The organism is Ruegeria sp. AP11 (assembly GCF_056535865.1).
On sequence record NZ_JBQFJB010000001.1, the window covers coordinates 2,315,001 to 2,371,431 of the forward strand.

General features: G+C 59.5%; 51 protein-coding genes, 1 tRNA gene, 2 rRNA genes and 1 pseudogene (2 of these 55 only partly in view). 29 read left to right on the forward strand and 26 right to left on the reverse strand.

Translation table 11 applies throughout. The features are described 5' to 3' along the window. From ACR3E4_RS11625 to ACR3E4_RS11635, 3 genes are all read left to right on the forward strand, one after another. A 23S ribosomal RNA gene (locus ACR3E4_RS11625) occupies positions 1-2,024 on the forward strand; it begins 841 nt to the left of the window's first position. Positions 2,025-2,207: 183 nt separating this feature from the next. Continuing rightward, a 5S ribosomal RNA gene (gene rrf / locus ACR3E4_RS11630) occupies positions 2,208-2,322 on the forward strand. A gap of 124 nt (positions 2,323-2,446) precedes the next feature. After that, positions 2,447-2,523: transfer RNA gene (locus ACR3E4_RS11635), tRNA-Met, on the forward strand. Between the two features lie 173 nt (positions 2,524-2,696). On the opposite strand, the pseudogene ACR3E4_RS11640 reads toward ACR3E4_RS11635, so the two are convergent. After that, positions 2,697-2,807 (reverse strand): annotated as a pseudogene (locus ACR3E4_RS11640) (transposase); the annotation flags it as partial. A 137-nt stretch (positions 2,808-2,944) separates the two neighbouring features. On the opposite strand from ACR3E4_RS11640, the gene ACR3E4_RS11645 reads away from it, so the two are divergent. Next, positions 2,945-3,775: a DUF2189 domain-containing protein gene (locus tag ACR3E4_RS11645; RefSeq protein ID WP_480530575.1), complete on the forward strand. Its 831-nt coding sequence runs from the start codon at positions 2,945-2,947 to the stop codon at positions 3,773-3,775. Between the two features lie 150 nt (positions 3,776-3,925). Beyond that, positions 3,926-4,861, forward strand: coding sequence for a hypothetical protein (locus ACR3E4_RS11650; protein ID WP_480530573.1), 936 nt, complete (start codon positions 3,926-3,928; stop codon positions 4,859-4,861). A 319-nt stretch (positions 4,862-5,180) separates the two neighbouring features. Here ACR3E4_RS11650 and ACR3E4_RS11655 read toward each other — a convergent pair whose 3' ends face one another. Further along, positions 5,181-6,263 carry a zinc ABC transporter substrate-binding protein gene (locus ACR3E4_RS11655; protein ID WP_480530571.1) on the reverse strand — a complete coding sequence of 361 codons (1,083 nt, stop codon included), beginning with the start codon at positions 6,261-6,263 and terminating at the stop codon, positions 5,181-5,183. A 56-nt stretch (positions 6,264-6,319) separates the two neighbouring features. Between ACR3E4_RS11655 and ACR3E4_RS11660 the strand changes: the two genes are divergently transcribed. The 3 genes from ACR3E4_RS11660 to ACR3E4_RS11670 are packed head-to-tail and all read left to right on the forward strand — an operon-like array spanning position 6,320 to position 8,372. Next, on the forward strand, positions 6,320-6,832 hold the full coding sequence (locus tag ACR3E4_RS11660; protein ID WP_480530569.1) for a Fur family transcriptional regulator: 513 nt from the start codon (positions 6,320-6,322) through the stop codon (positions 6,830-6,832). Between the two features lie 2 nt (positions 6,833-6,834). Beyond that, complete coding sequence (locus ACR3E4_RS11665; protein WP_480530567.1) at positions 6,835-7,575, forward strand: metal ABC transporter ATP-binding protein; 741 nt, start codon at positions 6,835-6,837, stop codon at positions 7,573-7,575. Then, on the forward strand, positions 7,575-8,372 hold the full coding sequence (locus tag ACR3E4_RS11670) for an iron chelate uptake ABC transporter family permease subunit (protein ID WP_480530565.1): 798 nt from the start codon (positions 7,575-7,577) through the stop codon (positions 8,370-8,372). The genes ACR3E4_RS11665 and ACR3E4_RS11670 overlap by 1 nt, the downstream gene beginning before the upstream one ends. A 14-nt stretch (positions 8,373-8,386) precedes the next feature. Here the strand turns inward: ACR3E4_RS11670 and ACR3E4_RS11675 are convergent, their stop codons facing one another. The 4 genes from ACR3E4_RS11675 to ACR3E4_RS11690 all read right to left on the reverse strand — a co-directional run bounded on the left by ACR3E4_RS11675 (position 8,387) and on the right by ACR3E4_RS11690 (position 12,316). Beyond that, positions 8,387-9,118: an amino acid ABC transporter ATP-binding protein gene (locus ACR3E4_RS11675; protein WP_480530563.1), complete on the reverse strand. Its 732-nt coding sequence runs from the start codon at positions 9,116-9,118 to the stop codon at positions 8,387-8,389. Beyond that, on the reverse strand, positions 9,118-9,951 hold the full coding sequence (locus ACR3E4_RS11680; RefSeq protein WP_480530561.1) for an amino acid ABC transporter permease: 834 nt from the start codon (positions 9,949-9,951) through the stop codon (positions 9,118-9,120). Before ACR3E4_RS11680 ends, ACR3E4_RS11675 begins: the two co-directional genes overlap by 1 nt. Before the next feature lies 1 nt (position 9,952). Continuing rightward, positions 9,953-10,768 (reverse strand): ABC transporter substrate-binding protein, encoded by an 816-nt coding sequence (locus tag ACR3E4_RS11685; protein WP_480530559.1) that lies wholly within the window; start codon positions 10,766-10,768, stop codon positions 9,953-9,955. 156 nt (positions 10,769-10,924) lie between these two features. After that, positions 10,925-12,316, reverse strand: coding sequence for an aminotransferase family protein (locus ACR3E4_RS11690; RefSeq protein WP_480530557.1), 1,392 nt, complete (start codon positions 12,314-12,316; stop codon positions 10,925-10,927). A gap of 219 nt (positions 12,317-12,535) precedes the next feature. Here ACR3E4_RS11690 and ACR3E4_RS11695 point away from each other — a divergent pair, with 219 nt between their 5' ends. Further along, positions 12,536-14,164 (forward strand): acyl-CoA synthetase, encoded by a 1,629-nt coding sequence (locus ACR3E4_RS11695; RefSeq protein WP_480530555.1) that lies wholly within the window; start codon positions 12,536-12,538, stop codon positions 14,162-14,164. Here ACR3E4_RS11695 and ACR3E4_RS11700 read toward each other — a convergent pair. The 6 genes from ACR3E4_RS11700 to ACR3E4_RS11725 form a co-directional block, all read right to left on the reverse strand. Next, positions 14,161-14,493: a DOPA 4,5-dioxygenase family protein gene (locus tag ACR3E4_RS11700; RefSeq protein ID WP_480530553.1), complete on the reverse strand. Its 333-nt coding sequence runs from the start codon at positions 14,491-14,493 to the stop codon at positions 14,161-14,163. The two genes, ACR3E4_RS11695 and ACR3E4_RS11700, sit on opposite strands and share 4 nt — an antisense overlap. Positions 14,494-14,581: 88 nt before the next feature. Beyond that, a complete protein-coding gene (gene maiA, locus ACR3E4_RS11705) occupies positions 14,582-15,220 on the reverse strand; it encodes a maleylacetoacetate isomerase (protein ID WP_480530551.1) in 639 nt (212 codons plus the stop codon). 7 nt (positions 15,221-15,227) lie between these two features. Continuing rightward, a complete protein-coding gene (locus tag ACR3E4_RS11710) occupies positions 15,228-15,770 on the reverse strand; it encodes a VOC family protein (RefSeq protein WP_480530549.1) in 543 nt (180 codons plus the stop codon). A gap of 5 nt (positions 15,771-15,775) precedes the next feature. After that, positions 15,776-15,973, reverse strand: coding sequence for a DUF2783 domain-containing protein (locus ACR3E4_RS11715; protein WP_480530547.1), 198 nt, complete (start codon positions 15,971-15,973; stop codon positions 15,776-15,778). Positions 15,974-15,978: 5 nt separating this feature from the next. Then, a complete protein-coding gene (locus ACR3E4_RS11720; RefSeq protein ID WP_480530545.1) occupies positions 15,979-17,589 on the reverse strand; it encodes an FAD-dependent oxidoreductase in 1,611 nt (536 codons plus the stop codon). 133 nt (positions 17,590-17,722) lie between these two features. Further along, positions 17,723-18,673, reverse strand: coding sequence for an MBL fold metallo-hydrolase (locus ACR3E4_RS11725; RefSeq protein ID WP_039541551.1), 951 nt, complete (start codon positions 18,671-18,673; stop codon positions 17,723-17,725). Between the two features lie 52 nt (positions 18,674-18,725). On the opposite strand from ACR3E4_RS11725, the gene ACR3E4_RS11730 reads away from it, so the two are divergent. Next, complete coding sequence (locus ACR3E4_RS11730; RefSeq protein WP_480530543.1) at positions 18,726-19,289, forward strand: DUF2585 domain-containing protein; 564 nt, start codon at positions 18,726-18,728, stop codon at positions 19,287-19,289. Positions 19,290-19,309: 20 nt separating this feature from the next. Here ACR3E4_RS11730 and fahA read toward each other — a convergent pair whose 3' ends face one another. Together fahA and hmgA are read right to left on the reverse strand one after the other, a co-directional pair. Continuing rightward, positions 19,310-20,569, reverse strand: a complete 1,260-nt coding sequence (gene fahA / locus ACR3E4_RS11735) for a fumarylacetoacetase (protein ID WP_480530541.1) — start codon at positions 20,567-20,569, stop codon at positions 19,310-19,312. 66 nt (positions 20,570-20,635) lie between these two features. After that, a complete protein-coding gene (hmgA, locus tag ACR3E4_RS11740) occupies positions 20,636-21,991 on the reverse strand; it encodes a homogentisate 1,2-dioxygenase (RefSeq protein ID WP_480530539.1) in 1,356 nt (451 codons plus the stop codon). A 58-nt stretch (positions 21,992-22,049) separates the two neighbouring features. Here hmgA and ACR3E4_RS11745 point away from each other — a divergent pair, with 58 nt between their 5' ends. Both ACR3E4_RS11745 and ACR3E4_RS11750 read left to right on the forward strand, forming a co-directional pair. Further along, on the forward strand, positions 22,050-22,502 hold the full coding sequence (locus ACR3E4_RS11745) for a MarR family winged helix-turn-helix transcriptional regulator (RefSeq protein ID WP_480530537.1): 453 nt from the start codon (positions 22,050-22,052) through the stop codon (positions 22,500-22,502). 62 nt (positions 22,503-22,564) lie between these two features. Then, positions 22,565-23,800, forward strand: a complete 1,236-nt coding sequence (locus tag ACR3E4_RS11750) for an adenylate/guanylate cyclase domain-containing protein (protein WP_480530535.1) — start codon at positions 22,565-22,567, stop codon at positions 23,798-23,800. Positions 23,801-23,854: 54 nt separating this feature from the next. Here ACR3E4_RS11750 and ACR3E4_RS11755 read toward each other — a convergent pair whose 3' ends face one another. Further along, positions 23,855-24,700, reverse strand: a complete 846-nt coding sequence (locus ACR3E4_RS11755; protein WP_480530533.1) for a hypothetical protein — start codon at positions 24,698-24,700, stop codon at positions 23,855-23,857. Positions 24,701-24,772: 72 nt separating this feature from the next. After that, positions 24,773-25,582, reverse strand: coding sequence for a division plane positioning ATPase MipZ (locus ACR3E4_RS11760; RefSeq protein ID WP_480530531.1), 810 nt, complete (start codon positions 25,580-25,582; stop codon positions 24,773-24,775). 435 nt (positions 25,583-26,017) lie between these two features. Here ACR3E4_RS11760 and ACR3E4_RS11765 point away from each other — a divergent pair, with 435 nt between their 5' ends. Beyond that, positions 26,018-27,652: an MFS transporter gene (locus tag ACR3E4_RS11765; RefSeq protein ID WP_480530529.1), complete on the forward strand. Its 1,635-nt coding sequence runs from the start codon at positions 26,018-26,020 to the stop codon at positions 27,650-27,652. Between the two features lie 64 nt (positions 27,653-27,716). Here the strand turns inward: ACR3E4_RS11765 and ACR3E4_RS11770 are convergent, their stop codons facing one another. Both ACR3E4_RS11770 and ACR3E4_RS11775 read right to left on the reverse strand, forming a co-directional pair. Beyond that, positions 27,717-28,814, reverse strand: a complete 1,098-nt coding sequence (locus ACR3E4_RS11770) for a Gfo/Idh/MocA family protein (protein ID WP_480530527.1) — start codon at positions 28,812-28,814, stop codon at positions 27,717-27,719. A gap of 12 nt (positions 28,815-28,826) precedes the next feature. Further along, positions 28,827-29,537, reverse strand: coding sequence for a GntR family transcriptional regulator (locus ACR3E4_RS11775; protein ID WP_480530525.1), 711 nt, complete (start codon positions 29,535-29,537; stop codon positions 28,827-28,829). Positions 29,538-29,642: 105 nt separating this feature from the next. Between ACR3E4_RS11775 and ACR3E4_RS11780 the strand changes: the two genes are divergently transcribed. From ACR3E4_RS11780 to ACR3E4_RS11805, 6 genes are all read left to right on the forward strand, one after another. After that, entirely contained in the window at positions 29,643-30,797 is a 1,155-nt protein-coding gene (locus ACR3E4_RS11780; protein WP_480530523.1) for an LLM class flavin-dependent oxidoreductase, read from the forward strand. Further along, positions 30,797-31,687: an aldo/keto reductase gene (locus tag ACR3E4_RS11785; protein WP_480530521.1), complete on the forward strand. Its 891-nt coding sequence runs from the start codon at positions 30,797-30,799 to the stop codon at positions 31,685-31,687. The genes ACR3E4_RS11780 and ACR3E4_RS11785 overlap by 1 nt, the downstream gene beginning before the upstream one ends. After that, complete coding sequence (locus tag ACR3E4_RS11790) at positions 31,687-32,202, forward strand: flavin reductase family protein (RefSeq protein WP_480530519.1); 516 nt, start codon at positions 31,687-31,689, stop codon at positions 32,200-32,202. The genes ACR3E4_RS11785 and ACR3E4_RS11790 overlap by 1 nt, the downstream gene beginning before the upstream one ends. A gap of 53 nt (positions 32,203-32,255) precedes the next feature. After that, complete coding sequence (locus ACR3E4_RS11795; RefSeq protein WP_480530517.1) at positions 32,256-32,843, forward strand: TRAP transporter small permease; 588 nt, start codon at positions 32,256-32,258, stop codon at positions 32,841-32,843. Continuing rightward, entirely contained in the window at positions 32,844-34,133 is a 1,290-nt protein-coding gene (locus ACR3E4_RS11800) for a TRAP transporter large permease (RefSeq protein ID WP_480530515.1), read from the forward strand. Between the two features lie 80 nt (positions 34,134-34,213). Beyond that, positions 34,214-35,215, forward strand: coding sequence for a TRAP transporter substrate-binding protein (locus ACR3E4_RS11805; protein WP_480530602.1), 1,002 nt, complete (start codon positions 34,214-34,216; stop codon positions 35,213-35,215). Between the two features lie 30 nt (positions 35,216-35,245). On the opposite strand, the gene ACR3E4_RS11810 is transcribed toward ACR3E4_RS11805, so the two are convergent. Then, positions 35,246-35,716 (reverse strand): tetratricopeptide repeat protein, encoded by a 471-nt coding sequence (locus ACR3E4_RS11810; protein ID WP_480530513.1) that lies wholly within the window; start codon positions 35,714-35,716, stop codon positions 35,246-35,248. A 15-nt stretch (positions 35,717-35,731) separates the two neighbouring features. Between ACR3E4_RS11810 and ACR3E4_RS11815 the strand changes: the two genes are divergently transcribed. The 3 genes from ACR3E4_RS11815 to ACR3E4_RS11825 all read left to right on the forward strand — a co-directional run bounded on the left by ACR3E4_RS11815 (position 35,732) and on the right by ACR3E4_RS11825 (position 39,719). Next, a complete protein-coding gene (locus ACR3E4_RS11815) occupies positions 35,732-37,000 on the forward strand; it encodes a cytochrome-c peroxidase (RefSeq protein ID WP_480530511.1) in 1,269 nt (422 codons plus the stop codon). A gap of 158 nt (positions 37,001-37,158) precedes the next feature. After that, positions 37,159-38,544 (forward strand): bifunctional enoyl-CoA hydratase/phosphate acetyltransferase, encoded by a 1,386-nt coding sequence (locus ACR3E4_RS11820; RefSeq protein ID WP_480530509.1) that lies wholly within the window; start codon positions 37,159-37,161, stop codon positions 38,542-38,544. Then, positions 38,544-39,719, forward strand: coding sequence for an acetate/propionate family kinase (locus ACR3E4_RS11825; RefSeq protein ID WP_480530506.1), 1,176 nt, complete (start codon positions 38,544-38,546; stop codon positions 39,717-39,719). Before ACR3E4_RS11820 ends, ACR3E4_RS11825 begins: the two co-directional genes overlap by 1 nt. Positions 39,720-39,930: 211 nt before the next feature. Here the strand turns inward: ACR3E4_RS11825 and gph are convergent, their stop codons facing one another. Continuing rightward, a complete protein-coding gene (gph, locus tag ACR3E4_RS11830) occupies positions 39,931-40,605 on the reverse strand; it encodes a phosphoglycolate phosphatase (RefSeq protein WP_480530504.1) in 675 nt (224 codons plus the stop codon). 214 nt (positions 40,606-40,819) lie between these two features. Between gph and hemP the strand changes: the two genes are divergently transcribed. Next, positions 40,820-40,987 carry a hemin uptake protein HemP gene (hemP, locus tag ACR3E4_RS11835; RefSeq protein ID WP_480530502.1) on the forward strand — a complete coding sequence of 56 codons (168 nt, stop codon included), beginning with the start codon at positions 40,820-40,822 and terminating at the stop codon, positions 40,985-40,987. Beyond that, positions 40,984-41,460, forward strand: a complete 477-nt coding sequence (locus ACR3E4_RS11840) for a hypothetical protein (protein ID WP_480530500.1) — start codon at positions 40,984-40,986, stop codon at positions 41,458-41,460. Before hemP ends, ACR3E4_RS11840 begins: the two co-directional genes overlap by 4 nt. A 46-nt stretch (positions 41,461-41,506) precedes the next feature. On the opposite strand, the gene ACR3E4_RS11845 is transcribed toward ACR3E4_RS11840, so the two are convergent. The 5 genes from ACR3E4_RS11845 to ACR3E4_RS11865 form a co-directional block, all read right to left on the reverse strand. Further along, a complete protein-coding gene (locus ACR3E4_RS11845; RefSeq protein WP_480530498.1) occupies positions 41,507-44,572 on the reverse strand; it encodes an aminotransferase class III-fold pyridoxal phosphate-dependent enzyme in 3,066 nt (1,021 codons plus the stop codon). 109 nt (positions 44,573-44,681) lie between these two features. Beyond that, a complete protein-coding gene (locus tag ACR3E4_RS11850) occupies positions 44,682-45,587 on the reverse strand; it encodes an NAD(P)-dependent oxidoreductase (RefSeq protein ID WP_480530599.1) in 906 nt (301 codons plus the stop codon). Positions 45,588-45,644: 57 nt separating this feature from the next. Beyond that, complete coding sequence (cueR, locus tag ACR3E4_RS11855) at positions 45,645-46,034, reverse strand: Cu(I)-responsive transcriptional regulator (RefSeq protein ID WP_480530496.1); 390 nt, start codon at positions 46,032-46,034, stop codon at positions 45,645-45,647. Continuing rightward, positions 46,031-48,505 (reverse strand): heavy metal translocating P-type ATPase, encoded by a 2,475-nt coding sequence (locus ACR3E4_RS11860; protein ID WP_480530494.1) that lies wholly within the window; start codon positions 48,503-48,505, stop codon positions 46,031-46,033. Before ACR3E4_RS11860 ends, cueR begins: the two co-directional genes overlap by 4 nt. A 108-nt stretch (positions 48,506-48,613) precedes the next feature. Then, positions 48,614-49,246 carry a pyridoxamine 5'-phosphate oxidase family protein gene (locus tag ACR3E4_RS11865; RefSeq protein WP_480530492.1) on the reverse strand — a complete coding sequence of 211 codons (633 nt, stop codon included), beginning with the start codon at positions 49,244-49,246 and terminating at the stop codon, positions 48,614-48,616. A gap of 206 nt (positions 49,247-49,452) precedes the next feature. Between ACR3E4_RS11865 and ACR3E4_RS11870 the strand changes: the two genes are divergently transcribed. Together ACR3E4_RS11870 and ACR3E4_RS11875 are read left to right on the forward strand one after the other, a co-directional pair. Then, positions 49,453-50,610 carry an acyl-CoA dehydrogenase family protein gene (locus ACR3E4_RS11870; RefSeq protein ID WP_480530490.1) on the forward strand — a complete coding sequence of 386 codons (1,158 nt, stop codon included), beginning with the start codon at positions 49,453-49,455 and terminating at the stop codon, positions 50,608-50,610. 214 nt (positions 50,611-50,824) lie between these two features. After that, positions 50,825-51,577 (forward strand): nuclear transport factor 2 family protein, encoded by a 753-nt coding sequence (locus ACR3E4_RS11875; RefSeq protein WP_480530488.1) that lies wholly within the window; start codon positions 50,825-50,827, stop codon positions 51,575-51,577. Positions 51,578-51,579: 2 nt separating this feature from the next. Here ACR3E4_RS11875 and ACR3E4_RS11880 read toward each other — a convergent pair whose 3' ends face one another. Further along, positions 51,580-52,470: a LysR substrate-binding domain-containing protein gene (locus ACR3E4_RS11880; protein ID WP_480530486.1), complete on the reverse strand. Its 891-nt coding sequence runs from the start codon at positions 52,468-52,470 to the stop codon at positions 51,580-51,582. Positions 52,471-52,649: 179 nt separating this feature from the next. Between ACR3E4_RS11880 and ACR3E4_RS11885 the strand changes: the two genes are divergently transcribed. The 3 genes in view from ACR3E4_RS11885 to ACR3E4_RS11895 are tightly spaced (at most 42 nt apart) and all read left to right on the forward strand, a layout consistent with a single transcriptional unit that may run on beyond the window. Next, a complete protein-coding gene (locus ACR3E4_RS11885) occupies positions 52,650-54,842 on the forward strand; it encodes a dehydrogenase E1 component subunit alpha/beta (protein ID WP_480530484.1) in 2,193 nt (730 codons plus the stop codon). Further along, positions 54,839-55,873, forward strand: a complete 1,035-nt coding sequence (locus tag ACR3E4_RS11890) for an ACP S-malonyltransferase (protein WP_480530482.1) — start codon at positions 54,839-54,841, stop codon at positions 55,871-55,873. Before ACR3E4_RS11885 ends, ACR3E4_RS11890 begins: the two co-directional genes overlap by 4 nt. A gap of 42 nt (positions 55,874-55,915) precedes the next feature. After that, positions 55,916-56,431 carry the 5' portion of an NAD(P)/FAD-dependent oxidoreductase gene (locus ACR3E4_RS11895; protein WP_480530480.1) on the forward strand. 756 nt of this gene lie beyond the right edge of the window, so 516 of the gene's 1,272 nt are visible here — the first part of the coding sequence; the start codon lies at positions 55,916-55,918; its stop codon lies off the right edge, out of view.

A 56,431-nucleotide genomic window follows, 5' to 3' on the forward strand; every position in this document is an offset into this window, starting at 1 on the left:
ATCTATTTAGGTAGAGCGTCATCCGAATACCCCGGGGGGTAGAGCACTGGATGGGTAATGGGGCCCCACAGGCTTACTGATCCTAACCAAACTCCGAATACCCGGGAGTACTAGATGGCAGACACACTGCGGATGCTAACGTCCGTAGTGGAGAGGGAAACAACCCTGACCTACGACTAAGGCCCCCAATTCATGGCTAAGTGGGAAAGCAGGTGGGACGACCAAAACAACCAGGAGGTTGGCTTAGAAGCAGCCATCCTTTAAAGATAGCGTAACAGCTCACTGGTCTAAATAAGTTGTCCTGCGGCGAAGATGTAACGGGGCTCAAGCCATGAGCCGAAGTCTAGGGATGCGTAAGCATCGGTAGCAGAGCGTAGTGTGACATAGCACTTATCTTGTATTATCGCCGGTCATTTGGTGCGAGCAATCGCGCTCAAGTAGCCGAATAGGCGGTAGCGCAAGATAAAGTGCTTTCGATGAAGCCGGGGCGTGAGCCATCCGGTGGAGAGATCACTAGTGAGAATGATGACATGAGTAGCGACAAAGAGTGTGAGAGACACTCTCGCCGAAAGTCCAAGGGTTCCTGCTTAAAGCTAATCTGAGCAGGGTAAGCCGGCCCCTAAGCCGAGGCCGAAAGGCGTAGGCGATGGGAACTAGGTTAATATTCCTAGGCCAGGAGGATGTGACGGATCACAGGTGTAGTTCAATCTTATCGGATTGATTGGGCTGCTGAGTGGTTCCTGGAAATAGCCCTCCATCAGACCGTACCCTAAACCGACACAGGTGGACTGGTAGAGCATACCAAGGCGCTTGAGAGAACGATGTTGAAGGAACTCGGCAAAATACCTCCGTAAGTTCGCGAGAAGGAGGCCCGGTTCCTAGGCAACTAGGGGCTGGGGGCACAAACCAGGGGGTGGCGACTGTTTATTAAAAACACAGGGCTCTGCGAAGTCGCAAGACGACGTATAGGGTCTGACGCCTGCCCGGTGCCTGAAGGTTAAAAGGAGAGGTGAGAGCCTTGAATTGAAGCCCAGGTAAACGGCGGCCGTAACTATAACGGTCCTAAGGTAGCGAAATTCCTTGTCGGGTAAGTTCCGACCTGCACGAATGGCGTAACGACTTCCCCGCTGTCTCCAACATCGACTCAGCGAAATTGAATTGCCTGTCAAGATGCAGGCTTCCCGCGGTTAGACGGAAAGACCCCGTGCACCTTTACTACAGCTTCGCACTGGCATCAGGATTGTGATGTGCAGGATAGGTGGTAGGCTTTGAAGCAGGAACGCAAGTACCTGTGGAGCCTCCCTTGAGATACCACCCTTCGCACTCTTGATGTCTAACCGCGGTCCGTTATCCGGATCCGGGACCCTGCGTGGCGGGTAGTTTGACTGGGGCGGTCGCCTCCTAAAGCGTAACGGAGGCGCGCGAAGGTTGGCTCAGAGCGGTCGGAAATCGCTCGTTGAGTGCAATGGCAGAAGCCAGCCTGACTGCAAGACTGACAAGTCGAGCAGAGTCGAAAGACGGCCATAGTGATCCGGTGGTCCCGAGTGGAAGGGCCATCGCTCAACGGATAAAAGGTACGCCGGGGATAACAGGCTGATACTGCCCAAGAGTCCATATCGACGGCAGTGTTTGGCACCTCGATGTCGGCTCATCTCATCCTGGGGCTGGAGCAGGTCCCAAGGGTACGGCTGTTCGCCGTTTAAAGAGGTACGTGAGCTGGGTTTAGAACGTCGTGAGACAGTTCGGTCCCTATCTGCCGTGGGTGTAGGAGACTTGAGAGGAGTTGCCCCTAGTACGAGAGGACCGGGGTGAACGATCCACTGGTGGACCAGTTGTCGTGCCAACGGCAGTGCTGGGTAGCTATGATCGGACAGGATAACCGCTGAAGGCATCTAAGCGGGAAGCCCCCCTCAAAACAAGGTCTCCCTGAGGGCCGTGGAAGACCACCACGTCAATAGGCCGGAGATGTAAGCGCAGTAATGCGTTCAGTTGACCGGTACTAATCGCCCGATAGGCTTGATTTGATCCAGTAATGGAAAGACAAGACCAAAGCATACACCAACCTTGACAATGGATAACACTGATTGATGTGAAACCCCGTAAGGGGTGACATAACAACCGAGTGGCACCGCGCATTTGCATGCAAATACGCTGCCTGCCACCCGTCGCTTTTGCTCCGCAAAAGTCGACGTGGGGATTTTCCTCGGTTTGGTGGTCATAGCGCAAGTGAAACACCCGGTCCCATACCGAACCCGGAAGTTAAGCACTGCCGCGCCAATGGTACTTGGGCTTAAGCCCCGGGAGAGTAGGTCACCGCCAAACCTAGAAAAATCCCCAATCTCTCTAATACGATATCAAAATTACCGACCCTGGCCTCAAGCAGCGTAAGCGATAGGCCAACAATGGTCTCAAGTAGCCGAATAGGCGGTAGACCAACGCAAAGTGTCGCGGGATGGAGCAGCCCGGTAGCTCGTCAGGCTCATAACCTGAAGGTCGCAGGTTCAAATCCTGCTCCCGCAACCAATCTTCTAGGTCGGAAAACAAACACTTAGCCTCGCATCACGCGGGGCTTTTTGCGTTCTGAGCTTCCGCGCCCAGTGCTACACCAGCGCTACGCCAAAGAGCAAAGTTATTCTTTTGAAAGCATCATAAGCTAGTTGATCAGAGGCTATTTAGGGGTCGGATGCAACGCTTACGAACGTCGCTCCGCTGATCCCGTATTTGCGGCACAGCTCTTGCGCCTTCACGCCTGCCTCGTATTCCTTGATCATTCCGATGATCTGTTCGTTTGATAATCTGCGCTTCATGATCCATCCTTTTCTCGGACAGATTACTAACACCTCAATGGCCTGATTTCAGGGGGAAACGTCAGGCCTATCTGTTCGATCGTTGGAGAAGTTGGCAACCAGCGCAGTGTTGTGCCATGCTTGGGGAGGAGTGTGTTATGACATCCAAGATCGCAGGTCCCACACCGCCGGAAAAACTGTCACCGCAGCAGCGGGCCATGCCCGGTGTCAATAAAGTGACCTTTGCTGACATCAGCGCGTCACTGAAGGCCGGGTTCTCCGATTTTCTCGCGCATCCGTTCATGAGCGGTTTTTTCGGTCTGTTCTATGCGCTGTTCGGCATCCTGTTTGTCTGGTGCCTGGTCTGGCTTGGAAAGATCTGGATGATCATACCCGCCGCAGTGGGCTTTCCGCTGGTCGCGCCTTTTGCCGCTGCCGGGCTTTATGAAATGTCTCGACGGATGCAAAAGGGAGAGGGTTTTCGCTGGCCCGACATTCTGTCCGTCATGGCCCATCAACGTAAGCGTGAAATGGGCTGGATGGCCTTTGTCACGCTGTTCATTTTCTGGGTCTGGACCTATCAGATCAGGCTTTGGCTGGCGATCATCCTGCAGAACGCGTCCTTCTCGAATTTTGACGGCTTTGTGAATGCCGTATTCTTTACGCCGCAAGGTTGGGCTTTTCTGGCCGTCGGCACCTGTGTGGGTGCATTTCTGTCGGTGGTCTTGTTTTCGGTCACGGTTATAGCCATGCCCATGCTGCTTGATCGGGAAACCAATTTCGTTTCCGCCATGTTAACGTCCATTCGGGTCGTTACGGAAAACCCGCTAGTCATGCTTGCCTGGGCGGCGATTATTTCGATTACCATGCTATTGTCGCTGGTTCCGGCGTTTCTGGGTTTGATCTTTACTCTGCCGATCCTTGGGCACACTACATGGCATCTCTATCAACGAGCGGTGCCACCGCAGGACGAGCCCTTGAAGGGCTAGATGCCGTTCTTGATCCGCAGGCAGGTTCAGTGGGGCTGAAAATTCGTGTTTTTCGTGCCGTCCATGAGGTCAGTGCGAAAACTTACGTGACAGGGGTGGGATAGAGGCTTAGCAACGGTAAACCAGAGACCCAACAATCCGACGGCAAACATGGTTCAGGAAATCTGGCTGCACATCGGCACGGCCAAAAGCGGCACCACCGCGCTTCAACATTACTGCAATGAAAACACTGCCACGCTGGAAGACGCAGGGTTGCTGTATGTTACCGCCAAGGGACATTCGTCGGTCAACAAACTCGCCATTGCGATCAACAAGAACCGCTCGGAACAGTTGCGGGAGATATCTGAGCATGTGACCAGCGCAATCAAGGCGAGCGAAGCTGGAAAGGCTCTGATCTCATCCGAGATGCTGTTTGGCATGACCCCTTCAAGTATTTTGGATGCGCTTCCAGTGCTTGCGGATTATCCCTTGAATTTGCTGGTTTATTTTCGCCGGCAGGACCGCTACATCGAAAGCAAGTACCTGCAGAAAATGAAGAACGGCCGGTTTCGCGGCACGATCTGGGACTACATCGAAAAGTTTGATGGCTCTGGTTCGGATTACTATGCGGAACTGCAGCCGTGGTTCAATCTGGAGTGTGATATTCACTCCCGGATATGCGAGCGCGACAATCTGGTCGGGGGCTCGACCGTCACGGATGCCCTGTCCGTGATGGGGTTTGACGATCTGGCGCAGGTGGTGCCGGAAACCCGGGTCGAGAATACCTCGCCATCCCTTGGGCGCATTCAGTTGCTGCAGGCGCTGGCTGACGCCGGTCACCCCAAAATCCGCCAGATTCAAAGGGCTTTGCCGCCGGATCAGGCAGGAAAGGCGCGTGTGCTGACGCGGGCTGAGCGCTTGGATTACCTGAGCAAGTATCAGCAAAGCAACGAAGCCTTACGTCAGTCTTTCTTTCCGGCTTTGCCGCAATTGTTCACAACGGATGATCTGAAAGATGGCCCGGATCAGCTGTCCTCCGGCTATTCGCCGGAACAAATCGCCGAGATCAGGCAAATGTTTGAGCTGCTTGTGCGCGCGCGCAGCTAAGCGCGATAAAGCTCGGGCCGTCTGCCATCAGAATTGTTCAGAGAGCTTCTGGAAATGGCCACCGGTATCCTGGCTGTGGCCTATGGATCAATTCCACCCAATTGGGCACGTTGCCCGGATCGGCCGCACGCCCTCGGCGGCGGCCATTCCCATGGTTAGTTCACTAAACCTCATTCGGCTTGTCTAAGTAAGCAGGTTCCGAGCTCTCGGTTTCAACACGGTTTTGAGTGCCTATTTATGCCTGGCCTTGTTTATTAAGGTGTTCAGGTTGTTTGGCCTTACATTTCGCCGGTCTAAACTGGATCGCCCACTTACAAGCTTACAGGCAATCGGCGAGTGTTTTGGCCATATTGCGGATGACTTGCGGGTAAAGCGTAGAACCAGGCTCAAGGTCTGCTCCGAGCGGGTCGATAACTCCGGTCTTGGCGTCGGTTCCATCAAGCACGGTTTCTACGATGCCGGGGTTGAACTGCGGTTCGGTCAGGATGCAGTCGATGCCTTCTTCACGGATGCGGCCCTGTATCTCGGCGATGCGCGCCGGGCTCGGGTCGGAGGCGTCGCTGAGCGAAATCGCGCCCGAAGCCGGGAAGTCAAACGCGTCTTCGAAATACCGGTAGGCATCGTGGAAGACGACAAAGTTGCCACCGCGGACAGGTGCAAGCGTTTCGGCGACCTCAGCGGACAGCGCGGCCACTTCTCCCTTGGCGGTGGCGGCGTTTGCAAAGTAAGTACCTGCGTTGTCGGGGTCGGCGGAAGACAGCTGCGCCGCGATCAGGTCTAGCCAGATTTGGGCGTTTGCCGGAGATAACCAGGCGTGGGGGTCATTGTCTCCATGGGCGTGCCCCTCATGGCCATCATGGTCATCATGGTCGTCGTGCTTGGCGTGATCATGATCGTCGTCGTTATGCTCATCTGCATGATCGTGGCCATCGTCATGGTCGTGATCGTCATGCGCCCCATCTTCTGCGTGATCCTCATGGTCATCATGATCCTCGTGATCGTTATGCTCCTCATCCCCATGATCCTCGTGGTCATGCGCCTCGAACAGAGCATTTTCACGGAATTCGAGAAGATGCGTGTCATCCGCTTCAAGCAACGTTGTAACCGCTGCCCCATCAGCCAGCGTTTCGATGGCACCTTCCATCCAGGGGGTCAGGTCTTCTCCGATCCAGAAGACCAGATCAGCCTCTTGCAGGGCGGAGGCCTCCGATGGCCGCAGGTTGTATTCATGCGGTGAGGCGCCCGGCTGGATGATGAGGCTCGGGGTGCCGACGCCTTCCATGACACAGGATACAAGCGAATGAACCGGTGCGATGTCGGTTGCAACTTTTGGGACCTCTGCCATGGCCGTTCCACCCAATAGTGCAGCGGTGATCGATAGTGGAAGGAGCTTTCTGGACATCTGACTCTCTGTGTGATTGTATAACATTGCGAGTGGCATACATGATATGGAATAACATGACAAGTGAGGTGCGCCCCGTGCCGGCGGATGACATGGCCCCGGTTGGGTTTCAGAAACATAACCACGATAATTGTGTCGAAACCGCGCTGAGAACGGCCGAGGCGCAGTGTAAGGAAGAGGGGCTGCGTCTGACCCCGGTCCGGCGCAAGGTGCTTGAGATGTTGCTGCAGGAACATCGTGCACTTGGGGCCTACGCCATTCTTGATGGTCTGCGGGAAGAGGGTTTTGGCTCGCAACCGCCGGTCGCCTATCGTGCGCTGGATTTCCTTGTGCAAAACGGGTTTGTTCATAAAATCGAACGGCTGAATGCCTTTGTCGCCTGTTCTCATCCAGGGGCAGTGCATTCCCCGGCCTTCATGATTTGTAGAAAATGCGACGCTGTGGCCGAGGCGCAATCCGCTCCGGCGAAAGGTGTTTTGGGCGCTGCCGCGCGCGCGGCGGGTTTCGAGATTGAACGAACGGTAGTAGAAGCCGAGGGAATCTGCCCCGACTGCACCAAAAAGGCATAGGCATGAGCCTGATCTCGGTTGAAAATCTCAGCGTGCGCTATGGTGCCAACACCGTGTTGCGCCATGTGGATATCGTTATCGATCCCGGCGAGATCGTGACAATCGTTGGCCCCAACGGCTCGGGCAAGACCAGCCTGTTGCGGGCCATAATCGGTGCGACCAAACCCGCTGCCGGTCAGGTGTCTCTGAAGCCCGGGCTGAAGATCGGTTATGTTCCGCAGAAGCTGCACATCGATCCGACGCTGCCGATTTCTGTCGAACGGTTCATGCGGCTGACCCATCGCGTGTCGCGCAAGCAGTGTGCTGCGGTGCTTGAAACGGTGGGTGTGCCTGACCTTTTGAAACGCCAGATGTCGCAATTGTCCGGTGGCCAATTCCAGCGGGTCTTGCTGGCAAGGGCGTTGATCAACCGTCCTGATGTCCTGCTGCTGGACGAGGCGACCCAGGGGCTCGACCAGCCGGGTTCGGCGGCGTTTTACCGTCAAATCGAAGATGTGCGTCGCGAAACCGGCTGTGCCATACTGATGATCAGCCACGAGCTGCATGTTGTCATGAGCGCCTCGGACAGGGTGATCTGTCTGAACGGCCATGTCTGTTGCGAAGGCTCGCCCGCCGTTGTGGCCTCGGCCCCGGAATACCGCGCGCTGTTCGGAACGGGAACCGGAGGGGCGCTGGCGCTGTATCGCCACGATCATGACCATGATCACGACCACTGTGACCACACTCAGGAAGCTGCAGAATAATGCTTGATGATTTCATGACCCGTGCGACGCTTGCGGGCGTCGGTGTTGCTTTTGCAGCCGCACCTTTGGGGTGTTTCGTGGTGTGGCGCCGGATGGCCTATTTCGGTGACGCCACAGCGCATGCAGCGATCCTTGGTGTCGCACTGTCGCTGACGTTTCAGATGTCGGTTTTTACCGGCGCGTTGGCCGTTGCGCTGGTGATGGCTTTGACCGTGACTCTGTTGTCGGACCGAGGTTATGCCATGGATACGTTGCTGGGGGTTCTGGCGCATTCGGCGCTTGCCTTCGGTCTGGTCGCGGTGTCGTTTCTGTCGGGTGTTCGCATTGACCTGATGGCCTATCTTTTTGGCGATATTCTTGCGGTTTCACGCACGGACTTGTTGGTGATCTGGGCAGGTGCGGCGCTTGTGGTTGCGCTGATAGCATGGCGATGGTCCCAGCTTTTGACTGCGACGCTGAACGAAGAACTGGCCTATGCCAGTGGGTTCGATCCCAAGCGCGAACAGTTGATTCTGACGCTCGCGCTGGCGGTGACTGTTGCGGTGGCGATCAAGGTTGTGGGCGTTCTGCTGATCGCGGCGATGCTGATCATCCCGGCGGCTGCCGCGCGCAGTCTGGCGCGGTCGCCGGAAACCATGGCCCTGATCGCGGCGGCTATCGGTGCGTTTTCTGCCGTGGCGGGGTTGCGCGCCGCCTATGTGTTTGACACCCCGGCAGGGCCTTCGATCGTCTGTGTGGCAGCTATTTCCTTTGCCTGCTTCAGCCTTCTCGGCTGGCAGAGCCGACGCGGCGCATAGCGCCTGGCGCCGTTCTATTTCAGCGCACGCGCAAGGAAAGCTTCGGTCGCATCTTGCGACGGCGCATCGAACAGCACCTCGGGCGGACCTTCTTCGATGATGCGACCGCCATCCAGAAAACAGACCTTGTCTGCCGCTTCGCGGGCAAAGCCCATTTCGTGGGTCGCCATCACCATCGTCATGCCCTGCCGTTTGAGCATCAGCAAAACGTCCAGCACTTCGCCCACAAGCTGCGGATCCAGCGCCGAGGTGATTTCGTCAAACAACATGACCTCGGGCTTCATGGCCAGCGCGCGGACGATGGCAACCCGCTGCTGTTGCCCGCCAGACAGCTGGTCGGGATAGTTCTGCATCCGGTCTGCCAGCCCAAACCGGGTGAACAGGGCCTCGATCTCGGGCTGCAGCTCGGCGCGGGTCAGGCCGCGCACCCGGCGGGGGGCGAGCAGCACGTTTTCCAGCGCAGTCATATGCGGAAAGAGGTTGAAGCTCTGAAAGACAATCCCGATGCGGGCGCGCACTGATTGTGGGTTCAGTCCGGGGACCGAGATATCCTCGCCATCCAGAAAGATTTCGCCGTCTTCTATGGGCTCCAGCAGGTTGATGCAGCGCAGCAGGGTGGATTTGCCGGACCCGGACGCGCCGATCAGACAAACCATCTGGCCCTCTTCAACGCTCAAGTCGATGCCGTCGCAAACAGTACGTTCGCCAAAGCGTTTGACCACGCCGCTCAGTTCCAGTTTCGGCATCAGCGTCTCTCTCGCATCTGGCGGGCCATCAGGTGATCGGCATAACGCGTGGCCGGGATTGTCACGATCAGAAAGATTATCGCTGCACCCACATAGGGCGTGAAATTGGCAAGAAGGGATTTGAACACCCCGGCCTGACGGAAAATCTCGACCGGGCCGATGAAGCTGAGCAGCGATACGTCCTTTTGCAGCGCAATCAGCATGTTCATTTGCGAGGGCACCACGTTGCGGATCGCCTGCGGTAGCACCACATCCCGCATCACCTGCCGTCCCGACAGGCCCAGTGATAGGGCGGCGGCGCGCTGGCTGTGGTGGACGCTGTCGATGCCAGAGCGGAAGATTTCAGCCACATAGGCCGAATAGGTTAGGATCAGCGCCAGCGAACCCCAGATATACGGCGAGTTCCACGGGCGCGGCAGGCCCAGACCGGGGATGCCGAAACCAATCAGGTAAACAGTCAGGATGACTGGCACACCGCGAAAGATATCGGTGAAGGCAGCGCCAAAGATGCGCAGCGGAAACAGCGCGGGTGATTTGGCATCCCGCGCCAAGGCAATCAGCAGACCGAGAATGGCGATGGCTGGCGCCGACCAGGCAAAGATCATCACGTTGATCCGAAACGCCTCAAGCAGTTTCGGGAAGGTTTTGACCAGTGTATCGCCGTTGAAAAAGCTTTGCTGAACCTTGGACCAACCGGGGGCCAGCGGTACCAGAAAGTAGATCGCCGCCAGAACGGTGACCGTACTTAGCGTCGCGATCACAAGGGAACGGCGACGCTGTTGCGCCTCATAGCGTTCGCGGCGGGTCATCCCGCCCGCCTTTTGATTGCTCATGTTATTTGATCAGGGGCACGCCGGTTGAATCCTGCAGCCATTTGGCCTCGATCTCGGCCAGTTTGCCGCTTTCGGCCATCGCTGCCAGCGCTTCGTCGATGCAGGTTTTCAAGGGGTTGCCTTCTTCCATCAGCATTCCGAACTGATCGGGATTGTCGCTCTCGTCCGCCGGAAACTGCCCGATGACCTTCGAGCCCTCGATCATCACCGCGCTGAGGAACAGGGCTGTCGGCAGGTCGAACAAGGCTGCGTCGATCTGGTTCGCCGTCATCGCCGCATTCACATCCGCGTTGTCGCCGTAAAGCAAGGGATCGCTGTCCGGCTGGATGATGCTGGCCAGCTTGGGAACCGCTGTGGTCGAACCTACGGCACCCCATTGCAACCCTTTCAGCGCCTCAAGCGTCGGGGCGGTGTCGGTAGCGTTCGGGCTGACCAGAACCGCCATGGGTGCTGTGTAATAGGGGGCTGAGAAATCCACGACCTGATCGCGCTCGGGCGTGATCGAATATTGCTGCATGTTGACGTCGAATTCTTTGGCGCCCGGCTGGATCGCCTCGTCAAACGACGATCGGACCCACACGACATCTTCGGCAGCAAAACCCATTTCTTCGGCCAGGGCGTATGCGACGGCGGCCTCGAACCCTTCACCGGATTCGGGGGCGTCATCGATCACCCACGGGTAATAGGCCGGATTGCCCGTCGCGATGGTAAACTTGCCGTCCGTCAGGGTCTTGCCAGCGGCGCATTGTTCCTGCGCAAAGGCTGCTGTTGAAAGCAACAGAACCGAACTTGCCGCAATCGAGAGTGTCCTGGACATCTGATACAAACCTCCTGTTGGAATATGTTGCGGCTACGGTAGTTCTGCCCACTCTGACTGTCCAGCATATGGTGACCGGCAGGATTTACGGCCAAAAAAGAAACCCGCCAGCATCTGACGGGTTTCCTTGGTTTCAGTAGTTGTCCAGAGGCCGGATCAGCCGAAGACACGCCCCAGCGCGCCGTCAACGGCATCAGTGATCTGGTCGATGTCATCCGCCGTTGCGATCAGCGCGGGCGAGAAACACAGCGTGTTGTTGCGGCTGGGGATCGAGCGGTTGGTGACACCGATGATGACGCCCTGTGCCATGCAGTCTGCAACAACCGCCTGCGCCAGCTTCTCGTCCACCGGCTCTTTCGAGCCGCGATCCGCAACCAGTTCGGCGCCCAGGAACAGGCCCTTGCCGCGCACGTCGCCGATAACCTTGTGTTTTTCCATCAGCGCCTGCAGGTTGCCCATCATGCGGTCACCCATGTCTGCACAGTTCTGCAGCAGGTTTTCGTCCTGAATGATGCGCATGTTCTCGACAGCCGCCGCCGGACCGGCGGTGCAGCCGCCAAAGGTCGAGATATCGCGGAAATAGCTCATCGGGTCCGAAGCATCGTCCTTGAACATGTCAAAGACTTCTTCGGTGGTAACCATGCAGGCAATCGCCGCATAGCCCGAGGCAACGCCTTTGGCCATGGTCACGAAGTCGGGCTTGATGCCGTATTGCTGGTAACCGAACCATGTGCCGGTGCGGCCAACACCGCAGACCACTTCGTCGATATGCAGCAGCACGTCGTATTTCTTGCAGATCTCCTGCACGCGCGGCCAATAGCCTTCGGGCGCTTCGATAACGCCGCCACCTGCGGTCACAGGCTCAAGGCACAGGGCGCCCACAGTGTCGGGGCCTTCGCGCAGGATCACTTCTTCGATCTGGTTCGCAGCCCATTCGCCGAAGTTCTCTTCGGGGGCGCCGTCCAGTTCGTGCTTGCGGTATTCCATGCAATGCGGAACACGCACGAAGTCAGGCGCAAATGGGCCATACTGCGCAGTGCGCTCGTCCTGACCGCCTGCCGACATCGTTGCCAGGGTCGAGCCGTGATAGTCGCGGTCGCGATACAGGATCTTGGTCTTCTTGCCGCCGTATTTCTTGTGGGCGATCTGGCGGACCATCTTGAAGGCTTTCTCGTTCGCCTCGCTGCCGGAGTTGGTGTAATACACGCGGCTCATGCCGGGCATCTTGTCGATCAGCATTTCGGCAAAAATCGAACCGGGGATCGAGCCTGCGGTGTTGGCGAAGTAGCACAGCTTCATCAGCTGGTCATAGACGGCCTTGCAGATGGATTCGCGGCCATAGCCTACGTTCACCGTCCAGACCCCGCCCGAGACGGCATCCAGATGCTCTTTGCCCTTCTGATCCCAAACGCGCATCCCTTTGCCTTCGACAATGATGCGGGGATCATTGGTTTCAAACGGCTTGTGCTGGATCAGGTGATGCCAGATGTGGGCGCGGTCGGCTTCGACCACACGGGAAAGATCGTTTTCGTTGAACGTGCCGTCCATGACATGTCCTTTCAAGGTAAGGCGCACGGGAATCAGGATACCCCTGCGGGCGCAAAGTGACGTGATACTGCAGATCAACGCGAATGAGACGCGCGAAGTAGGGCCAGATTAGCCCATCGGATATCTCCAGTGTACCAGATTCGCGTATTAATACGGGTTTGTATCGGCGTAAGTTCCGTGCTCAATACGCCAATCTGTCGAGTTTGGGAGGATCGCCGGATGACAGCCGAAACAATCTACCAGCAGCATCTGGACAAAACCCCTGCGAATTTCACGCCCTTGTCCCCGCTCAGCTATCTTGAGCGGACGGCGAAGGTCTATCCGGATTATCCGTCCGTTGTGTATGGCGCGCGCCGGTTCACCTGGGCCGAAACCTATGCACGGTGTCGACGTCTGGCCAGCGCGCTGGCCGCGCGTGGGGTAGGGGCGGGTGATACGGTCTCGATCATTGCGGCCAACATCCCCGAACACTACGAGGCGCATTTCGGTGCGCCCATGGCAGGCGCGGTGCTGAACGCGATCAACACGCGGCTGGATGCGCCGATCATCGCCTTCATTCTGAACCATGCCGAAGCCAAGGTCCTGCTGGTTGATCCCGAATTCTCGGGCGTCGTGAAACAGGCGCTGGAGCAGGTGGATCACGACATTCTGGTGGTCGATATCGAAGATGCCAGTTTTGAGGGCGGCGAACGGTTGGGTGATCTGACCTACGAGGGTCTGCTGGCCGAGGGTGATCCGGACTTCGACTGGTCTCTGCCCGCCGATGAATGGGATGCGATCACGCTGAACTATACTTCGGGCACCACGGGCAACCCCAAGGGCGTGGTCTATCACCATCGCGGTGCGGCGCTGAACGCGACCTCGAACATTCTGACATGGGGGATGCCGCAGCATTCGGTCTATCTGTGGACCCTGCCGATGTTTCACTGCAATGGCTGGTGTTTCCCATGGACGATGGCAGCCAATGCGGGCACTTCGGTTTGTCTGCGCGCAGTCCGTGACGAGCCGATCTATCGCGCCTTCCGCGAAGAGGGCGTGACCCATTTCTGTGGCGCGCCGATTGTACTGAACATGCTGGCCAACGCACCAGATCATCTCAAGGACTTCGACCAGCAGATCAAGGTGATGACCGCAGGTGCCCCGCCGCCTGCCAAAGTGATCGAAGCGATGGAGGGGATGGGCGTCGAGGTGACCCATGTCTACGGCCTGACCGAGACCTATGGCCCGTCTGTCGTCTGCGCATGGAAGGATGAATGGAACGACAAGGGGGCCGAAGACCGGGCCGCGCTGAAAGTGCGGCAAGGGGTGAAATACGTGGCTCTGTCCGGGCTGATGGTCGCCGATCCCGAGACGCTGGAGCCCGTGCCCTCGGACGGCGAAACCATGGGCGAGATCTTCATGCAAGGCAATATCGTCATGAAGGGCTATCTGAAGAACGCCGAGGCCACCGACAAAGCGTTCAAGGGCGGCTGGTTTGCCTCGGGCGATCTGGGGGTGATGCATCCGGACGGCTATATTGCACTGAAGGATCGATCCAAGGACATCATCATTTCGGGGGGCGAGAATATCTCATCGGTCGAGGTCGAGGATGTCCTGTACAAACACCCGGCTGTGATGGAGGCTGCGGTGGTTGCGCGCCCGGATGACAAATGGGGCGAAACCCCTTGTGCCTTTGTCGAGCTGAAACCTCAGGCACAAGCGACCGAGGCCGAGGTGATCGCCTTTTGCCGCGATAATATGGCCCATTTCAAAGCGCCCAAGACGGTCGTCTTCGGAGCGCTTCCCAAAACCTCGACGGGGAAGATTCAGAAGTTCATCCTGCGCGATCGGGCGCGTGATCTGGGTTAGTCGAATATCGACAGGTCCAGCTCCAGCATCTCGCCCATCCATACCGCGCGATCCCGGTGATCGGTCAGATGGTCTCCGGTTTCCGGGTGGGTGAAAATGGTCAGCCCTTGACGGTTCAGGATCAGCCAGGGAAAGACCTGATCGAAGGCTTCGGCGGGAAAGCCAAGCTGGCAACTCCAGCGCGGGTGGGGGCCGACATTGCGGGCGTGCATGCGGCCCATCTGCACGGCAGGAAACAGCCGCGCGGCCTCTTCGCAGACCTGTTGGGCGGTGTCTTGCGTGTCTGCGTTGAAATAGACATGGGCGTGATAGCCGGTGATCTCGGGCATGGGTGTCTCCGTATGTCGATACCTCGCAACCTAAGCGCCGCCCGAGGGTTTTGGCACCCGCGCCGACACACACACCCTGTGCGTCAGGTCAGATCGGTGCATGCCTGTCGGGATGGGCGGCGGCAAAGGCCGGATGCTCGGCGCAGACGGCCTCGACCGCCAGCAGACGCGGCATGTCTGACAGATCGACCTCCCAGCGGCGGGCATTGTAAAGCTGCGGGATCAGGCAGATATCGGCCAAACCGGGGGTGTCGCCGGTACAGAACGGGCTTTGTTCGAAACCGTCCAGCAACCTTTCAAACGCAAGCAGCCCGGGTCGAATGAAATGGCGCATCCAATCGCCGGGCATGTCGCCCGCTCCTGCGCAGAGCTGTGTGGCGTGGCGCGCCACCGATAGATTGCAAACCGGGTGGATATCCACAGCGATGCTATGTGCCAGCGCCCGCGCCGCCGCCCGGCGGGCAAGATCAGCTGGCAGCAGACCCATCTGGCGGGTCTCGTCCAGATAATCGAGAATCGCCAGTGATTGCGTCAACCGCAGCCCGTCGATGTCGAGCACCGGCACCAGACCCTGCGGGTTGCGCGCCAGATGCTCTGGCGCACGATGCGCACCCCCAACCAGATCGATCACCACCGGGCGATAGGTGATCCCCGCCAGGTTCAGCGCGATCCGCAGCCGATAGCTGGCCGACGAGCGCCAGTAATCATACAGAACCACTTCGGACATGCAGGTATCAGCCTTTGCTCAATTCTTTCGCATGCAGCCAGTCGGCATGTTGGGGGGCTTTCTTGGTGCGCGACCATTCTTCCAGCATGTCCCATTTCACCGCATCCAGCCGGGACAGCATGGCCTCTTCCTCGGGGTCGGGGCAAGCCAGTTCGACACGGTGACCATTGGGGTCGAAGAAATAGATCGAGTGAAAGATCGAATGATCGGTCACGCCCAGAACCTCGACCCCGTTGGCCTCAAGATGGTCCTTGAACGCAATCAGTTCGTCCCGGTCCTTTACCTTGAAAGCGATATGCTGCACCCATTTGGGGGTGTTCGGATCGCGACCCATTTCGGGCTTGGTCGGCAATTCGAAAAACGCCAGAACATTGCCGTTCCCGGCATCCAGAAACAGGTGCATGTAAGGATCGGGTTCATGGGTCGAGGGCACATGGTCTTCGGCAATCGCCAGAATGAAATCCATGTTCAGCATCTTGCCGTACCATTCAACGGTCTCTTTCGCATCCTTGCAGCGATAGGCGACGTGGTGAATCTGTTCGATTTTCATTGGGTTCACTCCTGTTTCAGCGCAGCAGCGTCCAGCGCCTGTTTCAGCACCGCGTTGTCACCAATATGGTTGGCCAGCACCAGCACCAGCCGTGCGTTCAACGCGTCGCTGTCGGGTTTTTCCAACCCTTCATGTGCCGCCAGAAGGTCGGCATAGAAATCGTCGGCATGGGTCAGATTAGGTGAGAGGATCAGATCGGTCATATCGCTTACTCCTTGCCTGTGGCGCGGCGGACCGCGTGCCGGAAGGCGTTTTCTTCGTAGGTATCGCGCCGTGCGGCGACATGCTGATCGGGCCGGATCAGATAGACCGCGCCCGAAGCATCGCCCAGATAACGGCGTTTCAGCGTCAGGGTGGGGTCGTCCTTGACCGACAGGGCCAGACGCTTGACGGTGATGCCGTCGACCTCAATCTCATCGGGCGCATCGGCATCGATGGTCAGCAGCGTGAACTGACCGGCCAGCCGGGGCAGCAGGAACGCGTCGCCCAAAGGCGCATCAGGGCAGGGCGCGCCGGGTCGGCTCTGCGCCGGCCCGTTCAACGCATCGGCAGAGTTCAGGGGCGAGCCGTCGTAGACGCAAGGCACGCTCAGCCGCCCGGAATTCACCAGTGGGCGGGCGAAATCGTAATGCTCACTAAGGTCCAGCACCGCGTCGCGGAAAACGCGCGACATGGCTGATTTTGGTGTGATGAAATCTGTCGACCGGGTCGAGTTCAGAATGTTCTCGTCCGCGCCGTGGATACGTTCGGAATTATAGCTGTCGAGCAGCGATTCAGGCGCTTTGCCGTCAATCACCAGTTTCAGCTTCCAGCACAGGTTGTCGGTGTCCTGCACGCCCGAATTCGCACCACGCGCGCCGAACGGGCTGACCTGATGGGCGCTGTCACCGGCAAAGAGCACCCGGCCATGGCGGAACTGCTCCATCCGGCGGCATTGGAAGGTGTAGATGCTGACCCATTCCAGCTCGAACTGAACGTCTTCGCCCAGCATCGCCTTGAGGCGCGGGATGACGTTTTCGGGACGTTTCTCGCGTTCCTTGTCGATGTCCCAACCCAGTTGCAGATCGATGCGCCAGACCCCGTCAGGCTGCTTATGCAGCAGCGCCGATTGTCCCTTGTTGAAGGGAGGATCAAACCAGAACCAGCGTTCCGAAGGGAAGTCGGCCTCCATCACCACATCGGCGATCAGGAAGTTGTCTTCGAACACGCGGCCCACGAAATCCTTGCCCAGCATCGCCCGCATGGGTGAGCCTGCACCGTCGCAGGCGATCACCCAATCGGCCTCGATCGTGTAAGAACCCTCTGGCGTTTCCACCTCAAGCTTGACGTGATCGGGGTGGGTGCCCACGGCCTCGACCTTGTTGCGGCCGCGGATTTCGATGGGCGCGCCCTGTTCCTGCAACTCGCGCACGCGGTCGACCAGAAACTGTTCGAAATAGTATTGCTGCAGGTTGATGAAGGCGGGGCGCTGATCGCCGCTGTCGGGTTGCAGGTTGAATTCGTAAACCTTGCGCTCGTCGAAGAACACCTTGCCCGTGTTCCAAAGGACACCCTTGTCCACCATTGCCTGTCCGCAGCCCAGCCGATCAAGGATTTCCAGCGGACGTTTGGCAAAACAGATGGCGCGGCTGCCGAAGCTGACCTTGTCATTGTCGTCCAGCACCAGCACCTCGACCCCTTGCTGGGCCAGATCGATGGCGGCGGCCAGCCCCACGGGGCCGGCACCGACAACGATGACCTTATGGCGCACCGGCGCCGGCGCGGATTGATCCGGGCTGGCCTCGTAGGCGTAAAGTGGAACTTCGAAAATCTTGTTCACGGTCTCTCTCCCAGTTCTGGCGCGGCGGGCGCACCTCATCCGTTCTCCGGCGCGGCACGCCGGAGGAGCTGTCTTATGGTTTCACCGTCAAATCCGGGCCGCCACGATCTGGATCAAATCCGGCCCGGAATTCTCAGCCCTGCAGGGCCTCCCACATCTCCAGATCGCGCTGGGCGGTCCAGATACGGGGCGTGTCGATGCCGCGCGCCTCGTCATAGGCGCGGGCGACGTTGAACGGCAGGCAGTGTTCGTAGATCGCGTAGTCGGCGAATTTCGGATCACATTCTGCGCGCACGGCGTCCCATGCTTCTTTCAGGCTGCCACCCCGAGCGGCCACTTTGGCCGCCGGGCGATAGGTGCTTTCGACGAAATCGCGGGTGTTTTCGATGGCCGCGTTGACCATGTCTTTGCCGACCAGAGCGTCCCCACGCCCCGGCGCGATGGCGTCGACGTCGAACCACTTGATTTCGTCCAGCGTGTCGCCCCAGTCGCTGAAATGCCCGTCGCCGCAATAGCAGGCCGAGTGGTATTCGACGATATCGCCGGTGAACATGACGTTCTGATCGGGTACATGGATGACAATATCGCCGGCCGTGTGTGCGCGACCCAGATGCATCAGGTCAATCCGGCGGTTGCCCAGATAAACAGTCATGGTATCGCTGAAGGTGGTGGTGGGCCAGGTCAAGCCGGGGATGCTCTCATGCCCTTCGAACAGGCGCGGGAAGCGTTGGAATTCGCTGTCCCAGTCTTCCTGACCACGCTCGACCACCATGGCACGGGCCATGTCGGACATCAGGATCTGTTGCGCGCCAAAAGCGCTGGCGCCCAAAACGCGTACCGCGTGGTAATGGGTCAGCGCCACATGAGTGATCGGTTTATCGGTCACTGAGCGCACGCATTCGATCACCTTGTTGGCCAGACGCGGGGTGGCCTGCGCCTCGACAATCATCACACTGTCATCGCCGATGATCACGCCCGAGTTCGGGTCGCCCTCGGCGGTGAATGCGTAAAGCCCTTCGCCCACCTCGGTGAACGAGATTTTCTTTTCCGACATGTCCCCCTGGGACGCGAATGCCTTGGCCATATCAGTTATTTCCCTTCTGGACAGAGACCCGCCTTGATGGTCTTGTCGCCTCATGTTTGAACGTCGATTTTTGCCTTACTGGGCAACCGCTTGTGTTGTCATAGCCTGTACCATCATCCTGCTGTGGATGGGGCGCGAGCCGATTTGCAAATGTGGTTTCATCAAACTGTGGCATGGTGAAACCTTCAGTTCCGAAAGCTCTCAGCATCTGACGGACTGGTACACCCCCAGCCATATCATTCATGGCTTCCTGTTTTACGGCCTTCTGTGGCTGGTGGCGCGGCGCCTTGCTGTAGGCTGGCGGTTGTTCATCGCCACCCTGATCGAAGTCGCGTGGGAGATTTCCGAGAACACCGATGCCGTGATCGAGCATTATCGCGCCGTGACGATCTCGCTGGATTATTACGGCGACAGTGTCGTCAACTCGATTGCCGATATTGGCGCGATGATGCTGGGGTTCTGGTTGGCCCGCGGCCTGCCGATCTGGGCGACGGTTGCCATCGCATTGGCGTTCGAGGTTCTGACCACCACGCTGATCCGTGACGGGCTTACGCTGAACGTGCTGATGCTTCTCTACCCAATCGAAGCCGTAAAGGACTGGCAGAGCGCGCTCTGAGGATATGGGCTGCAGCTGCATCAGCCCCTCGCAAACGGGTCTTCGAGTGCCGGTAGAAGCGTACCGGTACAATCGCCGAACCCGATCTTGTAGCCGTCACCCTGGGCCGCGCCGGTCAGGGTCAGGGTGTCGCCATCCTCGATGAAGCTGCGCGTTTCGCCGGTGTCCAGCGTCATAGGTTCCTTCCCGCCCCAGCTCAGTTCCAGCAGCGAGCCGCGTTCGGGTTTGGTTGGCCCCGAGATGGTGCCGGATCCCAGCAGATCGCCGGTATTCATTGGGCAGCCCGAAGTCGTGTGATGCGCCAGCTGCTGCGCCGCCGAATAATACATCTGGTTGTAGTTGGTTCGCGCAATGGTCGTGGCCGCCTTGCCTTCGGGAGCCATGGTGACGGACAGGTCAATGTCATAGAGCATCGGGCCGCAGTCTTTCAGGTGCTCCAGCAGTTCAAACTCGCGCGCTGGCGTGTCGCAACGGAAGGGTTCCAGCGCGGTTTTGGTGACGATCCACGGACTGACCGAAGTTGCGGTGGCTTTGGCCTGAAACGGGCCCAGCGGCTGGTATTCCCATGCCTGAATATCGCGCGCAGACCAGTCGTTCAGCAGGACATAGCCAAAGATGTTATCATCCGCCTCCTGCACTGAAATCGGGCCATCAGACGGTGTGCCAACGATGGCGCCCATCTCAAGCTCGATATCAAAGCGGCGGGAGGGCAGGAAAGCAGGCAGGTCCTGATCGGGGGATTTGAGCTGACCCCAGGGGCGACGAATGTCGGTGCCCGAGACGACTACGGACGACGCACGCCCGTTGTATCCGATAGGAATATGCAGCCAGTTCGGCGGCAGCGCATTCTCAGGCCCGCGGAACATGGTGCCGACATTGAAGGCATGGTTCCGGCCTGCGTAGAAATCGGTGTATTCGCTGACGGCAAAGGGCATGTGCATCTGCGCCGTGTTCTGAGGGATCAGCAGCGCCTCGATCTTGTGCTGCGCGTCCGAGCCCTCGGCCAGCAGCGCGGTCAGGCGTTCGCGCAGGGCGGCCCAGACGGCGGGGCCTTCCTCCATCAGCGGGTTCCAGAAGGGCAGGTCAAAAAGCGGTTCGTCCGACAATGCGATTAGCCCGTCGGCCTCGGCGGCAGTGATGTCGAATATCATGTCGCCGATGGCCACGCCGCAGCGGGGCTCGGTGGTTTCGGTCGAGAACACGCCATAGGGCAGGTTGTTCAGCGGAAACGGGTGGTCGGCGGAATTGGCCGATGCGACCCAGGATTTCATCAAAGGCATTTTTTCTCCAGACCTTTGTCAGGGGCCAAGATTTCTCGTCGAAAAATCTATGACTTCAGGCGATGTTCATTTTTTGCCGGGGGTTCCGTCGAACTTCTTTTCGATATCGCTCCAGCAATCGATATAGTCATCCTGCAACGGCGCTTCGGTGGCTGCAAATGCCGTCAGGTGCTGCGGGAAACGGGTTTCGAACATGAAGGACATCGTGTTCTCCAACTTGTCCGGGCCGAGGTTCGAGTTCGACGCTTTCTCAAAGGCTTCCTTGTCCGGCCCGTGCGGGATCATCATGTTGTGCAGGCTCATACCGCCGGGGACAAAGCCCTGCGGTTTGGCGTCATACTGACCGTAAATGTTGCCCATCAGCTCGGACATGATGTTCTTGTGGTACCAGGGCGGGCGGAACGTGTCCTCCATCACCATCCAGCGCTCGCGGAACAGAACAAAGTCGATATTCGCCGTACCCGGCTGGCCCGAAGGCGCAGTCAGGACGGTAAAGATCGACGGGTCGGGATGGTCGAACAGGATCGCGCCGACCGGGCAGTATGTGCGCAGGTCGTATTTGTAAGGCGTGTAGTTGCCATGCCAGGCGACCACATCCAGCGGGCTGTGGCCAATCTTCGTCGTATGGAACTGGCCGCACCATTTTATCGTTACCGTCGAAGGCACCTCGCGGTCTTCAAAGGCTGCTACCGGAGCCTTGAAGTCACGCGGGTTGGCCATGCAATTGGCACCGATCGGCCCGCGCCCGGGCAGTTCGAATTTCTGCCCGTAGTTTTCGCAGACGAAACCGCGCGCGGGGCCTTCCAATACCTCAACCCTATAAAGCAGCCCGCGCGGGATGATGGCGATTTCCTTGGGTTCCAGATCAATGATGCCCATTTCGGTGGCAAAGCGCAGGCGGCCTTCCTGCGGCACCACCAGCAGTTCGGAATCGGCTGAGAAGAAATAATCATCCACCATCGATTCAGTGACCAGATAGATATGGCTGGCCATGCCGACCTGAGTGTTGACGTCTCCGGCCGTGGTCATGGTGCGCATTCCGGTCAGCCAGGTCAGGCCTTCATCTGAATGCGGCACCGGATCCCAACGGTACTGGCCCAGCGAAATCACGTCCGGATCGACACATGGGGCCGATTTCCAGTAGGGCAGGTCGATTTTCTCATAGCGATGCGAATGTTTCACCGAAGGGCGGATGCGATAGCACCATGTGCGTTCGGGCGGGTTAGCGGTGAAGGCGGTGCCGCTCAGCTGTTCGCCGTAAAGGCCATAGTTGCATTTTTGCGGGCTGTTCATCCCTTGCGGCAGTGCGCCAGGCAGGGCCTCGGTTTCAAAATCGTTTCCAAAGCCGGGCATATAGCCGGGATGGGTGCCAACAGGGGTGCTGGCCTGGGTCATTTCATGCGGGTCGGTGGGGCGATTCATCAGACGCTCCTTCAAGTTGCTGCTTGTCGGATAATAGTTGATTTTGTAACTAACAAGGATGACACAGCAGAATAATGCCGAAAAAGATGAGTTTGATTTGCGAAATTTCCTGCCGTTTCTGTTGAATCAAGCGGCCGAGGAAAGCTCGTTGGAGTTTCAGCGCGTCTACAAGAATCGCTATGGAATGTTGCGCACCGAATGGCGGGTGCTGTTTCACCTTGGCAATTATGGTGAAATGACCGCCAAAGAGATCGGGCTGCGCGCCAAAATCCATAAAACCAAGATCAGCCGGGCGGTGCGCAGGCTGGAACAGCGGCGTTATCTGCAACGCTTGCGGGATGAGACGGACCGCCGGTCCGAGCAGCTATCGCTGACACATTCAGGTCAGGCGGTGTATCGTGAACTGCGCGAGATTGCGCGCGACTATGACGCGAAACTGGCGGCGCGCTTTACGACGGGCGAGGCGGCGCTCTTGCGGATGATGCTGCGCCGTCTGGCCGGGATGGATTGACGCACTGGTAATTTGATGCAGCCGCGCCCAGATCAACAGCTGAACGGACACAGGAAGGTGAAATGACAGCCACGGACCCCAACGCGGCGAAATCCCATGCTCTGATCGACTGGCTTGTGACACGCGGCCTTGAAGGGGCGGACAAAGAAGAGTTGCTGGACGGCTATTGCAATCAACTGGTTGATCTTGGCGTTCCACTGATGCGCTTTCACGCGGCCCAACCGGCGCTGCATCCGGTCTATGGCGGCACCGGCTATAGCTGGTATCAGGGGCGTGGCGGAGATTTCCAGACCTTTGAGTACAGTGAAGAGCCCAGCGAGATCTGGAAGCGCAGCCCGCTTTTCGTGATCCTGAATGATGAGGTCGACGCCCTCCGCGAGCGTTTGGTGGACCAGAATGAGCCCAGCCGCTTTCCTTTGCTGAATGAGCTGCGCGAGCTTGGGGCCACGGATTACTACGCAAGTGGCGTCAGTTTTGATGTACCCTCCCATAGCAGCCCGCGGGATGCCAAAAAGGCCATCGACGGGGTGCTCATGTCCTGGGCCAGCAATGGCCCCGAGGGGTTCTGCGACGATGATCTGGACCTTATCAATACGGCACTGCCGCATCTGGGGCTGGCGTTGAAATCAGCATCGAATGCGCGGGTGTCACAGGATCTGATGCGCGTCTATCTGGGCCGGGATGCCGGGCAGCGCGTCTTGTCGGGTGAAATCCGCCGCGGATCGCTGCAGCAGATCGATGCGGTGATCTGGAATTTTGACCTCGAAGGCTTCACCAGCCTGTCCGAAGAGCTGCCGGGTACCGAAGTGATCGACATGCTGAATGACTACCTCGCCGTGGTGGTGGATGTGGTTCATCAATGCGACGGCAACATCCTGAAATTCATGGGTGATGGTGTCATGGCGATGTTCGATGTGGGCGAGATTGACGCCGACGCCCGCGCCGCGCTGGGCGCCGTGACCCTGTTGCAGGATCGGATGGCCACGTTGAACGAACAGCGCGAATCCAGCGGTCAACCCGTGTCGAACTACACGCTGGCCTTGCATTCGGGCGAGATTCTCTATGGCAATATCGGCTCGGACGCCCGGTTGGATTTCACTGTCATCGGCCCGGCGGTAAACCAGACGGCACGGATTGCCGGAATGCACCGGTCGTTGGGTCAGCGCATTTTGATCTCGGACGACGTCGCGCGTGCTGCGCACCCTTGCGATGCTGATCTGATCTCGGTCGGACGTTACATGCTGCGGGGTGTGCCCGAGCCGAAAGAGTTGTTTACGGTTTTTCGCTCGGCCAAATAGCGTTTGGCGGGCGCATTCCTGATCTGGTCGGGCTTGGCCAATTTTGGCCGGTGCTCAGATGCAGGATGCAAAACGTTCGGGGATCAGATACAATGGGGACTTTCGTTGTTTTGCCCCGGCCCGATTATGTTGGACGTAATACTCAAGCATCAGCTCGATCCGTTCGGCCTGAATATCCGGTGTCAGCTCGACGGGCGGTGGCCCTGCGGTTAACCGCTGTCGTTCGGCGCGGTAGGTGGCGAAAGGGCGGGCCCACGATCCCGCGCCGCCGGTTCCGGTAGCTTTGGACTGGGCTTGATACTCAAGCTGACGCAGGTAGCCGTATTGTCGGGTCAGGTCCCTGTCTGCATAGCGCATGTGAAACAGCCAGAGATTGGGATCTATCACCCAGGGTTCGCCATGAACCCGGTGATGATTGGCGCGCCCAAAATCCTTGTAGAAGGTGTTCGGTTTACAATAACCGGGCGCAACATATCCGAATTTCCGCTGTGACAGAATTGGCTGGTCCAGATCTAGCTTTCCATGATCAGTCCAGTGAAAAACTTCGACGCCAAAGGTGGACCGCACTTTTTCGCCTGCGTGACACGCAGGCAGATAACCACTCAGAGTGGTGTTGAGGGCTGGATCGACGCAAACAAATTCATCAACATCGGTCATCAGCACGGCCTGATAGTCGGCCAGCAGCTTGCGGACCAATCCATGTTTCAGTAGCAGCCGCGATGACTCGAAACGGTGATCATGATGAACCTCAGCTGTTTCAGTCACGCTGCACCCCTCGAAGAGAGCGACCAACTCGCTGTCAACGCCATCAATAATCACAAACAGATCGCTCTTTTTCGCAACCTGTCTGCTGTAGTGGCTGAGCCACAGTTTTGCCCAATGATAATCGCCCTTGATCATTGTCAGGATCGCAAGCGACCGTTTCATCATCGTGCCTGTTTTTTGTTTGTGGCAGGGAGGGGGTGTCAGGTCTTAGAAGTCGATTTCGACCCCCGGCAAGTTCAGCTCTTTCATCATATCTCGCAATTCCTGCCGTGCGGCGATGTTCGAGATATTCAGCTGTTTGACCCCGATATCCTTGAGATCCAGCAAGGTCAGCCCGCGCGGGAACAGTTCACGAAAGATCACCCGTTCGGAAAAGCCCGAGGCGACGCGGAAGCCGATGCGCTGCGACAGCATCTCGATGGCGCGCTGCATCTTTTCCTTGTTGACCATGCGCTGGGTGCCGACCCGGTTGCGCACCACCACCCAATCGATCGGTTTCAGCCCCGCTTGTGCCCGCAACTGGCGCGCGTTCCAGACCATCTCGGAATAGACCGACGGTCCCAGAATTTTTTCGCCCTTGGAATCGATACGTGCGAGCAGATCAAAATCGATGAAACTGTCGTTCAGTGGCGTGATCAGCGTATCGGCCAGAGAGTGCGCCACCTGGCTGAGCCGGGTATGCGAGCCGGGGCAGTCGATCAGGATGAAATCACTGTCGCTTTCCAACTCGGACACCGCAGCCGACAGGCGGTGGTCATAGATGTTCTCGCCGGGTTTCAGCGTACTGGCGTCGATCTCGGGCAGGTCATGGTGGCGCGGGCTGGGCAGGGAATGCTCTGCGCCGTTCAGAAAGTTCAGGCGGTTTTCGAAATAGCGGCCAAGGCTGCGCTGACGCAGGTCCAGATCCAGAGTGCTGACTTTGTGTCCCAGACGCGCCAAAGCGGTCGCTACATGCATCGACACGGTCGATTTGCCTGCGCCGCCCTTTTCATTCCCGACTACGATGATATGTGCCATGCCTGTATTCCCAAGTCCCGCCGTGTTTGCCCACACGTTGTTGTCAGCCACTATATGTTGTGTGTGCGGCGAAGGGAAGGACCCCGGACCCCTGATAAACGCAATATCGGACTCAAAATTGGAAAACCCTGCCGGGGGCGGGGCTTAGCGCGACTGCTTGGCTATCCGACCCTGTTCATCTTGCATTTGTCGACCATTGAGCTTTGGTTCAGGGCATTTCTGGAAATGAGCTGGACGGCGACGCGGGCGATTGTGCGGCTTGGGGATCCCGGGGGCGTGGCCTCAGGCTGTTGCGATTGCCGGTTCGGAAGCCATTGATGAACGGCTGTGTGACCAATATCGGCCTGCCGATCCTCCTGCTGGCGGTGTCCTGCCGGATTTGACACCCTATGCCTGAAGGCAGAAAAATGCTTTAATGCCCAAGCATTAATCTGGTTGCGGACCTTTGCGGTACGCGCCATTGTCCGGGAGGGCGAGGCCATACCGAACATTCAACCCGATGGCGGGTCTGACACGGGCGGCGCGCGCTTGGTGCTGCTGATGACAGCCATCTGCATGATGGTTGTCGGGTTCAACACCACCGCCGTTGCCACCATTCTTCCCAATCTCAAGGCCGAGTTCGATCTGACCCCGTCCGGCCTGCAATGGGTGATGGCAGCCTATACGGTGGCCAGTGCGACGCTTGTGACCATTGTTAGCAGGCTGGGCGATATCACCGGCAAGATGGGCGTTTTCTTCTTTGGGATGATCGTTTTCGCCGCCGGGTCGTCTCTGGCGCTGGTTTCGCGGGATGCGACGATGATCCTGATCGGACGCGGCGCACAGGGGGCAGGGGCCGCCGCGCTGTTCGGCACCTCACTGTCCATCCTGACCGCCGCCACACCCGAGGACCAACGCGCAAGCGTCACCGGTGCCTGGGGCGCGATTGTCGGCCTCGCCATTGGCGTCGGTCCCATCGTCGGCGGTGCTTTCGCACATTACATCAGCTGGAGGGCGGTATTCGCCACCGATCTGGTCTTGCTTTCCATCGCCTTTGTAATCGGTCTGCGGGTCAGCAAACACAAATATGTTCCGGACATGCGTCAGCCGGATGCAAGGTTCGATTATGCCGGGGCCATCGCCATGATCCTGCTTCTGGGTCCACTGTCCTTTGCGCTCAGCAATGGGGAAAGCCGGGGGTGGAGCACGGCCCTTACATTGGTTCCTCTGGCTGTTTCGGCCTGCGCGGTGGGGGCGCTTATCGTGACCTCCCGGCGCAGCAGGGATCCACTGGTCGAGCTGCGATACTTCCGCCACCCCCGCTATTTCATGGCAGCGGCGGGAATGTTCTTTACCGGTTTCACCCTTTTTGCCTTCTTTGTCTATTTCAATGTCTTCGTGCAATCGCCCGACGCCTTCGGATACTCTGCCATTGATGCAGGCAGCGCGATCCTGCCGCTGAGCGCCAGCATGTTCATCGTGTCCGTCACCGCGCCGCGTTTCCTTGCACCCTACAGCTTTCAGTGGCCGGTCGCGCTGGGCATGGGATTCATGGCCTGTGGTTTTCTGCTGCTGATGACGACAACAAACACCACCAGCTATTCCGGGATATGGTGGAAACTGGTCATTGTGGGAGTGGGGCTTGGCATCGGCTTTTCCCTGTTGCCCCGCCTCGGCCTGCGCCTGCTGCCCGAGGAACATGTGGGTCAGGGATCGGGCGTGATCAACGCGTTCCTGTATTTCGGCGCCACTCTGGGAGCGGTGGTCGGCGGGCTTGCCGAATCCATCACCACGCGGCGCGGGCTTTCAGAGGTCATCAATGCCCTGCCCGCAGGATCGACCCAGCGCACCGATCTTGCCCATGCACTGACACACGGCACACCCAGTCAGGTACAGGAACTGATTGCCGGTCTGGACCCTGATACCGGTGCGCAACTGGCCAAGGCGCTGCGCGACCTTCAGGACAATGCGTTTGACAGCGCAATGCTTGTGGCAGCCATTGCCGCGGCGGCCGCGATGGTGCTTGCGCTGATGCTGCTGAAAGGCCCGGTTCCACCCGTTCACAGCGCCGTGGAACTGACAAAGGACTGAGCCGGTGCCGGCTTGGCAAGAACTTAATCACCGTTGAGAAATCCCGCCCCGTGCTGAGTGACTGTTACCGCGAAAGCGTCACTGTCTCTCCATGTTCTGCCGATTGCTGCGCAGCAAGCCCAACGCGCACCGCCCAGAGCCCATCGCGCAGAGAAACATCCGGGGTCGCGCGCTCTGCGCGCACCAGCTCCAGAAAGCCCCGGTGCTGATAGTAGGTTGATCCGTTGTGATCCCCGGCAGCGAGCAGCTTGGGGTCCACCGGGATGTCGCGGGCAATCGGGCCTTTGGGATCGCGCGGACTGACGATCAGTTGCGGTACCGGAGCCTCGCCCAGATGTTCGGGCCAGAAACGGCCGGGCCCGGGGATCAGGGCCTCGACCTTGGCGGCGGGGCCAATGGCACAAATCTCTTCCTGATAGCGCGATCCTTCTGCGAACATACACAGTTCCAGCATTGCCCGCGCGCCCGAGGCGAAGTCGACGATGACATAGCCATTGTCCAGAATATCCGGGGTTTCTCCCGCATAGGTCTCGTCCAAGTGGTTCACCGACTGGCCGCCACTTGCTGAAACGCGTACTGGATCAGATTGCAGGATCAGGCGCATGAGGTCGAAGAAATGGCAGCATTTCTCGACAAAGGTGCCACCGGTGTTGCGGTTGAATCGATTCCAGTCGCCGACTTTCTCAAGGAACGGAAACCGGTGTTCGCGGATCGATAGCATCTTGATACCACCTGTCACCTGCGCCTCGTCGATCAGGGCAGCGATCGGAGGCATATAGCGATATTCCATCGCCACCCAGATCGGGTGCGGGTAGTCGCGCTCCAACGCTTCAAGCCGATCAAGATCGGCAGGATCTGTAAACAGCGGCTTCTCGACCAACAAAGGCAGGGGGCGGGTCGTAGCAATTTCAAACAACTGGTCCACGTGCAGATGATTGGGGCTGGCAATGACCAGACAATCCAAATCAGCAACCGCCAGAAGCTCCTGCAGCGACGCGACCATCCGCGCATCCGGTGCGATGGTCTGCGCCTTTTGCGCCATCTCCGGATCAGGTTCAAAGATGGCGGCGACCTGCGTGCCCTCAAGCAGAGCGATATTGTGCAGATGTTCCTGCCCCATCATGCCGCATCCGATCAGCCCGTAATGGATGGTCCGGGTCATGCGTGTTTCCTTTTACTTCAGGCGTTGGACATAGGTGGCCCGATCCGGATCGAACCACGTCTTTGAGAACTCGACCGGTTCGGGCTTTTCCGACCAGCTGAACCGCTCGATATATCCTGCGATCTGGCCTGCGGGTCTGGTAAAGCCGCGGGGCGTCCAATCGGGCAGGGCGCCGACCGAGACGCGATCCTCGGCCCGGGTGATCCAGAAGCCAAGTTGCTGCTGATAATAGCGATACAGCGAGTCCGAAAGCAGGTTCCGGTCGATCTGACCCGCTGATTCGTCCAGCCATATCTCCTCGACTGCGATGATTGTGTCATTCAGATAGCGCATCCGGCGCACCCGCGATCCGAATTTCGACTGGCCGAATTCCGGCAGATCAGCGGGCTTTTGCAGATGATCGACCGACAGGACATCAGCGCGCGGCAACCCGCCGCCTTCGGGCAACTCCAGCCGGAACATCGCATACACGCTGTTCTGGGTTCCGGTCTCGCGAATGTAGTTGCCCGAGCCCTGAACACGCTCCAACATGCCTTTTTTCTCTAGCTCAGCCAGTGATTTTCGCAGCGTCCCGACAGACACCTGCAACCCGGCAGCCATCTCCCGTTCGGGCGGCAGGCGCTCGCCGTCGATCAGGCGACCTGCCGCGATGTCGCGGATCAGCAGTTCTGAGATCTGGACATAGATCGGCAGGGCGTTGGGGTTTCGGCTGTTGGGGGGCATTTGAGGCGCTTCGTTTGGTCGCAGGAAAAATTGATACACTATTGATCTACATCAATGCGGTTGCTACGCAAGAGAAAAGTAAAAGATGCACGGAGCGTGAATCAAATGACCATCGTCCCCATCACATCCCCCGATCTGGATGCGGCCGAGGTCTCGTGGTTTGCTGCGCTCTGCTCGGACGACTATCAGTTTCTGGGAGTGCCCGAAGGCGATCTGCGATCCAGTTGGGACCACTGTTCCAGCATCGTGAAAGAGGCCGAGGCGCAAGGGTTTCGTAACATCCTGTGCCCGTCCTCTTATCAGGTCGGTCAGGACACGCTGAGCTTCGTGGCGGGCTGTGCGCCAATTACCGAAAAGATCAATCTGCTGGCCGCGGTGCGGTGCGGCGAGATGCAGCCGATCATGCTGGCCCGCACCATCGCGACGCTGGATCACATGCTGAAGGGGCGGTTGACGGTCAACATCATCTCGTCCGATTTTCCGGGCGAAAATGCCGACAGCGCGTTCCGCTATCAACGCTCGCGCGAAGTGGTGGAGATTCTAAAGCAGGCCTGGACGCAGGATGAGATCAATCACGTGGGCGAGGTCTACAACTTCGAGGGACTGACCACCGATCCGGCGCGGCCTTATCAGACCGGTGGGCCGTTGCTCTATTTTGGCGGCTATTCTCCATCCGCCTTGGATCTGTGTGGCGAGCATTGCGATGTTTACCTGATGTGGCCTGAGACCAAGGATCAACTGGCCAATCGGATGAAGGCCGTCCACGCCGTGGCCGAAACCTACAACCGCACTCTGGATTATGGTTTGCGCGTTCACATGATCGTGCGGGACACCGAAGCCGAGGCGCAGGAATATGCGGATTACATCGTCTCGAAACTGGATGACGACTATGGCCGCGCCATTCGCGAACGGGCGCTGGATGCGACCTCGCTTGGTGTGGCGCATCAGACCAAGAACCGCGATCTGGCGGATGAGTACGGCTATGTCGAACCCGGCCTGTGGACCGGTGTTGGACGCGCCCGGTCGGGCTGCGGCGCGGCGCTGGTGGGGTCGACAGATCAGGTCATGACCAAGATCGAAGAATACCAGAAGATGGGCATCCGCGCCTTTATCTTCTCGGGGTACCCGCACGTGGACGAGGCCAGGCATTTCGGTGCCCGCGTGCTGCCCCACCTGAAAACCTGCTCGCTGCCCGAAGCCTATGGGCGCGTGCCCGCAACAACCCCGGCGACCCCGCTGGGCAACGGAGTTCGCCGCTGATGCAACGTGTGAAACTGTCTGACACGCTGGAAATGAGCCGCCTTGTCTATGGCATGTGGCGTCTGGGCGATGACAGCGATACCTCGGCAAGCCATGTCGAGGCCAAGATACAGGCCTGTTTGGATCAGGGCATTACCACCTTCGATCAGGCCGATATCTATGGCGGATACGCGGCCGAGGCGGTTCTGGGCAACGCCCTGCGTGCCAACCCGGGCCTGCGTCAGAAGATGGAGATTGTCACCAAATGTGACATCATCGCCCCGGTCGGGCGCTATGCGGATGCGAAGGTCAAATACTATGACACCTCGCGCGCGCATATCGTGAATTCGGTCGATACGTCTCTGACCGAAATGGCCATCGACCATATCGACCTGCTGCTGATTCACCGCCCGGATCCTCTGATGGACCACCATGAAACCGGCACCGCGCTGGATGAGGTTGTTGCCAGTGGCAAGGTCGGCGCGGTGGGTGTCTCGAACTTCCGTCCGTGGGATTGGACCTTGCTGCAATCGGCGATGAAAACGCCGCTTGTGACCAACCAGGTCGAGATTTCTCTGGGTGAGATCAGCCCGTTTACAAATGGCGATCTGGCCTTTCACCAGCAGCACGGGCATCCCGTAATGGCATGGTCGCCACTGGGGGGCGGGTTGCTGATGGCCGGGAACCCTCCGGTCGGGGTCGTTGCCGATGAAATTGCCGCAGAATTCGGCGTGGATCGTGCCGCCGTGGCCGTGGCCTTTCTGCTGGCGCATCCGGCGCACATCCTGCCGGTGCTGGGCACCAATAATCCGGACCGGATCAAACGCATCTCGGACGCATTGAAGGTCACTCTGGATCCTGAAAGCTGGTATCGCCTTTATGAGGCGGCACTGGGGCATGAGGTGCCGTGATGAATGCAATTTCGCGCGATATGGCCCATACCTTTGTGCCGGGCAAGGACGACACAAGAACTCTGCGCGACGCGTTTGGCCGGTTTGCCACCGGCGTAACTGTCGTGACCTGTGACAGCGATGACGGCCCGATCTGCATCACCGCCAACAGTTTCTCATCCCTGTCGCTGGACCCGGCCCTGATCATGTGGGCGGGGGATCGAAACTCGCGCCGGTTTCCCTATTTCCACAAGGCGCGGCATTTCACGGTTCACGTGTTATCGTCGGAACAGGCCGAGCTGTGCTTTGGCTGTTCCAAAGACGCCCACGCCTTGCGGGACATCCGGCACGAGCGCTGCGCAAACGGCACACCGCTGCTGCCCGATTGTCTGGCCCGGTTCGAGTGCGAACAACACGCTTATCACGACGCGGGTGACCATGTGATCGTCGTGGGCAAAGTCCTGAAGGCCAGCATGAGCGACGGAGACGCGCTGACCTTTTATGCCGGAAAACTCGGCCAATTCGCGAAGACATAAGCGCGTTCTGACGATCGCGGGACAAACCCGCGGCTGAACAAGGGAGGATCCGCATGGGCGGACTGGCATCGGTGCTTGCGCCGATTGCATTCGTGAACGAAGCCGTGCTGCGTCTGGGCCGCGCGGTTGGCATTGTTGCGATTGCTTTGATGGTGATCGCAATTCTGATTCAGGTGTTCTTCCGATACGTTCTGGGCAACGCCCTGCCTTGGCCGGACGAGGCCGCGCGGTTTTGCATGCTCTGGATGACGGGTCTGATGGCCCCGACCGCATTCCGACGCGGAGGGTTTGTCGCCATCGACATGCTGGAACGGTTTCTGCCGCGCCTCATCGGGCAAACGCTCAATCTGTTCCTGCTGCTTATCTCGCTGGCCGTGCTGCTGGTGGCCGTCAATATCGGCTGGTCCGAGGTCACCGGTTTTGGCGGCAAATTCGCCACTGCCGCGCTGTATTTGCCCACTTCTTTCGGGTTCGACGAATGGTTCCGCATACCGCGCAGCTGGATGATGGCCTCGTTGCTAGTGGGTATCGTCCTGCTGATCTCGGTCAATATCGAGCTGATCCTGCGATCCTTCATCACTCTGCTAGGCGGGGGTCATCTTTTGCCCGAAATTCCTGATGCTGCGGTGGGGGCCGAATAGATGCTGATCTGGTTCCTGCCCACCTTCCTGATTTTCCTGCTGATCGGCCTGCCGGTGTTTTTCGCGCTGCTGGCCGCGCCCGGTATCCTGCTGTGGCTGAACGGTCAGACCAACGACATCACGCTGCTGTATCGCAATGTCTATAACGGTATGGACAGCTTCCCGCTGATGGCGATCCCCTTCTTCATGCTGGCCGGAGAGCTGATGAACCGGGGCGGCATAACCATCCGCCTCGTCGAGTTTTCGCAGGCTTTGATGGGCCACCTGCGCGGCGGGCTGGCGCATGTGAACGTGCTAAGCTCGATCCTGTTCGCAGGCCTGTCCGGCTCTGCAGTGGCCGACACCTCGGCGCTTGGCTCGATGCTGATCCCGGCGATGGAGAAGCAGGGCTATACCCGCAAATTCGCCGCCGCGATCACGGCGGCCAGTTCGGTGATCGGGCCTATCATCCCGCCCTCGGGCATCATGATCATTTATGCCTATGTGATGGGCGAAAGCGTCGCCGCCTTGTTCCTGGCGGGCATCGTTCCCGGTGTAATGGTCGGCGTTGGCCTGATGCTGATGATCAAGCTCATGGCCGACCGCTATGACTTTCCCGTTGCCAGCCGCAAATACACATGGCCCGAGCGCAGGCAGGCCAGCCTCAAGGCGTTTTTCCCGCTGATGACGCCGGTGATCATTCTGGGCGGCATTCTGGGCGGTATCTTCACCCCGACCGAGGCGGCGGCCGTGGCCGTGGGTTATGCCTTCATCATCGGCTTCTTTGTCCTGCGCACGCTTACCTTGAAAGAGGTGCCCGAGATCCTCAGCAACGCGGGCATGACCTCGGCGGTGGTGCTGCTGCTGGTCGGGGCCGCGATGGCGTTCAAGACCGTGGTCAGCCTCAGCCACGCGCCGGAACAACTGGCGCAACTGATCCTCAGCCTGTCGGAAAACCCGCTGATCCTGCTGTTCCTGATCAATCTGTTGCTGTTTATCGTCGGCATGTTTTTGGACGCGGGCCCGGCGATCATCATCCTTGGTCCGATCCTTGGCCCGATCTTTACCAGCCTTGGTGTCGACCCGATCCATTTTGCCATAATCATGAGCGTTAACCTGACCGTTGGTCTGGCCACCCCGCCAATGGGGTTGGTCCTGTTCGTGGCCGCCGCCGTCTCGCGGGAACGGGTCGAAACCATTGCCAAGGCGATCCTGCCGTTTCTGGCGGTCGAAATCATCGTGATCTTTCTGATCACCTACATCCCCGCACTATCCATGACGATCCCGAGGATAACGGGATTTGCCAACTGAGTATCACAGGGAGGAAACGCATGCTCAGAGACTTCATCAAATCCGCAGCGGTGGCGACATCGCTGGTGGCCGCGTCCGCCATGGCCGCCACAGCCGCAGATTACACGCTGCGCGCCACCGCCAACTCGAACGAAAATGACGAGGATTATGACGGTCTGGTCGTCTTCAAGAATTATGTCGAGGCCGCATCGAACGGTGCCATCGAGGTTGAGCTGTTCATCGGCACCCAGCTGTGTTCGAACGGCGCGGAATGCCTGCAGGGCGTGGCCGACGGCACCATCGACATCTACATCTCAACCTCGGGCGGTGCGTCAGGCATCTTTCCTTACGTGCAGGTTTTGGATCTGCCCTATCTGATGGCCGACGACCGCATAGCCGAGCATGTGCTGTCGGGTGATTTCACCCGCACCATGCGCGATATGGCGCTTGAGGATTCGGGCGGGGCGATCCGTCTGATGACCATTGGCAACACCGGCGGCTGGCGCAACTTTGCCAACACGCAGCGCCGCATTGCCGAGCCTGCCGATATGGAAGGTCTGAAAATCCGCACCGTGGTCGCCGACCTGCCGCAGGAGCTGGTCAAGGCGCTGGGCGCTTCCCCCACTCCGATCCCGTGGCCGGAACTGTTCACCAGCTTTCAGACCGGTGTGGTTGAAGGATCGAAGAACGGTATCACCGACATTATGGGCATGAAATTCCCCGACGCCGGTCTGCAATATGTCACGCTGGACGGCCATGCCTACATGGGGGCGCTGTGGTGGATGAACAACGCCAAATTCCAGGAAATGCCCGAGGATATGCGCCGCGTCGTAGTCGACGGTTTCTATGCGCTGCAGCAGGCCACCTTTGCCTCGCCCAAGCGCAAGTCGATCCAGGCGTATGAGGATTTCGTCGCTGGTGGCGGTGACCTATATGTGCTGACACCCGATCAGAAGGCCGCGTTCAAAGAGGCCGCAACGCCGGTTTATGACTGGTTCCAGTCCAACGTGGCCCGCGGGGATGAGATATTTGGGGCGCTGACCGATGCGGTTGCAGCGGCTGAGGCGGATGTGAATGCATCCCGCGACGCGGACCTGAACTAAGCTGTTGGGTCGGGCTGAATGGCCCGACCCTCACCGAAACGGGTACATCCACCCTTTGTAGTCGTTGACCAGAATATGCGCCTTTTCGATCTGCTCCGGCGACATCTTCTTGACCACCTCCTCAAGGCTGATCGCCGCATCGGGGTCGCCGCCAATGGCGCTGAGCGTGTACCACATGTAAGCCCGCACCAGATCGGGCGCGGGCATGCCCAGACCCAGCTCATAGTACCAGCCGACGCCAGACTGCGCCCCCGGATGCCCCTTCATCGAGGCGCGCAAATACCATTCGAATGCGCGTTTATAGTCCTGCTCAACCCCAAGGCCCAGCCCATACATCACACCGATCAGTTCCTCGGCCTCGGCATTGCCGGATCGCGCCGCTGGCAGCAGTTCCTCGCGCGCGGCTTCAAACGCGCCGGCCTCCATCAGATCGCGCGCCTGTTCCAACTCAGCCAGCGCCGGGGATGCAAACAGGCAAAGGGCAAATACAAACTGGCGCATGGCGTTGCTTTCCTGTTGGCCGGGACCGCGGGCGCACAGGATTTGCCGCGCCCGCTGACCGATGACGATTTCATCTCCTTTGATATGGAACAGGCCGCTATCGGTCATCAACTGTTTTACGATCCGATCCTGTCGGGCAACCGGAACATTTCTTGCGCCCATTGCCACCACCCGGATTTCGGCACCTCGGACGGGCTGTCGCTGGGCATTGGCGAGGGCGGACAGGGGCTGGGACCAGACCGCACGCCGGGCACCGGAGCGGACAGGATTCGCAAACGCATTCCGCGCAATTCTCCGGGGCTTTGGAACCTCGGGGCCAGGGACATCCATACGGTCTTTCACGATGGCCGTCTGAGCATTTCTGACATCTATGGCAACGGCTTCAATTCACCTGCGCAGGAATGGTTGCCGGACGGGTTGAACTCATTACTGGCCGCACAGGCGCTGTTTCCGCTGACTTCGCAATTTGAGATGGCCGGGAACGTGGCTGAAAATCAGGTCACCGGCGCGGTGCATGACCGTATCGACAAAGGCTGGCCGATCCTTGCCAAACGCGTGCGCACCGATCCGCGCTATGGTCCGGCCATGGTCGAGGCGTTCGACGAAGTCGATACGACCGAAGATATCTCGATCACCCAAATCGCCAATGCGCTGGCTGCTTTCATGGCGTTGGAATGGCGCAGCACCGACAGTCCGTTCGACCAGTATCTGGCCGGGGATCACATGGCCCTGACGCAGCAGCAGAAGGATGGCATGACGCTGTTCTTTGGCACGGCGGGATGCTCGGGCTGTCACTCAGGCCCGTTGTTGTCCGATCAGAAATTCCACGCGCTCGGCCTGCCGCCCTTTGGCCCCGGCAAGACCCGCCAGTGGGACCCCTATGCCCGCGACGTGGGCCGCATGGGCGAAAGCAACCGGCTTGAGGACGCTTATCGCTTTCGCACCCCGATGCTGCGCAACGTGACGGAAACGGCACCCTATGGGCACAACGGTGCCTTTGCAGATCTGGAAGGGATTATTCGGCACCATTTGAACCCATCACGAAGCCTTGCATCCTGGACCCCCGCTATGGCGGCGCTTCCCGATGTGCCGTGGCTGGAGCAGGTGGATTTCATCGTCTGGCAGGACCGGTTCGAGATGGCGCGCCAGCGTCGGAAGATCGATATCGAGCCAGTGGAACTGACCGATACACAGATTGCCGACCTGGTGGCGTTTCTGACATCGCTGAAGGGAACAACGCTCGATGCGCCGCTCTTTGGTGTGCCAGCGGATTTCGCGCCCTAGCCGGACACTTCCCACATTGTCCAATTGAATAGGGCCAGTTCTGCCTCGACACTGGAAATCCTTGGGAAATTTCTTAATGCTCGGTGGCAGCCCGATATGCCGGGGGCTTGACCGGTCCCTGGTGTCACGCCCAGATCACAACCTTGCCGAGTTTGGACATGCAATACCACAACAAGACCTTTGATCAGCTGAACGTAGGCGACACTGCCGAACTGACGCGGACCTGCAATGCGGACGATTTCTATGTGTTCGCTTCGAATTCGGGGAACCACAATCCCCTGCATCTGTCCAAGGAAGACGGCGACGGAGATCTTCTGAACGAAGCCATAGCACCGGATATGTTCGTCGGCACGCTGATCTCGGCAGTGCTGTGCAATACGCTGCCGGGGCCGGGGACATTGTGCAAGTCACAGACGCTCGAGTTCTCGACGCATGCCTTTGCGGGGGACGAGCTGTTGGTCCGCGTTACGGTCATCGAAAAGCGCGAGAACCGCGAAGTGGTTCTGGACACCAAGGTAACCCGGCCACTGGACGGTGCCACCGTCGTCTCCGGTACGGCTGTGGTTGTCGCGCCCGAGCGGCAGCTTTCATTTGGCAAGCTCGATATCCCCGACGTTGTCGTGCATCGGCACCGGCACTTTGATGCGCTTGTGGAACAGTCCCGGCCTCTGGCGGCGATGCCGACGGCTGTGGTTGCACCGGAAGATCCCAATTCGCTGGGCGGTGCCCTGCTGGCCGCGCGTGAATCGATTATCGAGCCGTTTCTGGTTGGTGACCCCGACAAGATTACCACCGCCGCCCGTGAACTCGACGTGCAACTGGGCGATATTCAGATCGTTCCTGCCCAAAGCCATGTCGAAGCGGCCAACAAGGCCGTCGATCTTGTGGCCGACGGACAGGCCAAGGCGCTGATGAAAGGGCATCTGCATACGGACGATTTGCTGCGTGCCGCCATGCGACGTGAACGTGGCCTGCGGGCGGGTCGCCGGTTCACGCATGTCTTTGTCATGGATGTCCCGGGTCAGCCTAAACCCTTGTTGATCACCGACGGAGCCATCAACATCGAGCCAGACCTTGAGACCAAGATCGACATTACCAAGAACGCGATCGATCTGGCGAAATCAATCGGGTTCGAGACGCCGCGGGCCGCTATCCTGTCCGCTGTAGAAACCGTCAACCCGGCGATCCGGTCCTCGATGGATGCTGCGCTTATTGCGAAGATGGCGGAACGGGGACAAATCAAGGGCGGGCTGGTCGATGGCCCTCTGGCTATGGACAATGCCGTCAGCCTTGCTGCCGCACGTACCAAGGGTATCGTTTCGGAGGTCGCGGGGCAGGCGGAAATTCTGGTCGCGCCCAATATTGACGCGGGCAACATGCTGTTCAAGCAGCTCAGCTTTGTTGCCGGTGCCAAGGCGGCAGGCGTGGTGCTTGGTGCGAAGGCGCCGATCATCCTGACCAGCCGTTCGGACGATGACAAATCGCGCCTGGCTTCGTGCGCTGTGGCGGCCCTGCATGCGGCGCGGATGTCGGCACGGGCCTGATGGTTCAGATCGTCACGCTGAATGCGGGTTCGTCCTCGCTCAAGTTCGGGCTGTTCGCCAGAGGTGAGCCTGATCCCGTTCTGATCTGCTCGGGCGAGGTCGAGTGTATCGGCGGCCCTACGGCGCGTATCAGCGCATATATGTCTGATGACAGCGTGGTCGCCGACCAGGATCTGGAAAATGTCCATGATCACGCCGGAGCGCTGGACTTTGTGCTGGACCTGATCCAGCGCCGGTTCCCCTCTGCCGAGGTTGCCGCGGTCGGGCACCGGATCGTTCATGGCGGGCCGGACAATGACAGGCCGATCCTGCTGACGCCGGACAATATGAACCTGCTGGCACAGTATGAACCCTTCGCACCGCTGCACCAGCCGTTCAACTTGAATGGCGTACGCGCCGCGACCGACAGGTTCCCGAACGCCAAACAGATTGCCTGTTTCGATACGGCGTTCCACCGCAATCATCCGTGGGTCAACGACACGTTTGCACTGCCGACCGAGTATTATGACATGGGCGTCCGGCGTTACGGGTTCCACGGCCTGAGTTATGACTACATCTCGGACCACCTCAGGAAAACGGCGCCGCTTATCCACAGCGGGCGGGTCATTGTTGCCCATCTCGGCAATGGTGCGTCCATGTGCGCGATGATGGGCGGTCGCTCGGTCGGGTCGAGCATGGGATTTTCCGCCATCGACGGACTGCCGATGGGGACACGCTGCGGTCAGCTCGATCCGGGTGTTGTCGTGTATCTGATGGATCAGAAAGGCATGAGCGCTGCGGAAATCACTGAATTGTTGTATCGCAAGTCAGGATTGCTGGGGCTTTCGGGACTGACATCGGATATGCGGACATTGGAAGCCTCGGACATGCCGGGCGCGCGCAATGCGATCAACTATTTCACCTTTCGGGCGCGTCGGGAACTGGGCGCACTGGCCGCGGTTTTGGGCGGGCTCGATGCCATCGTGTTCGCTGGCGGGATCGGCGAAAACTCGGCCTTTATCCGCGACCGGATCTGTTCGGACATGGGCTGGCTTGGGATTGAGCTGGATCACGATGCCAATGATGACAACAAGAGAATCATCTCAACCGATATGTCCCGCGTAAAGCTGATGGTCATCCCCACCAACGAAGAATTGGTGATCGCGCGCGCCGCCGCCGATCTGTCGGCCGGGTAGGTCGCAAAACGCACCTGAATGGACGTTATTTTGCTGGGGTTTTCGCAAATAAATGCCGATCTACGGGAAACCCCCAATGTCGTCTCTGAAGTGGATGCGTTAATTCTTTGTTAACCACCGGGCGAGCACGCCCATACCACTCTCACAGATTTCCCCCGAAGAGGGGCTGGCTTCTAACCCCCTTGGCCGGCCCCTCGTCTTTTTTTTGGGGTTATGCCTGGTGGTCTGCCTCCGTCAGAATCTGCTGCACGAGATCCGGCAGGGCTGCGCTGTCGCTGTAGCTCAGCGTATGGTGCATCTCGGCCACCGGCGATTTGCGATAACCCTCGGTGAACAACAGAAACGGTACCCCGGCCCGTTGTGCGGTTTCCGCATCCACCTCGCTGTCGCCCACGAATATCCTGGGGCCGGTATGGGGCAGAGCATCGAAGCTGGCATGCAAGTGAGCCGGGTCTGGTTTGCGGGTGTTCAGGCTGTCTCCGCCAAAGACGGTATCGAAATGTTGTGACAGGTTCAGGGTGTCCAGAACATGGCGCGCGGGTTCTTCGGGTTTGTTGGTGCAGACGCCCAACACACACCCCATCTCGCGCAGCTGGTCCAGCGCCTGGTGAACGCCGGGGTAAGGGGTCGTCAGGTCGCAGGCAGCGGCGTTGTAGTGGTGCAGCGTAAGCTGGGTCAGTTCTGAATGTCGATCCCGGTCCAGCCCGCAATGGTCGATCACCCGCGCGACCAGCTTGGGCAGGCCGTTGCCAACGAAACGCAGGATTGTTTCCTCGGGCAGGGGGGCAATCCCCTGATCGGCCAGCATCCGGTTTGCCGAGTTTGCGATATCGGCGATGCTGTCCACCAGAGTGCCGTCCAAATCAAATACAACTGCCGCTACCATGTTCCTAACCGTCTTTGTTCAATACTGACCCAGACCTATGGCGCAGCGATGACCTGTGCAACAGGTAGGGGTTGAAAATGGGGGATTGACATACCTTACTATTTTTATCAGATTAAGACTCAAGAACAGAAAGCCAACCCAGTTCCGGGTCAGCCAGATTAAGCGAACCACGAATCGACAAGGCAATGTGCCATCAACGCTCTGGAGATGCCCGATGAATATGCAGACCCCCAACCCGACCCAAAGCTATGCCGTTTCAATGCTGCCCGCCCACAAGGCCGAGGATCTGACCAATGGCGGCAACCTGGCCCATATCGAGCTGGGTGATCAGCTTTACACTCTGCGCATCACCCGCGCCGGCAAATTGATCCTGACGAAATGAGCGCACACGCATCGCGCGGCGGTGCCGCCGTGGGTCGGATGTCTGATCTGACCCCGATCGAGGCGGGCGCAGTGATGTATCTGCGCCTGTGGGGGGATGGTGAAAGCGGGCGTGTCAATGCGGCCAGCGATTTTGACATCGCATTGGGCGCGGATCACGGTCGGGCCGCTATGCTGACGCTGGATCGTCTTTGCTCGCTTTGTGCCCATCACGGTCGGCGACCTCTGGTCCGGCATGGGCTGGGTTGCGCCTGTCTTGGGGCGGATGAGAATTGCTTTGCCCAGATGATCGCCGCTGCATCTGAAGGCGCGCGCGAGGATGCGATGATGATGGCGTCATTGATCGTAAGGCCCGATTTCGCCCCCGCATTGGCGTCTTTGTCAGAGGAACTGGGCCTGGCCCTGCGCCGTATGACCGCAACAATCCCCCTGCCGACGACCGGGCATCACCCCCCTAGTTCGGTGCTCCATTGATCGGCATACTCAGAACCCCGGCAATTTCGCCGGGGTTTTGTTTCTATCAGCAGCAGCCGCAGCCTGAGTGATGATGATCGTGACCGCGGGAGGGCTCTGGCGCATAATCGCCAACCTCGGACAACACATCGCGCAAGGCCCAGAGGATCATGTCCACATCTTCGGCCTCGATCGTCAGCGGCGGGCGGATTTTCAGGATATTGTCCTTGGGCCCCTCGCTGCCGATCAGAATGCGATGATCGCGCATACGGTTTTTGACATAGCTGCAGATTTCGCTGCCTTCCGAGCCATCGGGATTGATCAGCTCAACCCCCAGAAACAGCCCCATGCCGCGCACATCGCCGACCTGAGGGAAATCTGACTCGATCTGCCGCAGCCCTTCCATCAGACGGTCCCCCATGGCGCGGGCATTGTCCTGCAGCCCCTCGTCATCGACGATGTCCAGCACCTCTTTGCCGATGCGGCAGGACAGAGTTGATCCGCCGAAAGTCGAAAAGAATTCGATCCCGTTGTCAAAACTCTGCGCGATCTCTTTGGTGGTGACCAACACACCCAGAGGGTGCCCGTTGCCGATGGGTTTGCCCATCACCACGATATCAGGCAGCGCGCCCTGGTGTTCGAAGCCGAAATAGTAATCGCCCAGCCGCCCCAGACCGGTCTGCACTTCATCGGCAATGCAGACACCGCCTGCCGCCCGGATCTTCTCATACACCGCAGGCAGATAGCCTTTGGGGGGAATGATCTGCCCCCCGACCGAGGGGAAGGTTTCAGCAATGAATCCGGCGATACCGTGGCCGCGCTCCTGCAAAGCGGCAATCGCGGGGTCGACAAGCTCTGCGAATTTTTTGGCACGATCGGGATCGTCGCGCCTGAACGCGCCGCGATAATCATCCGCGACTTCAACCAGTTCCACCCAATCCGCTTTGCCGACGCCACCGGGTTTGTTGAACTTGTAAGCCGAGATCGCCACTGCCGCGTTGGTATTGCCGTGATAGCCGTGATCCGGCGTCACGATCCCCTTCGCCCCTGTACGCGCCCGCGCCAGACGCAGCGCCAACTCATTGGCCTCGGTCCCGGAATTGACGAAGAAGCAGACTTCGAACCGGTCGGGCAGTTTCGACAATATCTTGTCGGCAAAGGCAGTCTGTGCCGGATGCAGATAGCGGGTGTTCGAGTTCATCCGCTTCAACTGATCCGCCGCGACCGCCTGAATGCGCGGATGCGCGTGCCCCACATGCGGCACGTTGTTATAAGCGTCCAGATAGGGGCGACCCCATTCGTCGAACAGGTGATGCTTCCAGCCACGCACCAGCATGACCGGGTCATCATATGTCAGGCTGAGATTGCCCCCGAAGTGATCGCGCCGACCCTGCAGGATCGTGTTTTTGTCCGTTGGCTCATACGCGACCTTGTTATCTGGCAGGTTCAACAGGGCGGCCGGGTTAGGGCAGACCGCATTCCACAGCTCCAGCTCGTCCGGATCGGCCACGCCGGGCCAGTCGGCCTGCATACCTTGGGTGGTCAGCGCCAGTTGGAAATGCACATGCGGTGCCCAGCCACCATTCTGCGTGGCATCTCCCAATCGCGCGAAAGCCGCCCCCTGCGCGACGGGATCGCCGGGTTTCAAACGGTCACAGACCTCGGGGTCCAGATGACCGTAGAGCGTATAGAATGCATCACCCTCAGGCGTTTCGTGGTGCAGGATTACCACGCCGCCATAATCCAGATGCGCATCACGGTTCTCGACCGCCTCGACCCGCCCGCTGAGCGGTGCGTGCAAAACCGTCCCGGCTGCGGTAAACACATCCACCGCCAGATGCACCGTCCGCCGGTCCGCGGCTTTCCACGGCCCTTTGCGAAAACCTGGTTCCGCGTAGATCAGCCGGGGTTCGTTGTAATATCCCAGCCACGGGCCCTCGCCAAATTCCTCACCCACCCGCGCGGCCTCATCAAGCGGCATGTGGAACGGGTTCTGCGGCCAGGTCGCGTTTTCTACCGAGAGCGAGCCCATAGGGGTCGCGCCCAAATCCTGCCCGAACATTTGCGCAAATTGTCCGCGATGGCCTGTCATATAGGCATGGATTCGCTCAGCACCGTCCACCACCGGCAAGCCGCAGGCCGCACGCAGCCGCGCCGCCATCAACCCGCCATTGACCGAAGGGTTCTCAAGAAACCGCCATGCGGGGGCCTGGCTGATTGTCACATAAGGATCGTCCGGATTATCGACCGCCATCAGAGTCGAGTTCACCACGGACACTGCCAGCCGCATGCGCAGCAAGGGCCAGATCAAGTCGACTTCATCCGCACGCAACCGGTTGGCGGCATGATAGCCACGCACCAGCGCAGCCAGCGCGCGTTCAGGTTTGGGATGATCCAGCACCACATATGCCCCGGCAATCGCCAGATCGCAAATCCGCGGCGCGGAGCACATGTCGCCAAGGTCAATCAGGCCCGAGATACTGCGGCGTTCGCTCAGTTCGCCCTCGACCAGAATATTGTAATCATTTGCGTCGTTGTGGATCGCCTGCCCGGGCAGATCATCAAGGCGGCTGTGGATGGCCTCAAATTCCGCCACCACGTCCTGCAGCACGGCCCGCCGCGCCGGGTCACCAACCACAGTCAACTGATCGGCAATCCAACCCGCCTGCAACAGGTCCCATTTGAACCCTTCGCGATGCAGACCGTCATGGTCGAACCCTTCCAGCGCCCGATCCGTCGCGCCCAACACGCGACCCAGCTTCAGGATCAAATCGTCTGTCTTGGGCGCGCTGCGCGCATAACAATCGCCCGGCAGCCGTTCCAGCAACCAGACCAGCCGCTCGGCGCCGCTGTCGTCTGCAATGACGGGCAGCATCGCACCCGAGATATCCGCGAAGACCTTTGGAAATGGCAGGCCGGGCGCGGCAGAGGCGATATGTTCCAGTGCCTTGATCTGCAAATCGACAAGCCCGGGCTCGCACCCCGCCCGCATCACCTTCAGCACATAATCCTGACCGTTGGTCGCCTGCACCAGAAAGTTGAGGTCATATTCCCCATCCAACCGGGTCAAGCGCGCATCCAGCCCCCAGTGCTGACGCAGCTTACCGGCCCAATATGCGTTCAAATCGCTCATGCGACACCCCATAACTTTCCCCAAAAGGGGATCTTCTTCATCTGGCCAAAAATATCCTCGGGGGGAAGCGCGCCCATAGGCGCGATGGGGGGCAGACAGCCCCCTGTCATCACCCCAAAGCGCGCAACCGCTTGAACAGGGAAGACGTATCCCAACGCCCCCCGCCAAGCTTCTGCACATCCTTATAGAACTGATCCACCAAAGCCGTTACAGGCAAGGATGCCCCGGTTTCATCCGCAGTCTCCAGACAGATCCCCAGATCCTTGCGCATCCAGTCTACGGCGAAGCCATGCTCAAAATGATCGTCCAGCATGGTCTCGTACCGGTTCGCCATCTGCCAGCTGCCTGCAGCACCCTGGCTGATCACTTCAACCACGGCGCGGCCATCAAGCCCGGCTTTCTCGGCAAAATGCAGCGCCTCGCTGAGACCCTGAACCAGCCCGGCGATGGCAATCTGGTTGCACATCTTGGTCATCTGACCTGCGCCGCTGTCGCCAATGCGGCGGCAGATCTTCGAATAGACCTGCATCACGGGCTCGGCTCTTTCGTAAGCCGCCTGATCCCCGCCGCACATGATCGACAGCACACCGTTCTCGGCACCCGCCTGACCGCCTGAAATCGGAGCATCGACAAAGGCGATGCCCGTTGCCTGACCGGCCTCGCAGAGTTTACGCGTCACCTTCGCCGAGACGGTGGTGTGGTCCACAAAGATCGCGCCGTCGGTCATGCCGTGAAAGGCACCATCTTCCCCTGTGCAAACCATGCGCAGGTCGTCGTCATTGCCGACACAAGCCATTACAAATTCCGCACCCTCCGCCGCAGCGCGTGGCGTTGTCGCCATTGCGCCGCCATGCTGCGCAACCCAGGCTTCAGCCTTGCTGGCGGTGCGATTGTAAACCGTGACCTCATGCCCTGCGGCCTGCAGGTGCCCGGCCATTGGATAGCCCATGACGCCCAGACCAAGAAACGCGACTTTTGCCATTTTCAGATCCCTTCCGCTGACCGGTGCGCAGATCGCGCCGGACTGTTCAGCGAAGACAAAGCAAAGCTGGGCCCAAAGGGCAACCCCGCGTCACGCTTTGCTGCCGAGGTCTTTCAGAATCGGGCAATCCGGACGGTCGTCTCCGGCGCAGGCGTCAACAAGATGGCTGAGCGTATCGCGCATTCCCTTAAGGTCGGCGATCTTGGCATCGATCTGGGCCAGATGATCCCGCGCCACGCGTTTCACATCAGCGCTGGCGCGGGTTTCATCTTCATAAAGCGCCAGAAGGGTGCGGCAATCCTCGATCGTGAACCCCAAGGCACGGGCGCGGCCCAGAAAATTCAGCTTGTGAATGTCCTGATCCCGAAAGCGCCGATACCCGTTGTCGTCACGCAGCGGTTTGATCAGGTTGATATCCTCGTAATACCGGATGGTCTTGGCAGGCAATCCGGTGCGGGCTGCGACATCGCCGATATTCATGCCGGTGCCTCCCTTCGGGTTGTGTTCGCCTGGACTTCCGGCAGGCAGGCGCGTATGCGGCGCAGGCGCAGCGCGTTTGAGACGACAAAGACGCTGGACAGCGCCATCGCGCCAGCGGCCAGAGCAGGCGACAGCAGGTGCCCGCCAAACGGATACAGCACCCCGGCGGCAACCGGGATCAGAAGCGTGTTGTAGCCAAAAGCCCAGCCGAGGTTCTGCCGGATATTGCGCATGGTCCGGCGGCTGATCTCAACCGCGTTGGCCACGCCACGCAGATCGCCTGACATCAGTACGATGTCTGCAGTTTCAATCGCCACATCGGTACCGGTGCCAATCGCAACGCCGATATCTGCCGTGGCAAGCGCCGGGGCATCGTTGATCCCGTCGCCGACAAACGCGAGCGTGCCGAACTGCTGCCGCAGGGCCGAGATCGCGGCGACCTTGCCATCGGGCAAAACTTCGGCAGTGACATGGTCGATGCCCAGACGGTCGGCCAAAGCCTGTGCGGTCTGCGCATTGTCGCCGGTGACCATCGCCAGCGTCACACCCATCTCATGCAGGCGGGCCAGTGCCTCGGTCGTGCCCGGTTTGATCGGATCCGATACGGCCAAAGCCGCTGCGGCCTGTCCGTCGATGGCGACGTAGATCGGCGTTGCTCCTTCGGCCGCGCGCTTCTGCGCCTCGGGGTGCAAATCCCCCAGATCAATGCCGTGCTGTGCCATCAGCCGATCCGCGCCGACCAATACGTCGCGCCCTTCGATTCGTGCGCGAAGGCCGAGGCCCGTCAGCGACTCGAATGCTTCGACCTCGGGCAATACCTCAGGCCCTGCGCGGGTGATCGCCGTGGCGATGGGATGCTCAGACCGGGCCTCGGCAGCGGCGGCGAGGCGCAGAACCTCGGCGCGGTCAAAGCCGCTGGCGGCGATGACCTCTTCCAGTTCCGGTCGGCCCAATGTCAGCGTCCCGGTCTTGTCCAGCGCGATGACCTTGACCTGCTGCAAGTGTTGTAGCGCATCGCCCTTGCGGAACAGCACGCCCAGTTCTGCCGCGCGGCCCGTGCCCACCATGATCGAGGTCGGCGTGGCCAGTCCCATGGCGCAGGGGCAGGCAATGATCAGCACCGAGACGCCCGCGACCAACGCCAATGGCAAAGCCGGGGCAGGGCCAAAGATCAACCACACGGCAACCGTCAGCACAGCAACCGCCATGACGGCTGGCACGAAGTAATAGGTGATCCGGTCGACAAGCCCCTGAATGGGCAGCTTCGCCCCTTGGGCCTGTTCAACCATCCCGATGACCTGCGCCAGCACCGTATCCGCGCCCACATGCGTCGCCTGGATGCGCAGAGACCCGGTGCCGTTCACCGTACCGCCAACCACCGGATCGCCCATGGCTTTGCCGACGGGTACGGGCTCACCCGTGATCATGCTTTCATCGACATAAGAGCTGCCGTCCAGCACATCGCCATCCACGGGCACACGCTCTCCGGGTCGAATTTGTACGATGTCGCTGACCATGATCTCAGCAATGGGGCGGTCAATCAGCTGACCGTCTTTTTCGACACGCGCAGTTTTGGGCTGCAGTCCGACCAGTTTGCGTATAGCTGCCCCGGTTCGCCCTTTGGCACGGGCCTCGAGCAGACGGCCCAGCAGGATCAGGACGACAATAACGGCCGCGGCCTCGAAATACACATTGGCGGTGCCTTGCGGCAGCACCTGAGGGGCAAATGTTGCTATGATCGAATACAGAAACGCGGCTCCGGTCCCCAATGCGACTAGCGCATTCATGTCTGGCGCACCTCGCAGAAGCGAGGGGATACCCTTGGCATAAAAGACGCGCCCCGGCCCGATCAGCAGTATCGAAGTCAGCACAAACTGCACCAGATGGCTGGTCTGCGCCCCGATCGTGGCCATCACCCAGTGGTGAAAAGCCGGAACCATATGCCCACCCATCTCAAGCACGAATACCGGCAGAGCCAGAGCCGCTGCGATCAGCGTTGCGTGGCGCAAACGGGCAAGCTCTTCGACTTTCTGATCCTGACCCTCCGAGCCCGTGTCAGCGGGATGGGCGGGATATCCGGCCTCGGACACGCGTTTCGCCAGTGATGCGGGATCGGTTACGCCATCGGCATAGTCGATTGTTGCACTTGCGTTGGCAAGATTGACCGACGCCTTTGTCACACCGGGGATGGCGCGCAGCACGCGCTCGATCCGGGAAACGCAGGATGCGCAGTTCATGCCGTCGATCTTCAACCGCGCCTGACGGGTCGCCGCCGGGTAGCCCGCCACGTCGAGTGCAGCCAGAATATCCGCAAGTTCGGCGTCATGGGTCACATCCGCCGTTCCGGACGCGAAATTGACCGCAGCCTCGCGGACGCCGGGCAGCGCGCGCAGCGCGGCCTCAACCCGGCCAACGCAGGAGGCGCAGTTCATGCCCGTGATTTTGATCCGATTATGCTGTGATGCCGACATCCGAGTCGTCCCGACTATGACTTTCGACCTCTGAAATAAGGCTTCCAGTCACGGGAAGGTCAAGGGGGCAGCCCCTGTCTTCTGCAAGGCGCGTCGGTTTGGCGCGGGCTAAGGGGTGCTGGATTTCAATGCGGCCAGTTCCTGACGCAGCCTTTGATTTTCAGCCTGCAGCTCAGCCATTTGCCGGCCGAGCGTGTTCATGTGGGGCCGCAATTGAGCCTCGGTAAAGCGCGGCGTGATGTGGCGCGGGCAGTTCCAGTCCAGCGCCTCGACGTGCAGGATCGCCGCGCGCTCCGCCTTGGCCTCGGCGCCCTGTGGAAAGAGGTGGGCCGCAGCATTCGCGCCTTCGGTGAACGCCATTCGCCCAAGTATCTTCAGGCGGCGGCTGTTCGCATAATCCATCAGGATCAGCGCGACTCGGTCGTTGTCGTCCAGATTGCCGCGCGAGATATACTGTTGATTGCCCGAGAAATCCGCATAGCCGATGGTTTGTTCATCCAGAACCTTGAGAAACCCGATCGGCCCCCCGCGATACTGCACATAAGGCCAGCCGGTTTCGGAGACGGTGGCCTGATAAAACCCGTCCTGCGCCTCAATGAACGCTTTCTCAGCCGGCCCAATCCGGTGACCTTGCTGCGGCCCGCCCGTAATGAATTTCGCATACGCATCCGCCGACCCCATTCGTTCTTGGTGGGCGCGCACGGCGGGCGTGAAGGTCAATTCGGAAAAGGCGCGGGGCATCGGGTTTCCCTTCTCAATGCGGTTAGCAGGGATAAAAGCCGCTGCGGGCGCGCTTGTCACCTAGGGGGAACTCAGATGTGAATTCGGGAAAGACGGCGCGCGAAAGGACGTTGCGTAGTGACGCGCGCCGACGCCACGTCACATGGATTGGAAGGAATCGCGCGCGGGGTTAGCTTTGGGCAAACACTTGATCTGGAGAGCTTTTGATGTCGCTTTTTACCAGCACCGCCGCCTGGGTTACTGACGAACACCGGATGTTTGCCGATATGGCGGGCCGGTTCATGGATGACGCGCTGGTGCCCAATGCCGAAACCTGGATCGAAAACGGCGTTGTTGATCGCGCGTTCTGGTTCCAGGCCGGGCAGGCAGGCCTGATGGCGGGTTCGATTGCCGAAGAATATGGCGGCGTGGGCGGTGGCATGGGGTTCGATTCCGTGACGCTTTATGAGCAGACCGCGCGGGGGGATGCCGGTTGGGGTTATGGCATCCAGTCCATCGTGACCCACTACATCACCGCATATGGCAGCGAGGATCAGAAGCAGCGCTGGCTGCCGAAGCTTGCGTCGGGTGAGATGATCGGCGCGTTGGCGATGACCGAGCCGGGCACCGGATCGGATGTGCAGGCGGTGAAGACGAGTGCCGAGAAGGATGGAAATTCCTATCGGCTGAACGGGTCCAAGATTTTCATCACCAACGGTCAGTCTGCAGATCTGGTGATCGTCGCGGCCAAAACCGACAAATCGCTGGGCGCCAAGGGTGTGTCGCTGATCGCGGTCGAAACGGACGGGGCCGAAGGGTTCCGGCGCGGGCGCAACCTCAAGAAGCTGGGGATGAAGGGCAACGATACGGCTGAGCTGTTCTTTGAAGACGTCAAGGTGCCGATGACCAACCTGTTGGGCCCGGAAGAGGGGCAGGGCTTTTATCAGTTGATGAAGCAACTGCCGTGGGAGCGGCTGACCATTGGCATCATGGCGCTGGGCGCGATTGATTTCGCCATCGCCGAGACGGTGAAATACGTGCAGGAGCGGAAGGCCTTTGGCCAGCGTGTGATGGACTTTCAGAACACGCGTTTCAAACTGGCCGAGTGCAAGACCAAGGCCGAGGTGCTGCGCAGTTTCGTCAACGATTGCATCGGCAAGCTTGAGGCAGGTGAGTTGGATGCGGCCACCGCCTCGATGGTGAAATACTGGGGCTCTGAAGTGCAGAACGAGATCATGCACGAATGCCTGCAACTGTTCGGCGGTTATGGGTTTATGATGGAATACCCGATTGCGCGGCTTTATGCGGATGCGCGGGTGCAGATGATTTACGGTGGCACCAATGAGGTGATGAAAGAACTCATCGCCCGTTCGCTGGACGTCTGAGCCAGGGCGCTCCCGCCCGTCGTCGACATTCCTGTCGGAACGTCTCCTCCCGTTGGACCGGGCAGGCGCGGGCGCAGCCCGCGCCTGCCGGGCCCCCTGCCGTCCGCAGGACGAAAGGCCGAAGGCCGCGCAGCCCTTGACGCATACGAACATTGCCGACCCCCAATCCGCCTGCCATGATCAGGGCAAGTTGGTTCAGCAGAAAGGACCGCTCATGTCTGCGTCAAATAAATCCCGTATCTGCGCCTTGCTCAAAAGTATCGAGACCGGCGATCCGGGGCCGATCTCGGTGGTGAACGAAGCGCGCTATATCCAGCACAACCCGCAGACCCATGAAGGCAGCGAGGGGCTTGCGGCGCTGTTCAAGCGCCTATCCGAAACCTCTCCGCGTGTGAACATTGTCCGGGCGTTCGAGGATGGGGCGTTTGTCTTTGCCCATACCGAGTACGATTTCGCGCGCCGAAACATCGGGTTCGAGGTTTTTCGCTTTGAAGACGGGCAGGCGGTGGAGCATTGGGACAACATTCAGGCGCGCCAAGGCCCCAATGCGTCTGGTCACAGCATGGTTGATGGGCCGACAGAAGTTGGAGATGCCGAGTTGACCGAACAGAATCGGGCTTTCGTGCGATCCTTTGTGGAAACGGCTCTGATTGGAGGTGACCTGGAGAAGCTCACCTCCTGTATCGATGTGGCGGCTTACACCGAGCACAACCCACGTCTGTCCGACAATATCGCGGCGTTGCGGGCCGAATTGTCAGACCCGGACAAAGTAAGATACCAGCGCTTGCATCGGGTTTTGGCCGAGGGAGATTTTGTTTTGTCTGTTTGCGAGGGTGAAGCCCAGGGTGTGCACAGCGCATTTTATGATCTGTTCCGCATTGCGGATGGCAATATCGTCGAACACTGGGATACTGTCGAAGCAATCGCGCCGCGTGATCAATGGAAGAACAACAACGGAAAGTTCTGAGCTTATTCCGCGGCCAATTGGTCCTTTAGCCAATCCTGAAAAGACTTCAACGGCTCGGATGCAGCGCGATCATTGGGCCAGACGAGGTAATAGTCGCCCAGACTGACAGGCGATCCGTCCCAGGCGGGGATCAGACGCCCGGCTTCCAGATCATCGCGCACCAGATACGCAGGCAAGAGGCCAACACCCATACCATGGATTGTGGCCTGTATCATGGTGGCAAACTGATCGAACAGCATTCCCTGCAGCCCGGCGACGGGATGGCCCTGCATTTCGAACCATTTCTCCCAAGCGTCGGGGCGTGATTCCAGATGCAGCAATGGTGCGGTGCAAAGGGCTGTCAGAGTTTTAGTGGCAGAGCCGATCAGCCCCGGCGCGCAAACCGGCAGCACCTCTTCGCGCATGATCGGCAGGTAGTGGACCCCGGCCCAATCCTTCTGGCCGAAATGAATGGCCGCATCGAAGGGTTCTAAGGCGAAGTCGAACGGCTTCAGCCGGGTTCCCAGATTGACCGTGACCTCAGGGTGACGGCGGGCAAAGCCTTGCAGTCGCGGGGCCAGCCAGTGCATGCCAAAGGCGGGCAGGATCGACAGGTCCAGTGAGCCACCCGCCGGGTTTGCCTTTAGCTTTAGCGCCGCCTGTGCCAGTTCCTGCAGCGCGGATCTTGCGGTTTGCACATAGCCTTTGGCCGCCGGTGTCAGATGCAGACGCATCTGGCTACGCTCGATCAGTGGCACGCCCAACTGATCTTCCATCGTCTTCAGCTGCCGGCTGATCGCGCTTTGTGTCAAAGACAATTCTTCGGCTGCGGCTGATGCGCTGCCCAGCCTGTCGACGGCCTCCAATGCCAACAGAGACGAAATGGAGGGAAGAAACCGGCGCGGCGCAATCATATGATGAAACCTCATACCTTTTGGATGCAATAACACTGGTTTTTTGCCACCGCCAGAGCCATGAGTTCAAAATAGTCCTTATGCCCGCCAGATCCGCGATCTTGAAATCCCCGGCTGGGCGCGGGACAAATCTGCCAGTGGCCGAGCGCCAATAACAAAGACCAGACAAGGCGAAACCCATGGACCGCGCCCAGATCGTACATGAGAACTTCCTGACCCGTGTCGCACAGCGTGACCTACCCGAAGGTGAACCTCCGCGTCCGGGGTTGGGCGATACGGATGCAGTGTCGCTGTTTCGGTCTCAGGTGCTCAGCCGTGCATTGGATCGCACCAGCCGGGCGATGCAGAAGGCAGGGCAGGGGTTCTATACCATCGGCTCATCCGGGCATGAGGGGATGGCCGCCGTGGCACATGCGTTGCGTCCGACAGATATCGCCTTTCTGCATTACCGCGATGCGGCGTTCCAGATCGCCCGTGCCGAACAGGTGCCGGGCCAGCAGATCGCATGGGATATGCTGCTGAGTTTTGCCTGTTCCAAGGAAGACCCCACCTCGGGCGGGCGGCACAAAGTTCTGGGCTCCAAGGCTCTGACCATCCCGCCGCAGACCTCGACCATTGCCAGCCACTTGCCCAAGGCGGTGGGTGCGGCCTACAGCCTGGGTGCGGCGCGGCGGCATGATCCGGAACATCGCAACCTGCCGGAAGACGGCATCGCGATGTGTTCCTTCGGCGATGCCTCGGCCAACCATTCGACAGCGCAGGGAGCGATCAACACGGCGGGCTGGACCAGCGTGCAATCGACCCCGCTGCCGTTGCTGTTTGTCTGCGAAGACAACGGGATCGGAATATCGGTCAAGACGCCCAAGGGCTGGATTCAGGCCTCGATGAAGCATCGGCCCGGGATCAGGTATTTTCAGGCCAATGGTCTGGATATCTACGAGACTTTCGCCGTGGCGCAGGAGGCTGCAGATTATGTCCGAACCCGGCGCAAACCTGCATTCCTGCATCTAAAAACCGTGCGCCTTTATGGCCATGCAGGTGCGGATGTCCCTACAACCTATCTGCCAAAATCCGAGGTCGAGGCGGATGAGGCGAATGACCCGTTGCTGCATTCCGTGCGCCTGCTGGATCAGGCCGGAGCGCTGTCTCCGCATCAGGCACTGAAAATCTATGAAGAGACTTGCGCGCGGACCGATCGTGTCGCCGCCGAGGCTGCCGGACGCCCGCATCTGGCCGATGCCTCCGAGGTCATGGCCAGCCTGATCCCGCCCAAGCGCGCGTGCCGCCCGACCAACGGCCCCAGCGCCGAGGCGCGCGCTAAGGCCTTTGGCGGCGATATGCGCGCGATGGAAGACCCTCAGCCCATGAGCCGCCTGATCAACTGGGCGCTGACCGATCTGATGCTGGAGCATACCGAGATCGTCTGCATGGGCGAAGACGTGGGCCGCAAGGGCGGCGTTTATGGCGTCACGCAGAAGCTGCAGCACCGGTTTGGCCCGGATCGGGTGATCGACACGCTGCTGGACGAACAATCCATTCTGGGGCTTGCCATCGGCATGGGTCATAACGGTTTTGTCCCGATCCCGGAAATCCAGTTTCTGGCTTACCTGCACAATGCCGAGGATCAAATCAGGGGCGAAGCTGCGACCTTGCCGTTTTTCTCAAACGGGCAATTCACCAACCCGATGGTGTTGCGGATTGCGGGGCTTGGCTATCAGAAAGGCTTTGGCGGCCATTTCCACAATGACAACTCACTGGCCGTGTTGCGGGATATTCCCGGCGTGATCATCGCCTGCCCCTCGACCGGAGCGGACGCGGCGCAGATGCTGCGCGAATGCGTGCGACTGGCACGCGAGGAACAGCGGGTGGTGGTGTTTCTGGAACCGATTGCGCTCTATCCCATGCGTGACCTGCACGCGGCGCAGGATGCGGGGTGGATGACGACTTACCCCTCGCCGGATCAGCGTATCGCACTGGGCGAGGTTGGAGTGCATGGTGACGGCACCGACCTTGCCATCGTGACCTATGGCAACGGGCATTACCTGTCGAAACAGGCTCTGCCCGAACTTGAGACGGCGGGGCTGAAGACGCGGATCATCGACATGCGCTGGCTGGCTCCCTTACCGGTCGAGGCGCTGCGCGAAGTTACCAAAGGGTGCAAACATTTGCTGATCGTCGACGAATGCCGCCGTACCGGCAGTCAGTCCGAGGCACTGATGACGCTCTTCGCCGAAGAACACCCTTCCACCCCAACCGCCCGCGTTGTGGCCGAAGATTGCTTTATTGCAACCGGCCCCGCCTATGCAGCACCTCTGCCTTCGAAGGAGGGTATCGTTGCGGCGGCGTTGAACCTGACCGGAGCTGCGTCATGACCCGTACCGCCGTTGTGATCTGCCCCGGCCGGGGCACCTATAACAAGCCTGAACTGGGCTATCTGCGCAGGCATCACGCCGACCGGATGCCGATGTTCCGCGATCTTGATGCCATCCGCACCGAGGCCGGACAGGAGGCTGTGACCGCGTTGGATGGTGCAGGCCGCTATACTGTTAGCAAGTATTCGCGCGGGGACGTGGCCTCTCCGCTGATCTATGCCGCTTCGCTGGCCGATGCGCAGGTGCTTGCGGAGGATATCGAGGTGGTCGCCGTTACAGGCAACTCGATGGGATGGTACATCGCATTGGCCGCCGGAGGGGCCCTTTCACCCGAAAACGGCTTTCGGGTGGTGAATACCATGGGAACGCTGATGCAGGACCACCTGATCGGCGGGCAACTTGTGTATCCCTTCACAAATGACAACTGGATCAATGACCCCGGTCGCAAGGCTGAACTGCTGGCCGATGCCGAGCGTATCAATCTGATCGACGGCCATACGTTGGCTTTGTCGATTGATCTCGGCGGTATGCTGGTTCTTGCGGGCAATGAGGACGGCCTGAAAGCGTTCGAGGCTTCTCAGCCAACGGTACAGGAGCGCTTCCCCATGCGATTGGCCAACCACGCCGCGTTCCACACGGCTTTGCAGGCACCGGTCGCGGCGGAAGGACGGTCGCGGCTGGGCGTGGATCTGTTCGGCCAGCCGGATCGCCCGTTGATTGACGGGCGCGGCAAAATCTGGTGGCCGGGGGCGACGGACACGCAGGCCCTTTGGGATTACACGCTGGGCCATCAGGTGACGGAACCTTATGATTTTACCCGCGCGATCCAGACAGCGGCCCGTGAGTTCGCACCCGATCTGTTCATCGTCACCGGACCCGGGGCCACCTTGGGAGGCGCGGTGGCGCAGTCGCTGGTTCTGTCGGATTGGCGTGGCATGGGCGACAAACCTGCGTTTCAGGCGCAGCAAGAGGCGCAGCCGTTCCTGATCGCCATGGGCCGTGACGATCAAAGGGCGCTTGCAACCGGCTGATCCTGCGCTCTATTTGACCCGCGACACTGCAAGGAGCGTGAAGTGAGCGATCATGATCAATCCCTTTGGCTGGAAACCTGCCGTGAGCACGCGGACAGCCCGCGCCTGACCGGCGATATTACCGTCGATCTTGCGATCATCGGAGGTGGATATACCGGCTGCTCTGCGGCTCTGACGGCAGCGCAAGCAGGCGCTTCGGTTTGTCTGCTTGAGGCGCAGGAGATCGGGCACGGAGGGTCAGGCCGTAACGTGGGACTGGCCAATGCGGGGCTTTGGCTGCCGCCTGCAGACATACGCAAGTATTTGGGGCACGAGGCCGGAAACCGGCTGATTGATCTTCTGGCGGCGGCCCCGGCCGAAGTGTTTGACCTGATTGAAGCCCATGGGATCGATTGCCATCCCGTCCGCAACGGGACCCTGCATTGTGCCCATTCCGCAGCCGGTTTGCGCGATCTGCAAACGCGCCACGCGCAGCAGGTCGCCGTTGGTGCTCCGGTCGAGTTGCTGTCATCGGATCAGGCCGCCGCACGCACCGGCAGCAGCGCTTTCCACGGGGCT

Coding starts and splice junctions, on each gene's coding strand:
- ACR3E4_RS11645 (WP_480530575.1), top strand. CDS start 2,945: ATGACATCCAAGATCGCAGGTCCCACACCGCCGGAAAAACTGTCACCG.
- ACR3E4_RS11650 (WP_480530573.1), top strand. CDS start 3,926: ATGGTTCAGGAAATCTGGCTGCACATCGGCACGGCCAAAAGCGGCACC.
- ACR3E4_RS11655 (WP_480530571.1), bottom strand. CDS start 6,263: ATGTCCAGAAAGCTCCTTCCACTATCGATCACCGCTGCACTATTGGGT.
- ACR3E4_RS11660 (WP_480530569.1), top strand. CDS start 6,320: ATGACAAGTGAGGTGCGCCCCGTGCCGGCGGATGACATGGCCCCGGTT.
- ACR3E4_RS11665 (WP_480530567.1), top strand. CDS start 6,835: ATGAGCCTGATCTCGGTTGAAAATCTCAGCGTGCGCTATGGTGCCAAC.
- ACR3E4_RS11670 (WP_480530565.1), top strand. CDS start 7,575: ATGCTTGATGATTTCATGACCCGTGCGACGCTTGCGGGCGTCGGTGTT.
- ACR3E4_RS11675 (WP_480530563.1), bottom strand. CDS start 9,118: ATGCCGAAACTGGAACTGAGCGGCGTGGTCAAACGCTTTGGCGAACGT.
- ACR3E4_RS11680 (WP_480530561.1), bottom strand. CDS start 9,951: ATGAGCAATCAAAAGGCGGGCGGGATGACCCGCCGCGAACGCTATGAG.
- ACR3E4_RS11685 (WP_480530559.1), bottom strand. CDS start 10,768: ATGTCCAGGACACTCTCGATTGCGGCAAGTTCGGTTCTGTTGCTTTCA.
- ACR3E4_RS11690 (WP_480530557.1), bottom strand. CDS start 12,316: ATGGACGGCACGTTCAACGAAAACGATCTTTCCCGTGTGGTCGAAGCC.
- ACR3E4_RS11695 (WP_480530555.1), top strand. CDS start 12,536: ATGACAGCCGAAACAATCTACCAGCAGCATCTGGACAAAACCCCTGCG.
- ACR3E4_RS11700 (WP_480530553.1), bottom strand. CDS start 14,493: ATGCCCGAGATCACCGGCTATCACGCCCATGTCTATTTCAACGCAGAC.
- maiA (WP_480530551.1), bottom strand. CDS start 15,220: ATGTCCGAAGTGGTTCTGTATGATTACTGGCGCTCGTCGGCCAGCTAT.
- ACR3E4_RS11710 (WP_480530549.1), bottom strand. CDS start 15,770: ATGAAAATCGAACAGATTCACCACGTCGCCTATCGCTGCAAGGATGCG.
- ACR3E4_RS11715 (WP_480530547.1), bottom strand. CDS start 15,973: ATGACCGATCTGATCCTCTCACCTAATCTGACCCATGCCGACGATTTC.
- ACR3E4_RS11725 (WP_039541551.1), bottom strand. CDS start 18,673: ATGGCCAAGGCATTCGCGTCCCAGGGGGACATGTCGGAAAAGAAAATC.
- ACR3E4_RS11730 (WP_480530543.1), top strand. CDS start 18,726: ATGTTTGAACGTCGATTTTTGCCTTACTGGGCAACCGCTTGTGTTGTC.
- fahA (WP_480530541.1), bottom strand. CDS start 20,569: ATGCCTTTGATGAAATCCTGGGTCGCATCGGCCAATTCCGCCGACCAC.
- hmgA (WP_480530539.1), bottom strand. CDS start 21,991: ATGAATCGCCCCACCGACCCGCATGAAATGACCCAGGCCAGCACCCCT.
- ACR3E4_RS11745 (WP_480530537.1), top strand. CDS start 22,050: ATGACACAGCAGAATAATGCCGAAAAAGATGAGTTTGATTTGCGAAAT.
- ACR3E4_RS11750 (WP_480530535.1), top strand. CDS start 22,565: ATGACAGCCACGGACCCCAACGCGGCGAAATCCCATGCTCTGATCGAC.
- ACR3E4_RS11755 (WP_480530533.1), bottom strand. CDS start 24,700: ATGATCAAGGGCGATTATCATTGGGCAAAACTGTGGCTCAGCCACTAC.
- ACR3E4_RS11760 (WP_480530531.1), bottom strand. CDS start 25,582: ATGGCACATATCATCGTAGTCGGGAATGAAAAGGGCGGCGCAGGCAAA.
- ACR3E4_RS11770 (WP_480530527.1), bottom strand. CDS start 28,814: ATGACCCGGACCATCCATTACGGGCTGATCGGATGCGGCATGATGGGG.
- ACR3E4_RS11775 (WP_480530525.1), bottom strand. CDS start 29,537: ATGCCCCCCAACAGCCGAAACCCCAACGCCCTGCCGATCTATGTCCAG.
- ACR3E4_RS11780 (WP_480530523.1), top strand. CDS start 29,643: ATGACCATCGTCCCCATCACATCCCCCGATCTGGATGCGGCCGAGGTC.
- ACR3E4_RS11785 (WP_480530521.1), top strand. CDS start 30,797: ATGCAACGTGTGAAACTGTCTGACACGCTGGAAATGAGCCGCCTTGTC.
- ACR3E4_RS11790 (WP_480530519.1), top strand. CDS start 31,687: ATGAATGCAATTTCGCGCGATATGGCCCATACCTTTGTGCCGGGCAAG.
- ACR3E4_RS11795 (WP_480530517.1), top strand. CDS start 32,256: ATGGGCGGACTGGCATCGGTGCTTGCGCCGATTGCATTCGTGAACGAA.
- ACR3E4_RS11800 (WP_480530515.1), top strand. CDS start 32,844: ATGCTGATCTGGTTCCTGCCCACCTTCCTGATTTTCCTGCTGATCGGC.
- ACR3E4_RS11805 (WP_480530602.1), top strand. CDS start 34,214: ATGGCCGCCACAGCCGCAGATTACACGCTGCGCGCCACCGCCAACTCG.
- ACR3E4_RS11810 (WP_480530513.1), bottom strand. CDS start 35,716: ATGCGCCAGTTTGTATTTGCCCTTTGCCTGTTTGCATCCCCGGCGCTG.
- ACR3E4_RS11820 (WP_480530509.1), top strand. CDS start 37,159: ATGCAATACCACAACAAGACCTTTGATCAGCTGAACGTAGGCGACACT.
- ACR3E4_RS11825 (WP_480530506.1), top strand. CDS start 38,544: ATGGTTCAGATCGTCACGCTGAATGCGGGTTCGTCCTCGCTCAAGTTC.
- gph (WP_480530504.1), bottom strand. CDS start 40,605: ATGGTAGCGGCAGTTGTATTTGATTTGGACGGCACTCTGGTGGACAGC.
- hemP (WP_480530502.1), top strand. CDS start 40,820: ATGAATATGCAGACCCCCAACCCGACCCAAAGCTATGCCGTTTCAATG.
- ACR3E4_RS11840 (WP_480530500.1), top strand. CDS start 40,984: ATGAGCGCACACGCATCGCGCGGCGGTGCCGCCGTGGGTCGGATGTCT.
- ACR3E4_RS11845 (WP_480530498.1), bottom strand. CDS start 44,572: ATGAGCGATTTGAACGCATATTGGGCCGGTAAGCTGCGTCAGCACTGG.
- cueR (WP_480530496.1), bottom strand. CDS start 46,034: ATGAATATCGGCGATGTCGCAGCCCGCACCGGATTGCCTGCCAAGACC.
- ACR3E4_RS11860 (WP_480530494.1), bottom strand. CDS start 48,505: ATGTCGGCATCACAGCATAATCGGATCAAAATCACGGGCATGAACTGC.
- ACR3E4_RS11865 (WP_480530492.1), bottom strand. CDS start 49,246: ATGCCCCGCGCCTTTTCCGAATTGACCTTCACGCCCGCCGTGCGCGCC.
- ACR3E4_RS11870 (WP_480530490.1), top strand. CDS start 49,453: ATGTCGCTTTTTACCAGCACCGCCGCCTGGGTTACTGACGAACACCGG.
- ACR3E4_RS11875 (WP_480530488.1), top strand. CDS start 50,825: ATGTCTGCGTCAAATAAATCCCGTATCTGCGCCTTGCTCAAAAGTATC.
- ACR3E4_RS11880 (WP_480530486.1), bottom strand. CDS start 52,470: ATGATTGCGCCGCGCCGGTTTCTTCCCTCCATTTCGTCTCTGTTGGCA.
- ACR3E4_RS11885 (WP_480530484.1), top strand. CDS start 52,650: ATGGACCGCGCCCAGATCGTACATGAGAACTTCCTGACCCGTGTCGCA.
- ACR3E4_RS11890 (WP_480530482.1), top strand. CDS start 54,839: ATGACCCGTACCGCCGTTGTGATCTGCCCCGGCCGGGGCACCTATAAC.